Annotated in this window: 47 protein-coding genes, 1 tRNA gene and 1 rRNA gene (1 of these 49 running past the window's edge); 17 read left to right on the top strand and 32 right to left on the bottom strand. The window is 71.2% G+C overall.

Annotation, left to right across the window (positions count from 1 at the left end; genetic code table 11):
- The 5 genes from ACZ4IF_RS12030 to miaA form a co-directional block, all read right to left on the bottom strand.
- On the bottom strand, positions 1-505 hold the start of the coding sequence (locus ACZ4IF_RS12030; protein WP_467561869.1) for a M1 family metallopeptidase. The gene continues 992 nt to the left of window position 1, outside the view; the window shows 505 of its 1,497 coding nt (coding positions 1-505); it begins with the start codon at positions 503-505; its stop codon lies beyond the left edge, outside the window.
- A gap of 78 nt (positions 506-583) precedes the next feature.
- Positions 584-2,791, bottom strand: a complete 2,208-nt coding sequence (locus tag ACZ4IF_RS12025) for a RelA/SpoT family protein (RefSeq protein WP_467561867.1) — start codon at positions 2,789-2,791, stop codon at positions 584-586.
- 448 nt (positions 2,792-3,239) lie between these two features.
- Positions 3,240-4,109, bottom strand: coding sequence for a diaminopimelate epimerase (gene dapF / locus ACZ4IF_RS12020; RefSeq protein ID WP_467561865.1), 870 nt, complete (start codon positions 4,107-4,109; stop codon positions 3,240-3,242).
- A gap of 70 nt (positions 4,110-4,179) precedes the next feature.
- Positions 4,180-4,743, bottom strand: coding sequence for a hypothetical protein (locus ACZ4IF_RS12015; protein ID WP_467562331.1), 564 nt, complete (start codon positions 4,741-4,743; stop codon positions 4,180-4,182).
- Positions 4,744-4,850: 107 nt separating this feature from the next.
- Entirely contained in the window at positions 4,851-5,789 is a 939-nt protein-coding gene (gene miaA / locus ACZ4IF_RS12010) for a tRNA (adenosine(37)-N6)-dimethylallyltransferase MiaA (protein WP_467561863.1), read from the bottom strand.
- 183 nt (positions 5,790-5,972) lie between these two features.
- On the opposite strand from miaA, the gene ACZ4IF_RS12005 reads away from it, so the two are divergent.
- Positions 5,973-6,230: a hypothetical protein gene (locus ACZ4IF_RS12005; protein WP_467561861.1), complete on the top strand. Its 258-nt coding sequence runs from the start codon at positions 5,973-5,975 to the stop codon at positions 6,228-6,230.
- A gap of 24 nt (positions 6,231-6,254) precedes the next feature.
- Complete coding sequence (locus tag ACZ4IF_RS12000; protein ID WP_028802327.1) at positions 6,255-6,518, top strand: antitoxin; 264 nt, start codon at positions 6,255-6,257, stop codon at positions 6,516-6,518.
- A gap of 103 nt (positions 6,519-6,621) precedes the next feature.
- Here the strand turns inward: ACZ4IF_RS12000 and ACZ4IF_RS11995 are convergent, their stop codons facing one another.
- From ACZ4IF_RS11995 to ACZ4IF_RS11985, 3 genes are all read right to left on the bottom strand, one after another.
- Entirely contained in the window at positions 6,622-7,341 is a 720-nt protein-coding gene (locus tag ACZ4IF_RS11995) for a class III extradiol dioxygenase subunit B-like domain-containing protein (RefSeq protein ID WP_467561859.1), read from the bottom strand.
- Positions 7,342-7,625: 284 nt separating this feature from the next.
- Entirely contained in the window at positions 7,626-9,152 is a 1,527-nt protein-coding gene (gene miaB / locus ACZ4IF_RS11990; protein WP_432174420.1) for a tRNA (N6-isopentenyl adenosine(37)-C2)-methylthiotransferase MiaB, read from the bottom strand.
- Positions 9,153-9,192: 40 nt separating this feature from the next.
- Positions 9,193-9,690 (bottom strand): pyrophosphohydrolase domain-containing protein, encoded by a 498-nt coding sequence (locus tag ACZ4IF_RS11985; protein ID WP_467561856.1) that lies wholly within the window; start codon positions 9,688-9,690, stop codon positions 9,193-9,195.
- An 87-nt stretch (positions 9,691-9,777) separates the two neighbouring features.
- On the opposite strand from ACZ4IF_RS11985, the gene ACZ4IF_RS11980 reads away from it, so the two are divergent.
- A complete protein-coding gene (locus ACZ4IF_RS11980) occupies positions 9,778-10,776 on the top strand; it encodes a TAXI family TRAP transporter solute-binding subunit (RefSeq protein ID WP_467561854.1) in 999 nt (332 codons plus the stop codon).
- A gap of 132 nt (positions 10,777-10,908) precedes the next feature.
- On the opposite strand, the gene ACZ4IF_RS11975 is transcribed toward ACZ4IF_RS11980, so the two are convergent.
- Positions 10,909-12,315, bottom strand: coding sequence for a sensor histidine kinase (locus ACZ4IF_RS11975; RefSeq protein WP_467561852.1), 1,407 nt, complete (start codon positions 12,313-12,315; stop codon positions 10,909-10,911).
- A 9-nt stretch (positions 12,316-12,324) separates the two neighbouring features.
- Positions 12,325-13,011, bottom strand: a complete 687-nt coding sequence (locus ACZ4IF_RS11970; RefSeq protein ID WP_095937060.1) for a response regulator transcription factor — start codon at positions 13,009-13,011, stop codon at positions 12,325-12,327.
- A gap of 286 nt (positions 13,012-13,297) precedes the next feature.
- Between ACZ4IF_RS11970 and ACZ4IF_RS11965 the strand changes: the two genes are divergently transcribed.
- The 8 genes from ACZ4IF_RS11965 (at position 13,298) to ACZ4IF_RS11930 (ending at position 20,003) form a co-directional block, all read left to right on the top strand.
- Entirely contained in the window at positions 13,298-14,074 is a 777-nt protein-coding gene (locus ACZ4IF_RS11965) for an amino acid ABC transporter ATP-binding protein (RefSeq protein WP_028802334.1), read from the top strand.
- A 109-nt stretch (positions 14,075-14,183) separates the two neighbouring features.
- Positions 14,184-15,023: a glutamate ABC transporter substrate-binding protein gene (locus ACZ4IF_RS11960; protein WP_467561850.1), complete on the top strand. Its 840-nt coding sequence runs from the start codon at positions 14,184-14,186 to the stop codon at positions 15,021-15,023.
- A gap of 132 nt (positions 15,024-15,155) precedes the next feature.
- A complete protein-coding gene (locus ACZ4IF_RS11955) occupies positions 15,156-15,821 on the top strand; it encodes an amino acid ABC transporter permease (RefSeq protein ID WP_467561848.1) in 666 nt (221 codons plus the stop codon).
- Positions 15,818-16,699, top strand: a complete 882-nt coding sequence (locus ACZ4IF_RS11950) for an amino acid ABC transporter permease (RefSeq protein WP_467561846.1) — start codon at positions 15,818-15,820, stop codon at positions 16,697-16,699. The genes ACZ4IF_RS11955 and ACZ4IF_RS11950 overlap by 4 nt, the downstream gene beginning before the upstream one ends.
- Positions 16,700-16,988: 289 nt before the next feature.
- Complete coding sequence (locus ACZ4IF_RS11945; protein WP_467561844.1) at positions 16,989-18,656, top strand: FAD-dependent monooxygenase; 1,668 nt, start codon at positions 16,989-16,991, stop codon at positions 18,654-18,656.
- Between the two features lie 261 nt (positions 18,657-18,917).
- Positions 18,918-19,004, top strand: coding sequence for a putative leader peptide (locus ACZ4IF_RS11940; RefSeq protein WP_324608114.1), 87 nt, complete (start codon positions 18,918-18,920; stop codon positions 19,002-19,004).
- Between the two features lie 76 nt (positions 19,005-19,080).
- Entirely contained in the window at positions 19,081-19,608 is a 528-nt protein-coding gene (locus tag ACZ4IF_RS11935; RefSeq protein ID WP_359492847.1) for a cupin domain-containing protein, read from the top strand.
- Positions 19,605-20,003: a rhodanese-like domain-containing protein gene (locus ACZ4IF_RS11930; RefSeq protein ID WP_467561842.1), complete on the top strand. Its 399-nt coding sequence runs from the start codon at positions 19,605-19,607 to the stop codon at positions 20,001-20,003. Before ACZ4IF_RS11935 ends, ACZ4IF_RS11930 begins: the two co-directional genes overlap by 4 nt.
- A 110-nt stretch (positions 20,004-20,113) precedes the next feature.
- On the opposite strand, the gene ACZ4IF_RS11925 is transcribed toward ACZ4IF_RS11930, so the two are convergent.
- From ACZ4IF_RS11925 to recA, 4 genes are all read right to left on the bottom strand, one after another.
- Complete coding sequence (locus ACZ4IF_RS11925; protein WP_467561840.1) at positions 20,114-22,648, bottom strand: ABC transporter permease; 2,535 nt, start codon at positions 22,646-22,648, stop codon at positions 20,114-20,116.
- Positions 22,645-23,307: an ArsR/SmtB family transcription factor gene (locus ACZ4IF_RS11920; RefSeq protein WP_467561838.1), complete on the bottom strand. Its 663-nt coding sequence runs from the start codon at positions 23,305-23,307 to the stop codon at positions 22,645-22,647. The genes ACZ4IF_RS11925 and ACZ4IF_RS11920 overlap by 4 nt, the downstream gene beginning before the upstream one ends.
- Before the next feature lie 232 nt (positions 23,308-23,539).
- Complete coding sequence (recX, locus tag ACZ4IF_RS11915; RefSeq protein ID WP_467561836.1) at positions 23,540-24,376, bottom strand: recombination regulator RecX; 837 nt, start codon at positions 24,374-24,376, stop codon at positions 23,540-23,542.
- Between the two features lie 3 nt (positions 24,377-24,379).
- Positions 24,380-25,504, bottom strand: a complete 1,125-nt coding sequence (gene recA / locus ACZ4IF_RS11910; protein ID WP_345656130.1) for a recombinase RecA — start codon at positions 25,502-25,504, stop codon at positions 24,380-24,382.
- Positions 25,505-25,919: 415 nt separating this feature from the next.
- On the opposite strand from recA, the gene ACZ4IF_RS11905 reads away from it, so the two are divergent.
- A complete protein-coding gene (locus tag ACZ4IF_RS11905) occupies positions 25,920-26,702 on the top strand; it encodes a hypothetical protein (protein ID WP_467561833.1) in 783 nt (260 codons plus the stop codon).
- A 51-nt stretch (positions 26,703-26,753) separates the two neighbouring features.
- On the opposite strand, the gene ACZ4IF_RS11900 is transcribed toward ACZ4IF_RS11905, so the two are convergent.
- Entirely contained in the window at positions 26,754-27,971 is a 1,218-nt protein-coding gene (locus ACZ4IF_RS11900) for an AI-2E family transporter (RefSeq protein WP_467561831.1), read from the bottom strand.
- 60 nt (positions 27,972-28,031) lie between these two features.
- Positions 28,032-28,226, bottom strand: coding sequence for a DUF3046 domain-containing protein (locus tag ACZ4IF_RS11895; protein ID WP_467561829.1), 195 nt, complete (start codon positions 28,224-28,226; stop codon positions 28,032-28,034).
- Between the two features lie 80 nt (positions 28,227-28,306).
- Between ACZ4IF_RS11895 and ACZ4IF_RS11890 the strand changes: the two genes are divergently transcribed.
- On the top strand, positions 28,307-29,251 hold the full coding sequence (locus ACZ4IF_RS11890) for a hypothetical protein (RefSeq protein WP_467561827.1): 945 nt from the start codon (positions 28,307-28,309) through the stop codon (positions 29,249-29,251).
- 40 nt (positions 29,252-29,291) lie between these two features.
- Here the strand turns inward: ACZ4IF_RS11890 and ACZ4IF_RS11885 are convergent, their stop codons facing one another.
- From ACZ4IF_RS11885 to ACZ4IF_RS11875, 3 genes are read right to left on the bottom strand one after another with little or no spacing between them, the layout of a single operon-like run.
- Positions 29,292-29,600 carry an AzlD domain-containing protein gene (locus ACZ4IF_RS11885; protein WP_028802349.1) on the bottom strand — a complete coding sequence of 103 codons (309 nt, stop codon included), beginning with the start codon at positions 29,598-29,600 and terminating at the stop codon, positions 29,292-29,294.
- Positions 29,597-30,316 carry an AzlC family ABC transporter permease gene (locus ACZ4IF_RS11880; protein ID WP_359493140.1) on the bottom strand — a complete coding sequence of 240 codons (720 nt, stop codon included), beginning with the start codon at positions 30,314-30,316 and terminating at the stop codon, positions 29,597-29,599. Before ACZ4IF_RS11880 ends, ACZ4IF_RS11885 begins: the two co-directional genes overlap by 4 nt.
- A complete protein-coding gene (locus ACZ4IF_RS11875) occupies positions 30,217-31,206 on the bottom strand; it encodes an AraC family transcriptional regulator (RefSeq protein ID WP_467561825.1) in 990 nt (329 codons plus the stop codon). The genes ACZ4IF_RS11880 and ACZ4IF_RS11875 overlap by 100 nt, the downstream gene beginning before the upstream one ends.
- A 250-nt stretch (positions 31,207-31,456) precedes the next feature.
- Here ACZ4IF_RS11875 and ACZ4IF_RS11870 point away from each other — a divergent pair, with 250 nt between their 5' ends.
- The 3 genes from ACZ4IF_RS11870 to ACZ4IF_RS11860 all read left to right on the top strand — a co-directional run bounded on the left by ACZ4IF_RS11870 (position 31,457) and on the right by ACZ4IF_RS11860 (position 38,535).
- Positions 31,457-36,556, top strand: a complete 5,100-nt coding sequence (locus tag ACZ4IF_RS11870; protein WP_467561823.1) for an ATP-dependent helicase — start codon at positions 31,457-31,459, stop codon at positions 36,554-36,556.
- A gap of 342 nt (positions 36,557-36,898) precedes the next feature.
- Complete coding sequence (locus ACZ4IF_RS11865) at positions 36,899-37,741, top strand: Fpg/Nei family DNA glycosylase (protein ID WP_467561821.1); 843 nt, start codon at positions 36,899-36,901, stop codon at positions 37,739-37,741.
- A gap of 32 nt (positions 37,742-37,773) precedes the next feature.
- On the top strand, positions 37,774-38,535 hold the full coding sequence (locus ACZ4IF_RS11860) for an SDR family NAD(P)-dependent oxidoreductase (protein ID WP_467561819.1): 762 nt from the start codon (positions 37,774-37,776) through the stop codon (positions 38,533-38,535).
- Between the two features lie 3 nt (positions 38,536-38,538).
- Here the strand turns inward: ACZ4IF_RS11860 and ACZ4IF_RS11855 are convergent, their stop codons facing one another.
- The 10 genes from ACZ4IF_RS11855 to ACZ4IF_RS11810 form a co-directional block, all read right to left on the bottom strand.
- Positions 38,539-38,766, bottom strand: a complete 228-nt coding sequence (locus ACZ4IF_RS11855) for a hypothetical protein (RefSeq protein ID WP_467561817.1) — start codon at positions 38,764-38,766, stop codon at positions 38,539-38,541.
- Positions 38,767-38,867: 101 nt separating this feature from the next.
- Positions 38,868-39,338 carry a Dps family protein gene (locus ACZ4IF_RS11850; protein WP_345656141.1) on the bottom strand — a complete coding sequence of 157 codons (471 nt, stop codon included), beginning with the start codon at positions 39,336-39,338 and terminating at the stop codon, positions 38,868-38,870.
- 235 nt (positions 39,339-39,573) lie between these two features.
- Complete coding sequence (locus tag ACZ4IF_RS11845) at positions 39,574-39,951, bottom strand: helix-turn-helix domain-containing protein (RefSeq protein WP_028802355.1); 378 nt, start codon at positions 39,949-39,951, stop codon at positions 39,574-39,576.
- 109 nt (positions 39,952-40,060) lie between these two features.
- Positions 40,061-40,606 (bottom strand): CinA family protein, encoded by a 546-nt coding sequence (locus ACZ4IF_RS11840; protein WP_467561814.1) that lies wholly within the window; start codon positions 40,604-40,606, stop codon positions 40,061-40,063.
- Entirely contained in the window at positions 40,603-41,325 is a 723-nt protein-coding gene (pgsA, locus tag ACZ4IF_RS11835; protein ID WP_467561812.1) for a CDP-diacylglycerol--glycerol-3-phosphate 3-phosphatidyltransferase, read from the bottom strand. The genes ACZ4IF_RS11840 and pgsA overlap by 4 nt, the downstream gene beginning before the upstream one ends.
- Positions 41,322-42,800, bottom strand: a complete 1,479-nt coding sequence (gene rimO / locus ACZ4IF_RS11830; RefSeq protein ID WP_467561810.1) for a 30S ribosomal protein S12 methylthiotransferase RimO — start codon at positions 42,798-42,800, stop codon at positions 41,322-41,324. Before rimO ends, pgsA begins: the two co-directional genes overlap by 4 nt.
- A gap of 92 nt (positions 42,801-42,892) precedes the next feature.
- On the bottom strand, positions 42,893-43,759 hold the full coding sequence (locus tag ACZ4IF_RS11825; RefSeq protein WP_095937033.1) for a helix-turn-helix domain-containing protein: 867 nt from the start codon (positions 43,757-43,759) through the stop codon (positions 42,893-42,895).
- 264 nt (positions 43,760-44,023) lie between these two features.
- Positions 44,024-46,756 (bottom strand): DNA translocase FtsK, encoded by a 2,733-nt coding sequence (locus tag ACZ4IF_RS11820; protein ID WP_467561808.1) that lies wholly within the window; start codon positions 46,754-46,756, stop codon positions 44,024-44,026.
- A gap of 151 nt (positions 46,757-46,907) precedes the next feature.
- Positions 46,908-47,591: a response regulator gene (locus ACZ4IF_RS11815; protein ID WP_028802361.1), complete on the bottom strand. Its 684-nt coding sequence runs from the start codon at positions 47,589-47,591 to the stop codon at positions 46,908-46,910.
- 342 nt (positions 47,592-47,933) lie between these two features.
- Positions 47,934-53,435, bottom strand: a complete 5,502-nt coding sequence (locus tag ACZ4IF_RS11810; RefSeq protein ID WP_467561805.1) for a HAMP domain-containing protein — start codon at positions 53,433-53,435, stop codon at positions 47,934-47,936.
- A gap of 319 nt (positions 53,436-53,754) precedes the next feature.
- On the opposite strand from ACZ4IF_RS11810, the gene ACZ4IF_RS11805 reads away from it, so the two are divergent.
- Positions 53,755-56,502 (top strand): SpoIIE family protein phosphatase, encoded by a 2,748-nt coding sequence (locus ACZ4IF_RS11805; RefSeq protein WP_467561803.1) that lies wholly within the window; start codon positions 53,755-53,757, stop codon positions 56,500-56,502.
- Positions 56,503-56,625: 123 nt separating this feature from the next.
- Here ACZ4IF_RS11805 and ACZ4IF_RS11800 read toward each other — a convergent pair.
- The 3 genes from ACZ4IF_RS11800 to rrf form a co-directional block, all read right to left on the bottom strand.
- Positions 56,626-56,698, bottom strand: a tRNA-Thr gene (locus ACZ4IF_RS11800).
- A gap of 105 nt (positions 56,699-56,803) precedes the next feature.
- The gene (locus tag ACZ4IF_RS11795) at positions 56,804-57,466 is read right to left on the bottom strand and encodes a DegT/DnrJ/EryC1/StrS family aminotransferase (protein WP_467562328.1); all 663 of its coding nucleotides are present in this window, start codon (positions 57,464-57,466) and stop codon (positions 56,804-56,806) included.
- Positions 57,467-57,580: 114 nt separating this feature from the next.
- Positions 57,581-57,671 (bottom strand): 5S ribosomal RNA (gene rrf / locus ACZ4IF_RS11790); the annotation flags it as partial.

Below are 57,671 nucleotides of genomic sequence, written 5' to 3'. Positions count from 1 at the left end.
CGGCCTGGTTGGCCATGGCGAGCCCGTCCTTGGTGCGGACCCAGCCGCCGTCCTGGTCCTCGGCGGTGACCGGGTCGCTCGTGTGGTGCACGACGACGTGCATCCGGCTGCCCAGCGGCAGCGGCTTCGCGGGCGTGACGACCAGGTCCTGCCCGGCGCTGGTGAATGCCGCGCGCTGTCCGTTGACCTCGACCGACTGCACCTTGCCGTGGGCGTAGTCGAGGTTGATGCGCTCCAGCCGGGAGAACGTGAGGGCGTCGATGGTGGTGACGGCCGCGAGCGGCTTGTCGTTGGCTCCGGGATAGGTGAACGCGAGGTCGTACGACTGGACGTCGTATCCCGGGTTGCCCAGGTGCGGGAAGAGGCGGTCGCCGATCCCGAGGGGGGTGGCCGGCGAGGGGGCGCTCGCGGCGATCAGGCAGACGGAGACGGCCGAGGCGAGCAGGGCGGCCCTGATGCGGCGGGTCGGGGGACGGGGAATCCTGGGGCGGATGTTGCGCAGCATGAAACACCGCTACCAGCGCCCACGCGCCACACGGTGACGGCGCGCGCCCGGCCCACCCGAACGGGTCGGCGCGGCGGCCTATTGCGGGGCCGCCGCCTGGTGCTGCGCGCGGCTCACGTCGTACACCCCCGGCACGTTCCGCATGGCCCGCATCAGGCGGGGCAGGCGCGCCGCGTCCGGAAGTTGCAGCGTGTACGTGTGGCGCACGCGCTGCTGGCTGGGGGGTTCGACGGTGGCCGAGACGATGGCGACGCCCTCCAAGGCGATGGCCTCGGTGAGGTCGGCGAGCAGATGGGGCCGGCCGAAGGACTCGGCGACCAGGGTGACGCGGCATTCGGTGGTGTCCCCCCAGCGCACACCGATCTCCGCGCGCCCCCCGCTCTTCATACGCGACACCCCGGCGCACTCCACCCGGTGGACGGTCACCACTCCCCCGCGCACGGCGAAGCCGGTCACCTCGTCGGGCGGTACGGGCGTACAGCATCCGGCGAGGCGTACGGACGCGCCCGGCTGGTCGACGACGGCGCTGGCGGCGGGCCGTTCGGCGGGCGCTTCCTGGACGGGACGCTCGGTGGCGGCCTCGACGGCCGGGCGGCGGGCGGCGGACGCCTCGGAGTCCTCGGACGACGGGTCGGCGGTGGGCGAGGGGTGCGCGGCCAGCCAGCGCTGGATGGCGATCCGCGCGGCGGGCGTGTGCGCATGATCCAGCCACTCCCTGGACGGCTCGGAGGCCGGGTCCTGGCCCATGAGGAGCTGCACGGTGTCGCCGTCCCTGAGGACCGTACTCAGCGTCGCCAGACGGCCGTTGACGCGGGCGCCGATGCAGGCGTGGGCGTCCTCGCCGTACTGCGCGTACGCCGCGTCCACGCAGCTGGCCCCCTCGGGGAGACCCAGCGAGCCGCCGTCGGCACGGAAGGCGGTGATCTCGCGGTCCTGGGCCAGGTCCTCGCGCAGGGTGGACCAGAAGGTGTCCGGGTCCGGGGCGCCCTGTTGCCAGTCGAGGAGGCGGGACAGCCAGCCGGGGCGGGTCGGGTCGGCCCGCTCGCCGTCGGACCGTTCGCCGTCGCCGTCGGCCTGGTCCTCCGACGGCGTGGCGTAGGGGCTGCCGAGCGCGATGACTCCGGCCTCGGCGACCCTGTGCATCTGGTGGGTGCGGATGAGGACTTCGGCCACCTCCCCGTCCCCGCGCGCCACCGCCGTGTGCAGCGACTGGTAGAGGTTGAACTTGGGGACGGCGATGAAGTCCTTGAACTCCGAGACGACCGGGGTGAGGCAGGTGTGCAGTTCGCCCAGGACGCCGTAACAGTCCGCGTCCTCGTTCACCAGCACCAGGAGCCGCCCGAAGTCGGCGCCGCGCATCGGTCCGCGCTTGCGCGACACCCGGTGCACGGAGACGAAGTGCCGTGGCCTCACGAGGACTTCGGCCTGGATGCCCGCGTCGCGCAGGACCGCGCGAACCTCGTCGGCGATCTCCGCGAGCGGGTCACCGGCGCGCGCCGCGTTCTCGGCGATCAGCTCCCGGGTGCGCTCGTACTCCTCGGGGTGCAGGATCGCGAAGACGAGGTCCTCCAGCTCGGTCTTCAGCACCTGGACGCCGAGCCGTTCGGCGAGCGGGATCAGCACGTCCCTGGTCACCTTGGCGATCCGCGCCTGTTTCTCGGGGCGCATGACGCCGAGGGTCCTCATGTTGTGCAGCCGGTCGGCGAGTTTGATCGACATCACGCGGACGTCGTTGCCGGTGGCGACGAGCATCTTGCGGAACGTCTCGGGCTCGGCGGCGGCGCCGTAGTCGACCTTCTCCAGTTTGGTGACGCCGTCGACCAGGTAGCGGACCTCCTCGCCGAACTCCTCCCGCACCTGATCGAGCGTCACCTCCGTGTCCTCGACGGTGTCGTGGAGCAGGGAGGCGGTCAACGTCGTGGTCTCCGCGCCGAGTTCGGCGAGGATCAGGGTCACCGCGAGGGGGTGCGTGATGTACGGCTCGCCGCTCTTGCGCATCTGGCCCCGGTGCGAGGACTCCGCCAGCACGTACGCGCGGCGCAGCGGCTCGAGGTCCGCGTCGGGGTGGTGGGCGCGGTGCGCGTCGGCGACATGGCCGATGGCGTCGGGCAGCCGGTCGCGGGCCGCCGGGCCCAGCAGCGCGGCCCTGCCGAGGCGGCGCAGGTCGATCCGCGGGCGGCCCTTCCTGCGGTGTGCCGCGGGGACCGCCTGCTCCAGCGAGGCCGAGACCTTGGGGGCGGGCGTCGCAGGACCTGGCGTCGCGGGATTCGTCGCCTCCGCACTCATGGGCACCTCCGGCCGCGTAGACCGGCGGACGGGTGCCCCATGGCGAACACGGCTCAGGGGATTGCCTCGATCCCCCGTCCGGGCCGGTGCTTGATGCTACCGAGCCCATCACGCTCGACTGACCGCCTCTCGCCGAGCGTGAAACGGATCACCCATTCGAGCGACGAATTGGGGGTTTACGGTTTCGATCTTTGGTTGGAGAGGGAGCCGGGAACGGCACCCCCGACCGGAGCGCCCCGGTCCGGTGCGGTGCCGTGCGGTCCCGGCCGGACCCTTGCAGCCCTGGTCGGAACGGGCCGGAGCAATGACCGCGCCGCCGTGCCGTGTGATGCCGACCGGAACCGTGCCGCCCGGCCGGAACGCCCGTCGCGGTGCGCGCAGGGCGCCGCGGTGCCGTGTGGTGCGACTGAAGGCCGGACGGTCTGCCGGACGGGATGCCGCGGGGGGCTCAGCCCTGCGCGGCGGCCAGCCATTCCGCGTCGATCTCGCCCTCGGCGACGATCACCGCGGGCCCCGTCATCTCGATCTCGCCGTCCGGGCGCTCGGTGATGACCAGGCGCCCGCCGGGCACGTCGACGGTGTACGTCGCGGGCGTGCCCGTCACGGCCGGGTCGGCTCCGTCGCGGCGCGCCGTGGCGACGGCCACCGCGCACGCGCCCGTGCCGCACGAGCGGGTCTCCCCGACGCCGCGCTCGTGCACCCGCAGGGCCACGTGGCGCGGGCCGCGGTCGACCACGAACTCGACATTGACCCCGTCCGGGTAGGCCGACGCCGGGCTGAACGGCGGGGGCGTGAACAGATTCCCGGCGTGCGCGAGGTCGTCCACGAAGGCGACCGCGTGCGGATTGCCCATGTTCACGTTGCGGGCGGGCCAGCTGCGGTCGTCGACCCGGACGGTCACGTCACCTTCGGGGAGGAGTGCCTTGCCCATGCCGACCGTGACGTCCCCGTCCTTGGCCAGGTGCACGGTCTTCACGCCCCCGCGCGTGGCGACCGCGATGTCCCCCTCGGCCACGTGCCCGGCACGCTGGAGGTAGCGCGCGAAGACCCGCACGCCGTTGCCGCACATCTCGACGGTCGAGCCGTCGCCATTGCGGTAGTCCATGAACCACTCCGCCTCGGCGGCCATCGACCTGGCCTCGGGGTGCGCGGCGGACCTGACGACGTGCAGCAGACCGTCGCCGCCGATGCCCGCGCGCCGGTCGCACAGCGCGGCGACGACGGCCGGGGGCAGGTCGATGGCGTTCTCCGGGTCCGGGATGATCACGAAGTCGTTCTCGGTCCCGTGGCCCTTGAGGAAGGCGATCCGCGTGCTCATTCCTCGATCGTACGGGGTCGGCACGACACTCCCGCCGCCGCGGGGCCCGTCGGCACGGGCGACGGCGGGATCAGCGCAGCCGCGCCACGCGCCACACGGCGAGCACCGCCACCGCGGCGACGACCACCATGTACGCGATCGCCACGCGCCAGTCCGGGCGGCGGCCGGAGCCCCGCGGCGGGAAGCCCGGCCAGGTGTAGCCGACGCGGCGGGCGGCCATCATGCCCCAGCCCGCGGCGCACGAGCAGATCAGCAGGCCGAGCATGGCGACGACGGCTCCGCCGTCACCGAACTCGAAGGCCAGCGGGAAGGCGAACATCAGCGACCCGGTCGCGGCCAGCCCCACGATGGGGGCGAGCTGCCAGATGCGCAGCCTGCGCTGCGGGCGCAGCTCGACCTCGACCTCGGGTCCCGGGGACATCTCGTCGAGCCCGGGACCGTCGTCGGTCACACCGCCCGGGGTGTCCTCGGGACCGTCGGAGCTCAGTCGCTCCACGTCCGGCTCGGGGTTCAGACGGTCTCCGTCCGGGTCGATGCTCAGACGATCTCCATCGGGGCCGATGCCCGGACGGTCTGCGTCCGGATCGGCGCCGTGCTCGGTGTCTCGTGCTGTGTCGCGAGGGCCGGCCTCCATCGCCACGCGCCCTCCCAACTCGGACTTCACTGGTCGATCGAAGCTCGATGATGGCACGGCGCCGGAGGCCGCGATGACGGCCGGAGCGTCCCGATGCCATGACGTGATCAGGCTGTAACCGGTCGTTCGACCAACGCCAGTGCGAGTTCCGGGAGTTCTGTGAGATCCGCCGCAGCGCCGCTGAGCCAGTGCACGCGGGGGTCGCGACGGAACCAGGAATCCTGTCGGCGCGCGAAGCGTTTGGTGGCGCGCACGGTCTCCGCGCGCGCCTCTTCGTCGGTGCATTCGCCCGCGAGGGCCGCCAGCACCTGCTGGTATCCGAGCGCACGCGACGCCGTGCGCCCCTCGCGCAGGCCCTGCGCCTCCAGCGCGCGCACCTCGTCGACGAGGCCCGCGTCCCACATGCGGTCGACCCGGCGGGCGATGCGGTCGTCGAGCTCGGGGCGCGCCACGTCGACGCCGATCTGAAGGGTGTCGTAGACGGAGTCGTGCCCCGGCAGGTTGGCGGTGAAGGGCTTCCCGGTGATCTCGATGACTTCGAGAGCCCGGACGATACGCCGGCCGTTGCTGGGCAGGATCGCGCGGCCGGCCTCGGGGTCGGCCGCGGCCAGACGGGCGTGCAGGGCGCCCGATCCGCGCAGGCCGAGCTCCTCCTCCAGGCGGGCCCGCACCTCGGGGTCGGTGCCGGGGAACTCGAGATTGTCGACCGCTCCGCGGACGTACAGGCCGGAACCCCCGACCAGGATCGGCCAGCGGCCCTCCGCGAGGAGGGCGTCGATACGGGCGCGGGCGAGCCGCTGGTACTCGGCGACGCTGGCCGTGACCGTGACGTCCCAGATGTCCAGGAGGTGATGCGGGACGCCTGCGCGCTCCTCGAGCGTCAGCTTGGCGGTGCCGATGTCCATCCCTCGGTACAACTGCATCGAGTCGGCGTTGACGACCTCGCCTCCGAGGCGTCGGGCGAGGAAAACGCCCAGATCAGACTTTCCTGCCGCGGTCGGTCCTACGACGGCGATGACCCTGGGGGCGGGGGATGCGCTACTCACCGCCCCAGTCTCGCAAACCTCGCGGGCTCTCCTCGAACGAGCTACGTGACGCCACGGGTCCGACGTCGTTGCCTGTTGCGAGGTTCCAGCCGCCGGTTTTCGAGGACCGGTGACCCGGGCGACGCAATGGGACGCACCGGGTGACGCGGGATTTCGCTCTCACGAGTAACGTATGGAGTGGATATGGGCGTTTTTGCACGGCTTCTCCGGAAGTCGAAGGCCACGGAGGAGGCGTCGACCGCCGAGGTGCAGACCGGCCCGCGCGGGGCCGCCGCCGAGGCGGAGACGGCGGAGGAGGCGACGGCATCGTCCGAGACCAAAGGCCCGGCCACCGCGGAGAAGACCGCGGCGACCGCCGCCGAGGAGGACGTGGAGATTCCTCAGCAGCAGACGGCCGACAAGGCCGCGGACAACGAGGCCGGTGAGGGCGCCCGCAAGTAACTGTCCCGCGAGAGAAGGGGAACCATGAGTCTCCTGGAGACATTGAAGTCCAAGCTGGCGCCTGCGAAGGACAAGGTCTCGGACCTCGCGCAGCAGCACGGGGGCAAGGTCACCGACGGTCTGGACAAGGCCGCGAAGGTGGTCGACGAGAAGACCAAGCACAAGTACAGCGACAAGATCCACACGGGCACGGACAAGGCGAAGGGCGCCATGGACCGACTCGCGCACAAGGACAGTGGCGGGCCCACGCCCCCGCCGGACGCGCCGTCCCCGCCTCCGGCATCCTGAACAGCACACAGAGCGGCGGACGGCCGCGGAGCACACCAGGCTCCCGGCCGTCCGCCGTTTTCACGCCCTCCGCCCGGTCGGCTCGCGCGCACCGGCAGGTCCGCTACGACCAGGCCGCGACCAGGTATCCCACTCCGTAGGGAGCGTCGTCGTAGAGCAGGGCGCCGCCCAGCCCCGCGCCCTCGGCAGCTCCCGCGAGGACCTGCCAGGCGGCTCTGCCCGAGGCCTTGAGCTCGTACGCCAGCTCGGTGTCCAGCGCCTTCAGTGCGGCGAGGTCCGCCGCTCCCAGCGCACGGGCGGCCTCGGCGTCGAAGGCCTCCGCACGTTCGTCGAGGTAGCCCGGCGCCTTGAGCGTCCGGCACGCGCTGGCGTCGCCCATCACCAGCAGCGCCACCCGCTCGGCCCGTCCGGCGATCGCCTGCCCGGCCCGGACGCAGCGCTCGGCCGCGAGCGGTTCCCCGACACCGAGCCCCTCGACGGGGGCGTCGGACCAGTCCGTCCGCTCCAGCAGCCACGCGGCGACGGCCAGCGACGGCGGCAGCCCGCGCTCCGCCGCGGCCGGGGCGGGCCCCTCTCCCCCGAGGTGCACGTCGAGATCGACGCCGAACCCGCGGAAGGAGCCGGGTGCCCCTTGCGGGAACGTCCCACGCCCGGACTCGTCGGCGGGCCCCACGACGACCAGCAGGTCGGGACGGGAAGCGGCCAGCAGTCCCACCGCGTCGGTGCACGCGGCGCGCGCGGCGTCCAGCTCGGGGGCCGCGCCGGCGGCGACGGCGGGGACGAGCAGCGGAGGGCAGGGGCAGACTGCGGCGGCTACAAGCATGATCCGCAGCGTAACGCGCTAGGTGGGTCGTCAGCCCCGAGTACCCTTCCAGCCCGTCAGCGGGAAGGGGTACCTACGCATGCAGCCCGGACGAGCCTTCGCCGACGAGCCCGCTCGCGGGTCCGGGACTCGCGTCCGCCCACGCCTGTGGTCGGTGCGGGGCAGTCCCCCGGTCAGGCCGGGGTCGGCTCGTCCCGTTCAAGTCGGAGCGTCCGACCCCGATCAGGTCGGGGTCGACCTGAGCCCGGTCGGACCGGGGGCGGCCAGGCCCCGGTCGGGCCGGTTCAGTCGCAGCCGCAGCCGCTGCCCGTGGCGACCGGGAGCGGCGCGGGCACGCCGATCTTCGGCAGCCCGAGCATGACACCCGCCGGCTTCGCGGCCTCGGCGGCGTTGCGCTTCTCCCAGGCATCCCCCGCGCGCGTGCGGCGCACGTTCAGGACCTGGCCCTCGGCGAGCAGGTGGTGCGGGGCGGCGTACGTGATCTCGACGGTGACCACGTCGCCGGGGCGTACCTCTTCGTCCGGCTTGGTGAAGTGGACCAGGCGGTTGTCGGGGGCGCGGCCGGAGAGCCGGTGGGTGGCGCCGTCCTTGCGGCCCTCGCCCTCGGCGACCATCAGCTCCAGGGTGCGGCCGACCTGCTTCTTGTTCTCGTCCCAGGAGATCTCCTCCTGGAGGGCGACGAGACGCTCGTAGCGCGCCTGGACGACCTCCTTGGGGATCTGCCCCTCCATGGTGGCCGCCGGCGTTCCGGGGCGCTTGGAGTACTGGAAGGTGAACGCCTGGGTGAACCGGGCCTCGCGGACCACGTGCATGGTCTGCTCGAAGTCCTCCTCGGTCTCGCCGGGGAAGCCCACGATGATGTCGGTGGTGATCGCGGCGTGCGGGATGGCCGCGCGCACCTTCTCGATGATCCCCAGGTAGCGGTCCTGGCGGTACGAGCGGCGCATCGCCTTCAGCACGGTGTCCGAGCCGGACTGGAGCGGCATGTGCAGCTGCGGCATCACGTTCGGGGTCTCCGCCATCGCGGCGATCACGTCGTCCGTGAAGTCGCGCGGGTGCGGGGAGGTGAAGCGGACGCGCTCCAGGCCCTCGATCTGCCCGCAGGCCCGCAGCAGCTTGCTGAAGGCCTCGCGGTCGCCGATGTCGCTCCCGTAGGCGTTCACGTTCTGTCCGAGCAGCGTGATCTCGGAGACGCCCTCGCCGACCAGCGCCTCGATCTCGGCCAGGATGTCGCCCGTCCTGCGGTCCTTCTCCTTGCCCCGCAGCGCCGGGACGATGCAGAAGGTGCAAGTGTTGTTGCAGCCGACGGAGATGGAGACCCAGGCGGCGTACGCGCTCTCACGCCGAGTGGGCAGCGTCGAAGGGAACGCCTCCAGGGACTCGGCGATCTCGACCTGGGCCTCTTCCTGGACGCGGGCGCGCTCCAGGAGGACCGGCAGCTTGCCGATGTTGTGCGTCCCGAAGACGACGTCCACCCAGGGCGCCTTCTTCACGATGGTGTCGCGGTCCTTCTGGGCCAGGCAGCCACCGACGGCGATCTGCATCCCGGGGCGCTTCGACTTCATCGGGGCGAGGCGGCCGAGGTTGCCGTACAGCCGGTTGTCGGCGTTCTCCCGGACGGCGCAGGTGTTGAAGACGACCACGTCGGCGTCGCCGTCCGACCCCTCGGGGGCACGTACGTAGCCGGCGCCCTCGAGGAGCCCGGAGAGCCGTTCGGAGTCGTGCACGTTCATCTGGCACCCGTAAGTGCGCACTTCGTAGGTCTTGGGTTCCTGAACGTCCACTGCCTGACTCCGGTCGCTGCTGCTCATGTGACAAGGGTAGGCGGTACCCGGGGTACCTCCTGTCGCCCTATGCCTCAGTGGCCGTCCAGCCCTGACCGCGAAGGATCCGGGCGACGTCCGGGGCCCTGTAGTGGTCCCCCTTGAGGACCTTGCCGTCGGCCCTGCGGGCGACCCGGCCGTCGGGGCCCAGCTTCGTCATGTTGGACCGGTGGACCTCGGCGATCACCGCGTCCAGGTCGATGCCGTGGACGAGCGCGGTGCCGTAGGCCACGTACACGACGTCGGCCAGCTCGTGCGCCAGCCGGTCGAGCGGACCGCCGACCGAGACCTCGGCGACCTCGGCGGCCTCCTCGGCGAGCAGGTCGCCGCGCTGGGCGGCCAGGGCCGGGGACACCTCGGTCGGGGTACTGCGGGCGTCCAGACCGAACGCGAGGTGGAACTCGCGCACCAGGGACGCGGGCGACGCCGCAGGGGCACCAGGGGTACGGGGCGCAGACGCGGGGACGGAGGAGGAGGGGGCCGGGACGCCGGGCGTGGGGTCCCGGGAGGGATCGGAGGACTGCATCCGGCGACCCTACCGATCCGGGAGGTGCCCGCGCGGTCGGCGGGGGCGGCCCTGGTCATGGCAGCCCCCGGCTGGCAGGATCGCGGAATGCTTCAGGCACTCCCCCGTATCGGCCGGCGCCGCGCGCTGCTCGGCTCGGCGGCCGCGTTCGTGGTCTTCGGGCTGCTGCTGTGGTGGCTGCTGCCGCTGGGCGAGGAGTCGCCCAGCGGCAGGATCAGGTTCAGCACGGGCACGCCGACGGGGGTCTACCAGAGGTACGGCACCCTCCTTCAGGACGCCATCGCCAAGGACCTCCCCCGCCTGGACGTGGAGCTGCAGAACAGCGACGGCTCCCAGGAGAACGTCCAGCGGGTGGCCACGGGGAAGGCCGACTTCACCATCGCGGCGGCCGACGCGGTGGAGACGTACCTGCTGCACGGCAAGCCGGGGGCGAAGCGGCTGCGGGGCTGCGCCCGGCTCTACGACGACTACGTGCACCTGGTGGTCCCGCGCTCGTCGTCCGTGAAGTCGGTGGCGGACCTGCGGAACAAGACCGTCGCCGTGGGCCCGAGCGGCTCCGGGGTGCGGCTGATCGCCAACCATGTGCTCCAGGCGGCCGGGCTCGACCCCGACGAGGACATCCGCCCGGTGGCCGACGGCATCGCGACCATGCCGGACCTGCTCAAGCGGCACAAGATAGACGCCTTCTTCTGGTCCGGCGGGCTGCCGACGAGCGCCGTGGTGGAACTGTCCAGGACGGACAGCGTCAGGCTCGTGCCGATCGGCAGCAAACTCATCAAGAAGCTGCACGAGCAGGGCGGCGCCTCCCGCTACTACCGCGCCGCGGTGATGCCTGCCGACGCCTATCCCAAGGCTCAGCGCGGCATGTCCGTGCAGACGCTGGCGGTGGCCAATTACCTGATCACCCGGGAGGACGCGGACGCGGACCTCACCCAGGAGCTCACCCGCACGGTGATCGCCAGCCGTGACCGCATCGGCGCCGTGGTGCACGCGGCGCAGCTGGTCGACCTGCGCACGGCCATCTACACCGATCCCCTGCCGCTGCACGAGGGCGCCCGCCGCTACTACCGGTCGATCAAGCCCTGATTCCACGCAGGGCCTGGGCGCGCGCCAGGGCGGTCGCCCACGGCCGGGCCGCATGTGGGGCGGCCGCTCCTCGGGCCGAGGCTCCGCGCGAGGACGGTCGATCAGGCCCTGCCCCGGCACGACGGCGGTCGCTCAGGAAGTCGGCCCCGACCTCGGCACCCTCACCGTGACCCGCAGGCCGTGCGGCTCGTGGTGGTCGTACGCGATCGAGCCGCCGCCCGCCGCGAGCAGTGCGCGCGAGATGGACAGGCCGAGGCCCGAGCCCTTGATGTTCTGGTGTCCCGCGCTGCGCCAGAACCGGTCCCCGATGCGGGCCAGGTCCTCGTCGCTGAGGCCGGGGCCGCCGTCGGTCACGACGATCGTCGAGGCCTCCCCGTTCGAGGCGACCTCCACCTCGACGCTTCCTCCCTCGGGCGTGAACTTCACCGCGTTGTCGATGACCGCGTCCAGGGCGCTGGACAGTGTGACGGGGTCCGCCCAGGCCGTGGTGGCCGGGCAGGCGCCCGCGAGCCGTACGCCCTTGCTCTCGGCGACGGGCTGCCAGGACGCCACGCGCTCGGCCGTCAGGGCGCCGATGTCGGTGAGCTGGAGGTCGGCGTCGGCGTGCTCGGCTAGCGCCAGGTCGAGGAGGTCGTCGAGCACCTGGGCGAGCCGTTTGCCCTCGGTACGGACCGACGCGATCTCCTCATTGCCCTCGGGGAGCTCCAGGGCGAGCAGCTCGATGCGCAGCAGCAGCGCCGAGAGCGGATTGCGCAGCTGGTGCGAGGCGTCGGCGACGAAGGCGCGCTGCTGTTCCAGGACCTCCTCGACGTTGTCCGCCATCTCGTTGAACGACCGGGCCAGACGTCTGAGCTCCGGCGGGCCGCCCGCGGCCGCCACCCGTGACTTCAGACGCCCGGTCGCGATGTCGTGGGTGGTGGCGTCCAGGACGCGTACCGGCCTGAGGACCCAGCCGGTGAGGCGCAGCGCCGCGCCGAGGGCGAGCAGCATCGCGGCGATCTCGCCCGCGCCGATGATCAGCCAGCCGTTCAGGGTCTTGGAGCGCATCTGCCCGGTCGGCGAGTCGGTGACGACGACGGCGATGACGTCACCGTCCCTGATGACCGGGGAGGCGACGACGAGGCGGTGCCGCTGCCAGGGCCAGACCTGTTGCGGGTCGTGGCTGCGCCGGCTGACGCGCGCCTCGTTGAACGCGTCGCGCGCCTCGCCCTTCTTGGGCAGCAACCAGGTGTCCGGCGCGTTCGCCATGGGCGTGTCGTTGCGGTAGAAGACGCCGGCCCGGATGCCGTACACGCTGTAGTAGCGGGCGAGTTCCGTGCGCAGGGTCTGGCCGCGTTCGTCGGTGAAGTTCTCCGGGGCCGCGGTCGGCGGGTCCGTGACGAACTGGGCGAGGGCCGCGAAGCGCGCCGTGTCGTCGATGCGGTCGACGACGACCTGTTGCTGCTCGGCCGCCGCCACACTCACGGCCAGCGGGACGCCGAGCGCCAGCAGCACGGCCGCCATCAGGACGATGAGCAGCGGCAGAAGACGTGTGCGCACCCGGCCCCGCTACGGCACCGGGGCGACGAGCCGGTACCCGACGCCGCGTACGGTCTCGATCAGTGCCGGCATGCGCAGTTTGGAACGCAGGGACGCGACGTGCACCTCCAGGGTGCGCCCGGTCCCCTCCCAACTGGTCCGCCACACCTCGCTGATGATCTGTTCCCGGCGGAAGACCACCCCGGGCCGCTGGGCCAGCAGTGCGAGGAGATCGAACTCCTTGCGGGTCAGTTGGACGGTCGAACCGTCGACGGTGACCTGGCGGTTGGGGAGTTCGATGTGCACGGGTCCGAGGCGCAGCGCGGTCTCGCCGTGGGTGGCGGCCTCGTCCGGCACGCTGCGCCGGCTGACGGCGTGGATACGGGCGAGCAGCTCTCCCGTGTCGTACGGCTTCACCACGTAGTCGTCGGCGCCGAGATTGAGGCCGTGGATGCGGGAGCGTACGTCGGAGCGGGCGGTGACCATGATCACCGGGGTGCTGGTCCGCTTGCGGATCTTGCCGCACACCTCGTAGCCGTCCTGGTCCGGCAGTCCCAGGTCGAGCAGGACGACCCCGAAGCCGTCGCACTCCGGCACCAGCGCCTGGAGCGCCTCCTCGCCGCTGCGGGCGTGCGTGACGTCGAAACCGTGTCGCGCCAGCACCGCGGACAGGGCGGCGGCGACATGGTTGTCGTCCTCGACGAGGAGCAGTCTCATTCCGGCCCCCTCCGGTTCATCGGTCGTACGGTCTCGGCTTGTAGAAACGCGGCGCACCCGCGCGTGCACTGTGGAAGTCACGCCGATGGATAAGGATGGCGTCAAGAGCCATCGGGTTGCCGACGGCTTCCGTTACCCAGCCGGTACGCGACCGCGTACCCCCTGCTACGACACGTGTCCGATTGCTACCGGATCGTGATGCTCAAGTTCCCCTCAGATGTAATGACGCTGGTCGTACGGGGTTACTACTGTCCTCCGAAACCGAGGAGGATGGAGCCAAAAAGCGATGACCGAAGCATCGGTGGCCAAGGACGCCGTGGCCGCGGCCGAGGAACTGGTCGTCCTGAAGGGCGTCAACAAGCACTTCGGCGCGTTGCACGTGCTCCAGGACATTGACCTGACGATCGCCCGCGGCGAGGTCGTCGTGGTCATCGGGCCCTCCGGGTCCGGAAAGTCCACTCTGTGCCGCACCATCAACCGCCTGGAGACCATCGACTCGGGTGACATCTCGATCGACGGCAAGCCGCTGCCCGAGGAGGGCAAGGCACTCGCCCGGCTGCGGGCCGACGTGGGCATGGTCTTCCAGTCCTTCAACCTCTTCGCGCACAAGACGGTGCTCGAGAACGTGATGCTGGGGCAGATCAAGGTCCGCAAGGCCGACAAGAAGGCCGCGGAGGAGAAGGCCCGCACGCTTCTCGACCGCGTCGGCGTCGGCACGCAGGCGGACAAGTACCCCGCACAGCTGTCCGGCGGCCAGCAGCAGCGTGTCGCGATCGCCCGGGCGCTGGCCATGGACCCCAAGGTCATGCTCTTCGACGAGCCGACCTCGGCGCTGGACCCCGAGATGATCAACGAGGTCCTCGAGGTCATGCAGCAGCTCGCCAGGGACGGCATGACCATGATCGTCGTCACCCATGAGATGGGCTTCGCCCGATCGGCCGCCAACCGGGTGGTGTTCATGGCCGACGGTCGCATCGTCGAAGAGGCTGTGCCGGACCAGTTCTTCAGCAACCCGCGCAGCGACCGTGCCAAGGACTTCCTGTCGAAGATCCTGCACCACTGACGTCCTGCACTTCTTCACGGCCGGCCCTCGTCGACGACGGTCCGGCCCCCGAAGTCCCTCATTCGTTCCTGAAGAACTGCGTCTCTTCACCAGTCAAAGGATGTTCACCATGAAGCTCCGCAAGGTCACCGCCGCCTCGGCCGCCGTCCTCGCACTCGCGGTCACCGCCACGGCGTGCGGCTCCGGCGACAAGGACGACAACGGGTCCTCCTCCGGCGGCGGCAAGATCAAGATCGGCATCAAGTACGACCAGCCGGGCCTCGGCCTGAAGGAGCCCAGCGGCTCGTTCTCCGGCTTCGACGTGGACGTGGCGACCTATGTCGCCAAGGAGCTCGGCTACAAGCCGGACCAGATCCAGTTCGTCGAGACCAAGAGCGCCGACCGCGAGAACGCGCTCGCCCGCGGCGACGTCAAGTTCATCGCGGCCACGTACTCGATCACCGACGAGCGCAAGCAGAAGGTCGACTTCGCCGGCCCCTACCTGCTCGCCCACCAGGACCTGCTGGTCAAGACCGACTCGGACATCTCCAAGGGCACGGACCTCAACGGCAAGAAGCTCTGCTCCGTGACCGGTTCCACCTCGGCCCAGAACGTCAAGGACACCATCGCCCCCAAGGCCAACCTGCGTAAGTACGCCGGCTACTCGGAGTGCATCGCGGGTCTGCAGAGCGGTGCCGTGGACGCGGTGACCACCGACGACTCGATCCTCGCGGGCTTCGCCGCGCAGGACAAGTACAAGGGCCAGTTCAAGCTCGCCGGGCTCAAGCTCAGCAACGAGAACTACGGCGTCGGCGTGAAGAAGGGCGACACCGCCACGCTCAACAAGATCAACAAGGCGCTGGAGAAGATGGTCAGCGACGGTTCCTGGCAGAAGGCGGTCGAGAAGAACTTCGGCCCGGCCGAGTACAAGAACGAGCCGGCCCCGAAGATCGGCGCGATCGTCAAGTAAGGCGGAACTCCGCCGACGCAGGACTCCCGCGGGCAACGCGGGGCTCCGCGGGTGCGCCGCCGCTCACCGCGATCAAGGCGGCGGCGCGCCGCGTCCTCCACGTACGCCACAGACCCGGAAGCGCGGGAGATCGTGTTCGACTTTCTTCAAGGTTATGACGTCCTAGGGGCGTTCTGGATGACGGTGAAACTCACCGTCCTGTCCGCGGTCGGCTCCCTCGTCTGGGGCACCCTGCTGGCCGCGATGCGGGTCAGCCCGGTCCCGCTGCTGCGTGGAGCGGGCGCCGCCTACGTGAACATCGTCCGGAACATCCCCCTGACGGTGATCATCGTCTTCAGCTCGCTGGGCCTCGCCGACATCTTCGGCGTGACGATGGGCACCGACAACTTCGACATCCAGGGCTTCCGCCTCGCGGTCCTCAGCCTCGCCGCCTACCACGCCGCCTTCGTGTGCGAGGCACTGCGGTCCGGCATCAACACGGTGCCGGTGGGACAGGCCGAGGCCGCCCGTGCGATCGGGCTCAGCTTCAGCCAGACCCTGCGGCTCATCGTGCTGCCCCAGGCCTTCCGCTCCGTCATCACCCCGCTGGCGAACGTGCTGATCGCGCTGACCAAGAACACGACCGTGGCGGCGGCGATCGGCGTGGCCGAGGCCGCCAGCCTGATGAAGACGATGATCGAGAACGAGGCCCAGACGCTGCTCATCGGCGCCGTCTTCGCCTTCGGGTTCGTGGTGCTGACCCTGCCCACCGGCCTCTTCCTCGGCTGGCTGGGCAAGCGACTGGCGGTGAAGCGATGACTTCCGTTCTCTACGACGCTCCCGGCCCCCGGGCCAAGCGGCGCAATCTGATCGTGTCCGTGGTCTCCTTCGCCCTGTTCGCCCTCCTCCTGTGGTGGATCTGGCGGACGATGGACGACAAGGGACAGCTGAAGTGGTCCCTGTGGGAGCCGTTCACCACCGCGGAGGCGTGGACGACCTACCTGCTGCCCGGACTCGGCAACACCCTCAAGGCCGCGGCACTGGCCATGGTGATCGCCCTTCCGCTGGGCGCGCTCTTCGGCATCGCCCGCCTGTCCGACCACCGGTGGATCAGCGTGCCGGCCGGTGTGGTGGTCGAGTTCTTCCGCGCCATCCCGGTGCTGCTGCTCATGCTGTTCGCCAACGAGCTGTACGTCCGCTCCAGCGGTCTCAGCAGCGAGGAGCGCCCGCTCTACGCCGTCGTCACGGGCCTGGTGCTGTACAACTCCTCGGTCCTGGCCGAGGTCGTGCGCGCCGGCATCCTGGCCCTGCCCAAGGGGCAGTCGGAAGCCGCCATGGCCATCGGTCTGCGCAAGAACCAGACGATGACCAGCATCCTGCTCCCGCAGGCCGTCACGGTCATGCTGCCCGCCATCGTCAGCCAGCTCGTCGTCATCGTGAAGGACACGGCGCTGGGCGGTGTGCTGCTCCAGTTCACCGAGCTGCTCAACGCCCGCAGCACGCTCGCGGCCAACTACGCCAACGTCATTCCGAGCTTCATCGTGGTGGCCGTCATCTACATCGTGCTGAACTTCGCCCTCACGAGCTTCGCCTCCTGGCTCGAGGGCCGACTGCGGCGCGGCAAGAAGTCGACGGGCGCGGTACTCCCGGCCGCCGACGCGGGAGACGCGACCGCCGCCGGCGCGACTGTCGCCTGACGGACAGTCAACCTGTGCGGTGACCGAGGGGCAGTGGCGATCGCGCCACTGCCCCTCGCGGCTTGCCGCAGCTACGGGCACCGGCCTCTCGCGGTCTGCGCGCACCGCGCGGACGAGGTGCGCGTCGCGCACTCCTCGCGCCATCCGGCGCCAAGGGGACCATTCGTGCGTCCGGCTTGACCAGGTGGCGCACAGTCTGTTGCATACGTTCTGTGATCGTGCACCCCGCTCCAACTGCCTGTTCCCGTACGTCCCTCAGGGCACCGCACCGGGCAGGGGGCGCCGCGTCGTGGACCCGGTGATCATCGTCGGAGCCGGCCCCGTGGGGCTCGCCCTCGCCCTTGCGCTGGCCCGCCAGGAGGTGCCCTGCGTGGTCCTCGACGAGGGGCCGGGCAAGGATGAACAGCGGCTCGCCAGGACGGTCGTGCTGCGCGAGGACACGGTCGCGCTCGTCGAGCGACTGACCGGTTTCCCGCTCTCCGAGCTGGGGTTCCGTTGGGCCGGATGGCGGTCTCTGCGGCGCAAGCAGGTGACACGCGAGATCACGTTCGGCGGCGACGCGCCCGCGGCGGACGACCCGGCCGGGGCACCCGGCGCGGCGTCCCCCCAGGGCGGCGCCGGCGCCGGGACGTACACCGCCCCGCTGCACATCACGCAGCACGCGCTGACCGGCGCCCTGCGCGACGCCATCGGCGACGAACGGCTCATCAAGCTCGCCGTGGACAGCCGCCTCGACGCCATCGAGCAGGAACCCTCGGGTGTCACCGCGCACACCAAGGGCCCCAAGGGCACCTGGTGGCGCGGCAGCTACCTGGTCGGCTGCGACGGCCCCCGCTCCACCGTGCGCAAGCTCCAGGACATCCGGTTCCCGGGACGCACGGCCGTGGAGCGGCACGCGGTCGCGGCACTGCGCACCGAACTCCCCTGGCCCGGCGAGGCGTTGTTGCATCGCACGCCACCGTGGCGGACGTCGAGTCCCTCGGCCGCGGAGGTGACCGCGCGCCCGCTCGCCGACGACCTGTGGCGCCTCGACTGGCTGCTGCCCCCGGGCAAGGACCTGGTGACGCCCGATCTGCTGGTGACCCGTGTCCGGGAGACCCTCGCCGGCTGGAGCGGCGGCCCCACACCCCCGTACGAGCTGCTCGACACCGGAGTCCACACCGTCCATCACCGGCTCGCCCGCCGGTGGCGCGCCGGACGTGTCTTCCTCGCCGGTGATTCCGCGCACCTGCTGGGCGCGCTCGGCACCCAGGGGCTCGACGAGGGCCTGCGCGACGCCGACAACCTCGCCTGGAAGCTGGCGCTCGCCTGGCACCACGGACCGCACGAGTCGCTGCTGGACAGCTATCAGACGGAGCGTCGCGCGGTCGTCGCCGCCCGGCTGCGCGCCGCCGACCAGGCGCTGCCGCTGCTCCGCGGCGGCGGAGGTCTGCGCGCCTACGTTCCCGGGTCCGCCCGCGGACATGACGCACTGCTCACGGACGGTCATCTGGGACGCGGCCCGCTGGGCGCGCCGGCGACGTACGCGGACTCGCCGCTCGCGCCTCCGCGTACCGAGTCGGAGACCCCCGTGGACACCGCTCCGGGCGCGCCCGTCGTCGACGTGCGGGTGACCGCCGAGGACGGCTCGTTCGTGGGGCTGCGCGAGCGACTCGGACGCGGGGTTCTCCTCGTGGTGCTGGTCGCTCCCGGTACGGGCGTGTGGGAACGGAAGCACTGGGTCACGGCGGGGATCATGCCCCGGCTCGCGGCGGCCGTGACCGCGCTCCCCCACCCCGCCGAACTGCTGGTCGCCGAGAACTACCCCGGCGCCGCCGCGCACACCGTGCTCCTGGTCCGCCCGGACGGACACCTGGTCACCGCGCTCGGCGGGGTGCGCCCGGCCGATCTGTACGAGGCGGCGGAGGCCGCGCTCGGCGGCCCCACGAAGACGGAGGCCACCGCGAGCACGGGTTGAGTCCCCCGCCCCGGCACCGACCGAGTCCCCCACGTCCCGCGTCGGCCGTGGAATTCCGGCAGTGCCGGGCTGCGAGTCGGTCTGCCTCAGGTCTGCCTCAGGTCTGCCTCGGTCCGGCACCGACCGTCCGATCGCCTGGCGACCTTCTGCCGCACGGTTTTCGGCGGCGGCACCCAGGGAATCCAGGCCTCCACGATTACCGAGCGTCCACATAGTGACGGTGAGTTGACCGGTCTGCGCCGTCATGGTCTACTCCGGAACGTGACCGACACCCGTGTGCGCCTGTGGCGGAGGGTCCATATGGACCTCGTCCGCTACGCCGGCTGCGTGTGTCGCCCGTCCTGCTGAATTCGCATCCCCCTTCCTTCCGCGCGCCGCGCTCTCACTGCCGCGCGCTCCCACGCGAACCCTCAGGACGGTACGAGTGTCTGTGTCCCCCGCTGTCGACACGCTCCCGCAAACGCCCACGCAGGCCGACCTGCTCGACTTCGTGCGCCGTACGGCCGCCGACACCGAACTGATCGCCTCGCTCCCCCTCGACCCCGAGGGCCGCACCTGGGTGCGTCTCGAAGGGCCGGGCGGCAGTGAGGCCTGGCTCATCGGCTGGCCGCCCGGGACCGGGACCGGCTGGCACGACCACGCCGAATCCGTCGGCGCCTTCCTCACCGCGTCCGGCGAGCTCAAGGAGAACTCCCTCGGCGCCCGCCTCCCCGCGGACGGCTGGAAGACCCTGGAACTGTCCGAGGGCATCGACCGCGAACGGACCCTGCCGGCGGGCAAGGGGCGCTCCTTCGGCCGCCACCATGTCCACGAGGTGCTCAACGAGTCCACCGAGGAGCACGCGATCTCGGTCCACGCCTACTACCCGCCGCTCCCGCAGATCCGCCGCTACAGCCGCACGGGTCCGGTGCTGCGCCTGGAGCACGTCGAGCGTCCGGCGGACTGGCAGTGAGCGGCCCGCGCCCCGTGGGGATCGACGAGTTGCTGGAGCGGGCCCGCGAAGGCCTGGACCGAGTGGAGGCCGCGGAGGCCTACGAGGCCGCGCTGGCCGGCCGGGCACTGCTGGTGGACACCCGGTACGCCGAACTGCGCGAGCGCGACGGCGTCATTCCCGGCGCCCTCGTCGTCGAACGCAACGAACTGGAATGGCGGCTCGACCCGCAGGGGAGTCATCGCGCCCCGCAGGCCACGAGCCACGACCTGCGCGTCGTGGTGATCTGCAACGAGGGGTACGCGTCGAGCCTCGCCGCCGTGTCCCTGCGCCAGTTGGGACTGCACCGGGCCACCGATCTGGTCGGTGGGTTCCAGGCGTGGAAGGCGGCGGGGTTCCCGGTGACCGCCGCGTAGGCCGCACCGCCTGGCGTACCCGCCTGCCTCGGCCTTGGGCGCCCCTCCATGCCGTACGCACCGGTGGGCGCCCCTTGAGGTAAGGGGCGCCCACCCTGACGTACCGCCCCTTACTCCTTGGCGGTGGCCACCGCCACGGGGCGCACCCGCAGCGCGACGCGGCCGGGCAGCGCGGTGGCGACGAGTGCGAGCACTCCGGCGACCGCGACGACCGTCACGTACACCAGCGGCGTGACCGCCGGGGCCGCACTGCCCGTCATACCGACGCTGAAGGCGGTCAGCACGGCGAGCGCGATGGAACTGCCGAGCGCGGTGGCGAGAAGCAGCACCGACAGGGCTTCGGCCCGCAGCATGCGCAGGACCTGGCGTCGGGTCGCCCCGGCGAGGCGGAGCGTCGCGAACTCACGGACCCGCTCGGACACCGACATGGCGAGCGTGTTGACGACGGCGATGGCCGTGAACGCCAGGACCAGGCCCATGGCGAGGTAGTTGACCTCGGCGTTCGCCTGCTGCCGTTCGGCCTGGATCGAGTCGGCGGTCGCGGGGGCGAGAACACGGACCGCCGGGAACTTACGGAGCGTAGTCGCGAGTTGTGTCCATGTACGGTCCGTGCCGACCAGGACGGAGGTGGCGAGCGGGTTGTCGACGTGGCGTGCGACCAGGTCATGGGCGAAGGTGAGGTCCCCGAAGCCGAGTCCCTTCGCGTAGACCGCGGCGACGGTCACGGTGACCGGCGTGCCGTCACCGAGGGTGAGCTTCAGGGTGCTGCCGGGCTTCAAGTGGCGCTGTTGCGCGGCGAGTCCGCTGACGGCGACGGTGTCGTTCCCGAGGTCCTTCAGGGATCCCGCGGTGACGTCCGGGTCCCAGGTGCGGGTGAGACCGGTCGGTGTCACTCCCTGGGCCACGTATTTGTCGAGGCCGACGCGGACGGTCGTGCGGACCACTTCGGTGACGACGTCGTGCCGCGCGCGCAGTGCCCGGGCGGCCTCGGTCGGGACACCGGGTCCCTGTGCGGCGAGCACCCAGTCGGCACGGATTCCTTCGCGGGCCTGGGCGCGGGCCGCGTCGCCGAGGGTCGGCTGGACGAAGAGCACCGTGCAGGTCATGCCGATGAGGAGGGTGAGAGGGGTGACGACGGAGGCCATGCGGGCCGCGTTGCCCCGCAGATTGGCGCGCGCGAGGCGACCACCGGGACCGCTCAGCCGCAGCGGGCCCGCGAGTACGGTCGCGGCGGCCTTGACCAGCAGTGGCCCCAGCAGCGCCACGGCGCAGGCGAGGACCACGACGGCCAGGAAGGTCACGGGAGTCGAGGCGGGCTCGGTGCGCAGCACGCTGAGCACGGCTACCAGGACGACGCCTCCGGCGAGCAGGACGAGGCCGGTGAGGAGGCGTCCCCAGGCCGGGCGGGTGCGCTCGGCGCGGGCTTCGGCGAGTGCTTCGGCCGGACGGATCCGGGCGACCCGGCGCGACGAGACACGGGCGGCGGCCCAGGCGCCGAGGAGCGTGGCGGCCACCGCGGCGAACGGCGGGAAAACACCGGCCGAGTGCTGGAGCGTGGCCGGGACGGCTCCCATGGCGACGAACCGGCTGTGCAGCCAGGCGCCCAGCGGAAGGCCGGCGAGCGCGCCGGTCACCCCGGCGGCCGCCCCGACGATCAGCGCCTCCTTGCCGAGGAGTGCGCGGATCTGGCCCGGTGTGGCGGCGATGGCGCGCAGCAGGGCGAGTTCGCGGTGGCGCTGCTGCACGGAGAGGGCGAAGGTGCCGACGACCACCAGCACGGCCACCAGCAGCGAGGTGCCGCCCATCGCGCCGCCCATGCTGACCAGCTTCGTACGTGCGGCGGCCGCGTCCAGGAACTCGACCGGGCCGCGGGCGTCCCCCGAAGCGACCTGTGCGGTGGTGCCGTGCAGCGCCTCGGTCACCGACCGCTCCAGGGCGGTGGTGCCGGTCCCCTTGGTGGGCAGGACGCCGAAGGCGGTGACGTGTCCGGGGTGTGCGGCCAGGCGCCGCGCCTCGGCGGTGGAGAAGAAGAGCGAGGTCTGATGGCGTACGTTCACGGCGGCCCGGGCGATTCCGGTGATCCGGTAGGTGCGCGGCGACTGCGTCGACTGGACGGTGAGACGGTCGCCGGGCTCCAGGTGGGCGCGCTCGGCGAAACGACGGTCGACGACCAGGTCACTCGCGGCCCGGGGCGCCCTTCCGGCGCTCAGCGTGTAGGGGGTGAGCACCGCGGAGTCCCATGCGTGGCCGTAGGCGGGCCGGCTCTTCTCGACAGCGGCGCCGGACGTCAACGGCTGGGCCAGGAAGGTCAGTTCGGGGACGACACGGCCCACGCCCGGTGCCCGGTGGAGCCGTGCGGCGAGGCTCTCGTCGAGCCAGGCCCGTTCCGCGATCGGCTTGGCCTTGTGTTTGACCTTGGTCTTGCCCTTCTTGTGCTTGACCGTGGTCCGGTGGACGTTCTGGTCGGCGGAGACCACGACGGGGGCTGCGGCATAGCGTTCGGTGCTGATCGTGCCGCGCAGGCCGGTTTCGAGGAGGGTGCCGCACGCGGTGATCAGAGCGGCGGCGCACATCAGGGCGAGGAAGGCTCCGAGGAAGCCGCCCTTGCGGGCCCGGACGGTCTTCAGGGCGTACCGCAGCATCATGAGGGGTCGCTCTCTCTTCTGTTGTGGGGCACCGGGTGGGTCTCGGGAGCGGTGCCGGGGGCCGGGAAGGCGAGAAATCGGGTGAGTACGGTGCGCGCTCCGGGAGGGGTGTCCGCGTCCGGGCGCTTGTAGCGGTTGAGGAGCGCGATGTACTCCTCGAAGAAGGCGCTGAGTTCGGGGAGGGTCAGCCGGATGCTGCCGCGCGAGTACGGGAAGGCGGCCGCCCAGGGGTCTTCGTATCCGTCCGCCCGGAGCTGGGTCAGCTCGAAGAGTTCGAGGTCGGCGGCGTAGGCGTGATGGTTCAGCTCGTCCATGACGAGCCGCATCTCGGGGCTCTGCCGGCTGCGCGGCGGGAAACGGCGGTCTCCGGGCACGGCCCGCCACCAGCGCTGCCTGCCGTGGCCGCGCGGTTCGGAGGACTCCTCCACGAAGCCGTACCGTGCGAGTTCGCGCAGGTGGTAGCTGGTGGATCCGGTGTTGAGTCCCAGCGCCCGGGCGAGCGTGGCGGACGTGGCGGGGCCGTGCAGGGTGAGGTGCTGGAGCATGCGCTGCCGACGGGGCTGCGCGAGCGCCTTGAGCGTGGCGAGGTCGGAGAGCTCGGTGGGTGCGTGCGGCGCCTTCGAGGGGGATTCCGCTCGCGCGCCGGGTTCCTGTGCCATGCGTACACGGTCGTCTGTGCACAGGTGTCTGTGCAGTGCGGCGGCCCGGCGTCTTCGACCGGGGGTTAACCCCACCCCGGCCAACGGGAGTTGAGTCGCTGGAGTCGAGCGTGTGCTGCGGTGTGCCCGGACGGCGAGCGGGCTCTGAACGCGATCGGCGCCCCCGCGCGTCGACCGTGCTCAGAGCCCTCGTACGTCTGCCGGTGTGTGAGCTCTGCCGCTGTGAAGCCGGTCAGTACCCCGCGTCGTCCAGCCCCTCCGTGTCCTCGCCCTCTTCCTCCAGCGCCTGGCGGACCACGCGCAGGGCCATGCCTTCCGGGTAGCCCTTGCGGGCGAGCATGCCCGCGAGCCGGCGCAGCCGCTTGTCGCGGTCGAGACCGCGGGTGGAACGCAGTTTGCGGGCGACCAGTTCCCGCGCGGTCGTCTCCTCCTGCTCGGAGTCGAGCTGTCCGACGGCCTCGTCGATCAGCGTCGAGTCGACGCCCTTGGTCCGCAGTTCCTGCGCGAGCGCCCGTCTGGCCAGCCCCCGGCCGTGGTGCCGGGACTCCACCCAGGCGTCCGCGAAGGCACTGTCATTGATCAGGCCGACCTCTTCGAACCGTGTCAGCACTTCGTCCGCCACGTCGTCCGGGATCTCGCGTTTGCGCAGTGCGTCGGCGAGTTGCTTCCGCGTGCGCGGGGTCCCGGTGAGCAGGCGCAGACAGATTGCCCGCGCCCGCTCAGCCGGGTCCCCTGAAGACTCCCCCTTCTCGGCCCTCGACGAGGCAGGGGCGCCTCCGTCCTGTGGGTCGCCGGACGCCTCGCCGAAACCGCCACGCCTTCGACGCCCTCGGCCACCGCGCGGCCCCCCGTCGGCGCGCCGGCCCCCGCCGCGGCGCGAGCCACCGCCGGGCGAGGCACCGCCCGGCGCATCGCCGTCCGGGTCGCCGTGGAACCCGTCGTGCGCTGCGGTGTCGTACGCGCTGTCACCGTGTCCGGCCGAGCCGCCGTCCCGCCCGTCGTACCCCTGCCCCGGCCCTTCCGGAGCGACGGGGTACGCGAACTCGGCCCAGTCGGTTCGTCGCGTCATGGACTAGCTCTTGGCCGCCGCGGCCTTGGACTTGGTCGCCTTGGCAGCCGGTGCGGGCACCGTCTTCGCGGCCTCGTCCGCGCCGGCGGAGACCGCGGCGTCCGTGCCGGGCTCGGTGGCGGGCTCCTCGGGACGCACGCCGACGCCCAGCTTCTCCTTGATCTTCTTCTCGATCTCGTTGGCGAGGTCGGGGTTGTCCTTGAGGAAGTTGCGGGCGTTCTCCTTGCCCTGGCCGAGCTGGTCGCCCTCGTACGTGTACCAGGCGCCGGCCTTGCGGACGAAGCCGTGCTCCACGCCCATGTCGATCAGGCCGCCCTCGCGGCTGATGCCCTGGCCGTAGAGGATGTCGAACTCGGCCTGCTTGAAGGGCGGCGCGACCTTGTTCTTCACGACCTTGCAGCGGGTGCGGTTGCCGACCGCCTCCGTGCCGTCCTTCAGGGTCTCGATGCGGCGGATGTCGATGCGCACCGATGCGTAGAACTTCAGGGCCCGGCCACCCGTCGTGGTCTCCGGGGAGCCGAACATCACGCCGATCTTCTCGCGGAGCTGGTTGATGAAGATCGCGGTGGTCTTCGACTGGTTGAGCGCGCTGGTGATCTTCCGCAGGGCCTGGCTCATCAGGCGGGCCTGCAGACCCACGTGCGAGTCGCCCATCTCGCCCTCGATCTCCGCGCGCGGCACCAGGGCAGCCACGGAGTCGATGACGATGAGGTCGAGCGCGCCCGAGCGGACCAGCATGTCCACGATCTCCAGGGCCTGCTCGCCGTTGTCCGGCTGGGACAGGATCAGGTTGTCGATGTCGACGCCGAGCTTCTTCGCGTACTCGGGGTCGAGGGCGTGCTCGGCGTCCACGAAGGCCACCTGGCCGCCGGCCTTCTGCGCGTTCGCCACCGCGTGCAGGGTCAGGGTCGTCTTACCGGAGGACTCCGGGCCGTACACCTCGACCACTCGGCCGCGCGGCAGGCCGCCGACACCGAGGGCGACGTCGAGTGCGGTCGACCCGGTGGGGATGACCTCGATGGGCTCATTCGGCCGCTCGCCGAGGCGCATCACGGCGCCCTTGCCGAACTGCCGTTCAATCTGTGCGAGCGCGGCGTCGAGTGCCTTCTCGCGGTCGGTTCCTGCCATGGGTTCCACCCGGTTTGCTTGAGTCGATCGCTTCACGTCAAAGACGCTAACGCCTGCCACTGACAATGCGCCCCGACGCCCGTCCGGCCTGTGGATAACTCGGGCACATCTCCATCAAAACCCTGTCGAAATGCCCGCCGAGAGCCTCGCTGGAGCCTCCATAAGAATGGATGTTCGATTTTCGTGTCAAGCGCACCACGCGCATCTCCGAGAGTACGGCGGCGCTCCGACAACGCCCCGGCCCTCCACCGGACGACGCCCGGTCCTCCGCCCGCCGGACACGGATCGTCCGGGCCCGGCGGGCGGTCGCTCCCGCGCCGCGCCCACCCGGCGGCCGGGCTACTCCCCCGGGCGTACGGGCGGGGCCTTCGGGGGTACGACGACGCGACGGGGCACGGTCGCCAGGCTGTGAGCCATGGAGACCACCACCACGTCCCGGCCGCCGGCACCGGTGAGGACCACGCCCCGCCCGGCCGAGCGGCTCTGCTACGCGACGGGCGCGCTGCTCGTCCTGACGGGATGCGCGCACCTGGCGGTCTTCGCCGTCGACGGCGGCCCCTGGGACGGTCCCGTCTCCTGGCGCAAGCCCGTCACCTTCGGACTTTCCTTCGGGCTGACACTGATCGCGATCACCTGGGTCACGTCCTACCTGCGCGTCGGCGACCGGCTGCGCACGGCGCTGCTGGTCGTGTTCGCCGCGGACTGCGTGGTGGAGGTCGGCGGGATCACGCTTCAGGCGTGGCGCCGGGTGCCCTCGCACCTCGACATGGAGACCGGCTTCGACACGGCGGTCTCCATGACGCTCGCCGTGGGCGGCGGGGTGCTCGTCGTCCTGCTCACCGTGTTCGCCGTCGCCTCGTTCCGCGGCCGGCCCACGGGCCCGGCGGGCATGCCGCTCGCGCTCCGTGCCGGGTTCGCGATCCTGATCGTCGCCCTGCTGTCGGGCGCCGCGATGATCGCGCGAGGGGTCGTCCTCACCCGGACCGGCCACCAGGAGGCCGCGTACCACTCGACGGCCCCGCTCAAGCCGCTGCACGGGGTGAGCCTGCACGCCGTGCTGGTGCTGCCCGCGCTGGCCCGGCTGCTCTCCCGCACCGCCTGGAGCGGCGCGACCCGGCAGCGGATCATGTACGCGGCGGTCGGCTGCTACACGGCCGCCGTCGTCGGCGCCGGCGTGTGGGCGGTGCTCACCTGGTGAACGGCCGGGCGCCCGCCCGCGCGGGCGCCCCCGTGAACGGCCCGGCGCACGTCAGCGGCTGAACAGGCCCCGCACCCGCCCGAGGAAGGTGCTCGAACTCCGCGTCCGGTGCCCGTGCACCCGGGGGTCGTCCGTGACGTCGTACCGCTTCACATAGGCCCCGAGGAACGCCTGGAGCGTGGCGACGGCCGGGATGGCGATCAGCGCGCCGACGGCGCCGAGGAGCGCGGTGCCCGCGATGACCGACCCGAAGGCGACCGCGGGATGGATGTCCACGGTCTTGGCCGTCAGCTTGGGCTGGAGCACGTAGTTCTCGAACTGCTGGTAGACCACGACGAAGATGAGCACCCACAGCGCGTACCAGGGGTTGATCGTGAAAGCGATCAACATGGGCAGGGCGCCCGCGAGATAGGTGCCGATGGTGGGGATGAACTGCGACACCAGGCCCACCCACACGCCGAGCACGGGCGCGTAGGGCACGCCCAGGGCCTGCAGCAGGATGTAGTGGGCGATGCCCGAGACGAGCGCCATCAGGCCGCGCGAGTACAGATAGCCGCCGGTCTTGTCGACCGCGATCTCCCAGGCACGGAGCACCTCGGCCTGCCGGGCCGGCGGCAGCACCGAGCAGAGCGCCCGGCGCAGGCGCGGCCCGTCGGCGGCGAAGTAGAACGAGAACAACGCGATCGTCAGCAGTTGGAAGAGGCCGCCCAGCACCTGCGCGGACACGTCGAGGACGCCGGTGGCACTGTTCTGCACGTACTTCCGCAGCCAGTCGGAGTGGAGCAGGCTGTCCTGGATGTCCACCCGTCTCAGGTCGGTGTGGAAGTGCGTGTTGATCCAGTTGATGACCGAGTCGAGGTACTCGGGGAAGCCCTCGACCATCTTGATGATCTGGCCCGCGAGCATCGAGCCGAGCAGCGTGATGAACCCGGCTATCACGATCATCGACCCGATGAAGACGAGGAAGGTGGCCAGCCCCCGGCGCATGCCGTGCGAGGCCATCCAGCTCACCGCGGGTTCGATGGCGAGCGCCAGGAAGAACGCGATGAGGATGTTGATCAACAGGCCCGTGAGCTGGTGGAAGGCCCAACTGCCCAGCTGAAAGACGGCGATGAGGGCGAGAGCGAGCACCATGGCACGCGGCAGCCAGCGCGGCATGCGTCCGCCGCGCGCGCCGACGTCTCCGCCCGGGGGCGGGTCGGGCGGCGTCGTGCCGAACGGTGATGATGCCTGCGGGGCGACCTGCGCGGTCTCGTCTGTCGGGGCCACCCAGCAAGTCTCGCCCACGCCACCGACAAGCGGGACCCGGCCTCGGATCTTCGTGACCGGTCAGCGGCTTTCGTGCGGAATGTTCATGGTCGCGCACACCACACGCCACACATCCTTGGCTTCCCAGCCCGCGTCCAGCGCCTCGTGCACGGTACGCCCGCCGAGTTCCGTCATCACATGATCGCGCGCGAAAGTGTCGGCGTACCCCGCACCGAAGTGATCCGCCATCCGCTGCCAGAAGACCGTCAACCGCATGACTCCAGTATCCCGCCCCTGAGAGTGGGCCGGAGCCGGGACCGCTTGCCGAGACCGCTTTCCGCCCTACGGTCTGTCGCATGGCCGATACAGGAGCATCCCCACTCCCCCCGACGCCCCCGGCGCACTCCCCGCTCTCGCGCGCCGAGCACTTCGTCTGGCTCACCGCGCGCGTGCTGGAGCAGCGCCGTTTCGCGTACCACTTCCTCCGCGGCGACGCCGACGCGGTGGAGACCGCGCTGGCCGCCTACCGCAATGAGGACGAGGGGTACGGTCACGCGCTCGAACCCGATCTGCGCGGTCCGGTCAGCCAGCCGCTGCACACCGGTCACGCACTGCGCGTCCTCGACTCCGTCGGGCGCTGCGGCGGACAGCGCGTGGAACGCGTGTGCCGCTACCTGACCTCCGTGTCCACGGCGGACGGCGCCCTGCCTGCGATCCATCCGAGCCAGCGCGGCTATCCGACGGCCCCCTTCGTGCCGATCGTCGACGACCCGCCCAGCGAACTCCTCGCCACAGGCCCCGTGGTCGGCCTGCTGCACCGCAACGAGGTATGGCACGCCTGGCTGTTCCGGGCCACCGACTTCTGCTGGCACGCGGTCGACTCCCTGGACACGTCGCATCCCTACGAGATCGAGGCGGCCGTCGCCTTCCTGGACTCCGCGCCCGACCGCTCCCGCGCCAAGGCCACCGCCGACCGGCTGGGCCGGATGGTGCGCGAGCACCGGCTCGCGGCGCTGGACCCCGAACGCCTGGAGGCGTTTCCGGTCGCGTCCGGATACGCGCCGGGCGAGCACCACTTCCCGCACGACTACGCGAAGACTCCCGAATCGCTCGCGCGCGCGTGGTTCACCGACGAGGAGATGTCGCGCTCCCTGGATCACCTGGCAAACGAGCAGGAGGCGGACGGAGGGTGGCCGGTCCGCTGGCGTCAGTGGGCGCCGGGCACGGCCCTGGAGTGCCGCCCCATGGTGACCATCGAGGCGTTGCGCACACTGCGCGCGTACGGCCGGTCCATCGGCTGACGGCCGGGGCGGCCGGCGGACGGCTGCCGCGAGGGGGCCGTCAGCCGGTGAGCGCCCGCACACCCGCGGTCACCACGACGGCGGCACCGACCACGAGCAGGAAGGGCGCCCGCAGGACCAGTGCGACGGCAGCGGCGGCGAGCCCCGCGGCCTTCGCGTCGATGACGAGGACCCGTCCGTCGGCGAAGGTCTGCTGGGCGGTGAGCGCCGCGAGGAGGGCGACGGGCAGCAGGGCGGAGAGGCGCTGCACGAGCGGGCGTTCCAGCACTCCGGCCGGGACCAGCAGCCCGATGAGCTTGACGGCGTAGCAGCCCACGGCGGTGGCGCCGATGGCGATCCAGATGTTCAACGTTCTTCCCTCGGTCCGTCGTCGGCGGTCTTCGTCCCGCGGCGCCCCTGCAGCCAGAGAGCCACCGGCGCGGCCAGCGCGGCCACCAGGACGGGCACTCCGGCGGGCAGCACGGGCAGCAGGCCCAGTCCCAGCAGGACCGCGGCTCCGGCGACCGCGCGCTCCGTGCCGGTCCTCAGCATCGGCGCGAGCAGGGCCAGGAAGACGGCGGGTCCGGCGGCGTCCAGCCCCCAGGCGTCGGTGTCGCCGATGGCCTCGGCCCCGACGGCACCGAGCAGCGTGGTCAGGTTCCACAGCACGTAGAGGGTGAGTCCGGTGACGGTGAAGCCGATGCGGACACTGCGCCGGGTGGGCTGGGCGAGCGCGACCGCCGTGGTCTCGTCGATGACCCACTGGGCGGCGAAGGGACGCACCGCGCGCGGGAGGGCCAGCAACTGCGACAGACGCAGTCCGTAGAAGGCGTTGCGGACCCCGAGGAAGAAGGCGCCCGCGGCGGCCGTGAGCGGGTTGCCCCCGGCCGCGAGCGCGCCCACCAGCGCGAACTGCGAGGCCCCGGTGAACACCAGGAGACTGAGCGCGCAGGTCTGCAGCAGTGTGAGCCCGCTGCCCGCCGAGGTCACCCCGAAGGCGAAACCGGACAGTCCGACGGCGACCCCGACTCCCAGGGCGTCCCGGACGACGGCGGCGTCGGGTTTTCCGCGTCCTTCACTGCGTATGTCTGCGAGAGCTGTCTGTTCTGCCACACCCCGGACGGTACGGCCAGGCGTCCGTGATGGTCTTGTACGTTCTTGCGCTCGCGCTGGTAGGCGCCCGGTGGCACGCCCACGATCCGGCTGAAGTGCCGGTTCAGGTGCGGCTGGTCCGTGAAGCCGACGGCGACCGCCGCTTCCGCGGGCGCGGAACCGGCGTCCAGCAGGTGCCGCGCCCGGCGTATCCGGGCGTCGGTCAGCCAGGTGTGGGGAGGCATGCCGTAGGCGTCCCGGAACGCGCGCAGCAGGGCGAACGGGCTGGTCCCGAGGTCGGCGGCGAGCCGCTCCAAGGTGGGGGGCTCGGCCATGCGCTCCTCCAGCACGGCACGCGCGCGTGCCGCGGTGCGGGCGCTCGCGGAGCGCACGGACCGCTGGGGCAGCGGCCCGCCGTTCAGGCGCAGCAGCCGGGTCACCGCTACGCGCAGCATGGTGTCGGCGGCGAGCGCGTTGCCCTCCTCAGCGGCCCGTAGGACCTGGTGGACCAGGCCCACCGTGTACGGGTCGTCGAGCACCGGGGCGACGAATCCGGGGGTACCGCGGATGGACGTGGTCTCGGCGGCGATCTCGGCGACCAGCTCCGGCGACGGATACACCGCCCCGTACCGCCAGCCCTCGGGTACGCCGGCGCGGCCGGTGTGCGGGGTGTCCGGGTTGACGAGGGCGAGGGAACCGGGACCCGCGTACTGGTCGGCGCCGCCGTGGTGGAAGACCTCCACGCCGTCGGCGATGGCGGCGATGACGAAGTTCTCGTGGGTGTGCCGCACGAAGATCTTTTCCACGTAGCGTGCGCGGAGCAGGTCGACGCCGGGCAGTTCCGCGTACCGCCAGTGCCGTGCCCGTTCCGCCGAGGTCGCCATGCCCCCCATTCTCTGTCAGCGCCGGCGGCCGGATCGCGGGCTCAGCGGCCGCCGCCGGGCCACGCGGCCTCCGGGGAGCGACGGAACCGCCCCGCCACCCGCGCCCCGACATCACCGCCACCTCCCGGCCTCCCGGCCTCCCGGCCTCCCGATCTCCCGGCTCCCGATCTCCCGGCTCCCCGGCTCCCGATCTCGACGATCATTTCCGCAGGTCAGGCACATTGTCAGTGGCCGGGTGCAGGATGGACGCATGGTCAGCTCCGCACACCGAGCCCTCGACGGCTTCTCCCCCGCGACCCGCGGCTGGTTCACGGGGGCCTTTTCCGCGCCCACCGCGGCCCAGGCCGGGGCGTGGGCAGCCATCGGCGAGGGTTCGGACGTCCTCGTCGTGGCCCCCACGGGCTCCGGCAAGACGCTGGCCGCCTTTCTCGCCGCGCTCGACCAGCTGGCCTCCACCCCGCCCCCGGCCGACCCGCGCAAGCGCTGCCGGGTGCTGTACGTGTCTCCGCTGAAGGCCCTCGCGGTCGACGTGGAGCGCAATCTGCGCAGCCCTCTCACCGGCATCAGGCAGGAGTCGGTACGGCTCGGGCTGCCCGAACCCGAGGTCAAGGTGGGCATCCGCTCCGGGGACACCCCCGCGGCCGAGCGGCGCGCGCTGGCCACACGTCCGCCGGACATCCTGATCACGACTCCCGAGTCGCTGTTCCTGATGCTGACGTCGGCCACGCGCGACGCGCTGACGGGCATCGAGACGGTGATCCTCGACGAGGTGCACGCGGTGGCGGGCACCAAGCGCGGTGCCCATCTCGCGCTCACCCTGGAGCGCCTCGACGAGCTGCTCCCGAAGCCCGCCCGCCGGATCGGCCTCTCGGCCACGGTGCGCCCGGTGGACGAAGTGGCCCGCTTCCTCTCGCCCCGCCGCAAGGTGGAGATCGTCCAGCCGCGGTCCGGCAAGGAGTTCGATCTCTCCGTGGTCGTCCCGGTGGAGGACTTGGGCGAGCTGGGCGCCTCCCCCGCCGCCGACGGCGATGAGGGCGCCGAGAAGCCCTCCATCTGGCCGCACGTCGAGGAGCGGATCGCCGACCTCGTCCAGTCCCACCGCTCGACGATCGTGTTCGCCAACTCCCGCCGCCTGGCGGAGCGCCTGTGCAACCGGCTCAACGAGATCGCGTACGAGAGGGCCACCGGGGAACCGCTCGAAGAAGCGCATGCACCGGCCCAGTTGATGGGCGGTTCGGGAGCCGCGCAGGGTGCCCCGCCCGTCATCGCCCGTGCCCACCACGGCTCCGTCTCCAAGGAGCAGCGGGCCCTCGTCGAGGAGGACCTGAAGGCCGGTCGCCTGCCGGCCGTGGTCGCCACCTCCAGCCTGGAGCTGGGCATCGACATGGGTGCGGTCGACCTCGTCGTCCAGGTGGAGTCGCCGCCGTCCGTGGCCTCCGGCCTGCAGCGCGTCGGGCGCGCCGGTCACCAGGTGGGCGCGGTCTCCACCGGTGTGGTGTTCCCCAAGTACCGGGGCGACCTGGTCCAGGCGGCCGTCGTCACCGAGCGGATGCGCACCGGTTCCATCGAGTCCCTCCGGGTGCCCGCCAATCCCCTGGACGTGCTGGCGCAGCAGCTCGTCGCCATGACCGCGCTCGACACCTGGCAGGTCGACGACCTGCTCGCCATGGTCCGCCGGGCGGCACCTTTCGCCTCGCTCCCGGAATCCGCCTTCACCGCGGTGCTCGACATGCTCGCGGGCCGCTATCCCTCCGACGCCTTCGCGGAACTCAGGCCCCGCGTGGTGTGGGACCGCGTCGCCGGCACGGTCACCGGACGGCCCGGCGCCCAGCGCCTCGCCGTCACCTCCGGAGGCACGATCCCCGACCGGGGGCTCTTCGGCGTCTTCCTCGCGGGGTCCGACCCCAAGAAGGGCGGCGGCCGGGTCGGCGAGCTCGACGAGGAGATGGTCTACGAGTCCCGCGTCGGCGATGTCTTCACGCTCGGCACCAGCTCGTGGCGCATCGAGGACATCACGCGCGACCGCGTACTGGTGTCGCCGGCCCCGGGCGTCCCGGGCAGGCTCCCCTTCTGGAAGGGCGACCAGCTCGGTCGTCCCCTCGAACTGGGCCGCGCGGTCGGCGCGTTCCTGCGCGAGGTGGGCTCGCTCTCCAAGGAGGACGCGCGGCTCCGGCTGCTCGCCGCCGGTCTGGACGCCTGGGCCGCGGACAATGTGCTGTCGTACCTGGCCGAACAGCGCGAGGCGTGCGGTCACGTGCCCGACGACCGGACCATCGTCGTCGAGCGGTTCCGCGACGAGCTGGGCGACTGGCGCGTCGTCGTGCACTCGCCGTTCGGGGCCCAGGTCCACGCCCCCTGGGCGCTCGCGCTGGGCGCCAAGCTCTCCGAGCGGTACGGCATGGACGCCCAGGTGATGCACGCCGACGACGGCATCGTGCTGCGGCTGCCCGACGCCGACCTGATGGGCCTGGACCTGCTGGACCAGACCCCGACGAAGGCGGGCACGGAGTACGACGCGGAGCAGGCGCCCGTGGGAGCGGCGGACGTCGCCTTCGACAAGGGCGAGGTCGACCAGATCGTCACCGACCAGGTGGGCGGCTCCGCGCTGTTCGCGTCGCGCTTCCGCGAGTGCGCCGCCCGCGCGCTGCTGCTGCCGCGCCGCAATCCCGGCAAGCGCACGCCGCTGTGGCAGCAGCGCCAGCGCGCCGCCCAGCTCCTCGAAGTGGCGAGCGAGTACGGGTCGTTCCCGATCGTCCTCGAAGCGGTCCGCGAGTGCCTCCAGGACGTCTTCGACGTGCCGGGCCTCACGGAACTGATGGGCGACATCGAGTCCCGCAAGGTGCGACTCGTCGAGGTCACCACGCCCGAGCCCTCCCCCTTCGCCCGTTCCCTGCTCTTCGGGTACGTCGCGCAGTTCCTGTACGAGGGGGACTCCCCCCTGGCCGAGCGGCGCGCCGCGGCCCTGTCGCTGGACTCGCGGCTGCTGGCCGAGCTCCTCGGCCAGGCCGAGCTGCGCGAGCTCCTCGACGCCGACGTCCTGGCCGAGTTGGAGCGTGAACTCCAGTGGCTGACGGAGGACCGCCGCGTCAAGGACGCGGAAGGTGTCGCCGACCTGCTGCGTCTGCTGGGTCCGCTCACGGACGGCGAGCTGGCGGAGCGCGGCGCCGAACCGCAGTGGGCCCACGAGTTGACCGCCGCCCGCCGCGCGATCCGGGTGCGGATCGCCGGGGCGGACCACTGGGCCGCCATCGAGGACGCGGGCCGGCTGCGCGACGCACTCGGCACGGCGCTTCCCGTCGGGGTCCCGGAAGCCTTCACCGAACCGGTCAAGGATCCGCTCGGCGACCTGCTCGCCCGGTACGCACGCACCCACGGCCCGTTCACCTCCACGACGGCCGCGGCCCACTTCGGTCTCGGCACGGCCGTCACGGACGGCGCGTTGCAGCGGCTCGCGGCGAGCGGGCGTGTGGTGCAGGGGGAGTTCCATCCGGCGGGCATCGGCCAGGAGTGGTGCGACGCGGCGGTGTTGCGCAGGCTGCGGCGGCGCTCCCTCGCGGCCCTTCGTCACGAGCTGGAGCCGGTGCCGCCCGCCGCGCTCGCCCAGTTCCTGCCGCAGTGGCAGCACGTGGGCCATGGGCACGGGTTGCGTGGCGTCGACGGACTGGTGCGCGCCGTCGAGCAGTTGCAGGGCGCGTCCGTGCCCGCGTCCGCGTTGGAGAAGCTCGTCCTGCCCTCCCGAGTCGGGGGTTACGCCCCCGCGATGCTCGACGAACTCACCGCCGCCGGAGAGGTGGTGTGGGCCGGGGCCGGGTCGCTGCCGGGGAAGGACGGGTGGGTGTCGGTGTATCTGGCCGACGCCGCCCCGCTGCTCCTGCCGGCCCCGCACCCGCTGGAGCTGACGGCGCTCCACCAGTCGGTGCTGGACTCCTTGTCCGGGGGGTACGGCCTCTTCTTCCGCCAGATCGCCGACCAGGTGCGCGCCACCACACACCCCGATGCCACCGACCCCCAGCTGGCCGACACGATCTGGGACCTGGCCTGGTCCGGGCGCCTGACGAACGACACGCTCGCGCCGATGCGCTCCGTCCTGGGTTCCGGCCGCACCGCGGGGTCCACGGCACACCGCGCCAAGCGCTCCGTCCCGCGCGGGCGTTACGGCTCACTGACCGGCGGGGCGCGTCCTCAGTCCCGGACCGGTCCGCCGACGGTGGCGGGCCGTTGGTCGCTGCTCCCCGAGCGCGAGCCGGATGCCACGGTGCGCGCTCATGCCCTGGCCCGCACCCTGCTCGACCGGCACGGCGTGGTGACGCGGGGTGCCGTCGCCGCGGAAGGGGTCGAGGGCGGCTTCTCGGCGGTGTACCGCATCCTGTCCGCGTTCGAGGACAGCGGCCAGGCCCGGCGCGGCTATGTGGTCGAGGGGCTCGGCGCGGCTCAGTTCGCGATGGACGGCGCGGTGGACCGCCTGCGCGCGGCGGCGAACGCCCGGGACCGGGGCCAGGCCCTGTCCGCCCAGGGCATGTCGGACGGATTCCCGGGCTTCCCGGACAGACTCCCGGCCGTCCCCGCCTTCCCCGGCGATCTCGGCTCCGCGAACACCGCCGCGTTCCCCGGCGACCGTGGTTCCGCGCGCAGGTCGGACGAGGGGGACGCGCTGGACGCGTTCGGCAAGTCGCATGGTTTCGGGCCGACCGAAGGCTCCGGCTTCCCGGACGCCCCCGGATCCGGGGGCGCCCTCGGCTTCCCGGACTTCCCCGACGACCACGGCACCGACGGCGCCGGCCTCGGCCCCGACGGCGATCACACGTACTCTGCCGACTCCGCGTTCTCGGCAGGTCCCCCGTTCCCGGCCCGCTCCGGCGGCCCTTACAGTTCCGCCCGCCCCCCGTCGGGCTACGGCGACGGCAATGGCCGTCCGGGCGGCCCGGGCTTCGGGAGCGGCCGCTCCCGCGCCCGAGCGGCGGCCCCGGCGGTGGTGCTGGCGGCCGCCGACCCGGCCAATGCGTACGGCGCGGCGCTGTCCTGGCCCGAGCCCCCGACCGGTGCGGGACACAAGCCGGGCCGCAAGGCGGGTTCGCTCGTGGTCCTCGTCGACGGCGAGCTGGCCCTCTACATGGAGCGAGGCGGCAAGACCCTGCTGGCCTGGCCCTCGGACCCGGACGTATCGGTCATGGAGGACGCCCGGCTGCTCAGTGCCGCCGAAGCGCTCGCCGGTGCCGCCCGCGCGGGCTCCCTCGGCACGGTGACGGTCGAGCGGGTCAACGGCGCCTCCGCGCTCACCTCCCCGTTCGGCACCCTCCTGGAAGGAGCGGGCTTCATCGCGACCCCCCGCGGACTGCGCCTGCGCGCCTGAGCCGGCCCGCCGGCACCTCACCGATGCCACCGGCCCGAGCCGCCTACCGACAGCACGCGCCACGCGCCACCGGCCCGAGCCGCCTACCGACACCCCGGCACGCGCCACGCGCCACCGGCCCGAGCCACCTACCGACACCCCAGCGCCAACCCCCACCACCCACCGGCACTCCAGCACACGCCACCAGCCCGCACCGGCCACCGACACCCCGCCACGCGCCACCAGCCCGAGCCACACGCACACCCACACACCCGCACACTCACACCCCGCACGTGCTGCGCCCCACACCCCCGCGACTGCACCCCACATCCACCACCCCCCGACGCGTGCCACCCTGGAGCCATGCCCGAAGGAGACACCGTCTGGCAGGCCGCGAAAAGGCTGCACACCGCCCTCGCGGGCAAGGTGCTGGTCCGGTCCGACCTGCGGGTGCCCCGGTACGCCACCGCCGACCTCACCGGCCGTACCGTCCTGGAGGTCGCCCCGCGCGGAAAGCACCTCCTCACCCGGATCGAGGGCGGGCTGACCCTCCACTCGCATCTGCGGATGGACGGCTCCTGGAAGGTGTACGCGCCCGGCCAGCGCTGGAGCGGCGGCCCCGCGCACCAGATCCGGGCCGTCCTCGGCACCGCCGACCGCACGGCCGTCGGCTACCGCCTCCCCGTACTGGACCTCATCCGCACCGGCGAGGAGGAGCGGGCGGTGGGCCACCTCGGCCCCGACCTCCTCGGCCCGGACTGGGACCCGGGCAAGGCCCTCACGAACCTCCTCCGCGACCCGGCCCGCCCTCTCGGTGAGGCCCTGCTGGACCAGCGCAATCTCGCCGGGATCGGCAACGTCTACAAGAGCGAGCTGTGCTTCCTGCTGGGCGTCACCCCCTGGCTCGCCGTCGGCGACCTTCCCGCCGACCGCGCCGCTCAACTGCCGGTCCTCGCCAAGCGGCTGCTGGAGGCCAACCGCGACCGCCCCACCCGCGTCACCACGGGACGCCGCGACCAGAACCTGTTCGTGTACGGCCGCACGCCCCGCCCCTGCCTGCGGTGCGGCACCCCGATCCGGTCGGCCGACCAGGGAGACGGTTCCCGCGAGCGCCCCACGTACTGGTGCCCGAGGTGCCAGCCGGGCCCCACTCCGCCGCCGGGCGCCGGGCGACTGCGTACAAGTCCCCGGCACACGACTAATTGACGACCCGTCAGAAACCCTCGTACCGTCACTTCATGCCCCTCACGGCGTACGACCTCACCGGACGCACCGCATTCGTCACCGGCGCCGCCAGCGGCATCGGCCGCGCCTCCGCCGTGCTGCTCGCCCGGGCCGGAGCCACCGTCCATTGCGCGGACCGCGACGCACAGGGCCTGGACCGGACGGCCGTGCTGATCAAGGACGAGGGCGGCACGGCCCACACGCACCCGCTCGACGTCTCCGACCGCGCCCAGGTCCAGCAGGCCGTCGCGTCCTGCGAGCGGCTGGACGTCATGGCTGCGGTCGCCGGGATCATGCACAGCAGTCCGGTTCTGGAGACTCGGGACGAGGACCTCGACCGCGTTCTGAACGTCAACTTCAAGGGCGTGTGGTACGCCTGCCAGGAGGCCGCCCGCCTGATGATCGCGAAGGGCGTCAGGGGCAGCGTCATCACGATGGCGTCCGGCGCCATCGACACCGGCGGACCCGGACTGTTCTGCTACGGAGCGGCGAAGGCAGCCGTGGTGCAGCTGACGAAGACGCTGGCCACCGAGGTCGGCCCGCACGGCATCCGGGTCAACGCGGTCGCGCCCGGCTGGACCCGCACCGCGATGACGGACCGTCACGGGGAGGCGCAGGCACACACGGAGGCGTTCATGGCGCGTCTGTCACCACTGGGCCGGGTCGGCGAACCGGAGGACATCGCCCACGCGGTGCTTCATCTGGCCTCCGACGCCTCGGCTTTCACCACGGGTCAGATCCTGCGTCCCAACGGCGGCGTGTCGATGCCCTGGTAGCGGTCACGAGTCCGGCCGCGCGGCCACGGCGACCCGCGCCGGCCTCGCGGCACGCGCAATCCGGGACTTCGGCACGCAGTGCACCGGCAGCACGCTCAGCCCCCAGCCGCCGGCCGCGACCGCGCCCTCCAGCATCCCGGCGCCCGGCACCAGCGCGAGCCTGAGCACGCTCCACCACCACAGCGCCCCCAGCCCCAGTACGGCCCCCCAGCGCGCTATTCGCCCTGCCATGCCGCCACCTCCAGCCCGACGCTAGATCGCTGTCCCGGCACACGAGCAGGGCACACCGGCGGTGCCACCAGGGCACACCCCGGGCGCAACCCCGCGGACGGTCACCCGTTCTCCGCCTGGAACATCCAGTGATGCTTCTCCAGGTCGGCAGTGATTCCGATGAAGATGTCCTGGCTCACCGGGTCCGGTGCCGCCGTGGCCTCCACCCGCTCACGCATGCGCGCGATCACCGCGTCCAGCGCGTCCACGAGCGTCTTCACGGCGTCGGTGTCCCGCACCCAGCCCTCCGGCGTCACATCGATGCCGGAGCTGGTGGCCACGGTCGAGGCCCGCCCGTCCGGCGGGACTCCGAGGGTCGCGGCACGCTCGGCCACGGTGTCGGAGTGCAGCCGAGCGGTGTCCACGACCTCGTCGAGCTGGAGGTGGATGGAGCGGAAGCGCGGCCCCACCACGTTCCAGTGGACCTGCTTGGCCACGAGCGAGAGGTCCACCAGGTCGACCAGTGCGCCCTGCAGCGCATCGGCCACGGTCTTCAGGTCCGCGTCGGACAGCGGGCTCTTCACGACGTACATCCACATCCTCCGATTACGACGATCGATCGCGATCAAGACGTCCGGCGGCAGTCGCCGGCCGCTACCGAGCTGCCCCTCCACCATGGCCGCCGCACCGGATACCGGCAAATGGACGCATAGAGGACACCCGCACAACGTGAAAACCCCGGCCGCACTCCTCCAGGTCTCCCCGGAGAAGCCCCGGCCGGGGCTCTCTCACACACTTCCTCGACCCACGAGCGTGAGTCCGCGGGCGTCAGGCGGCGACGACGTCGACCGCTTCTGTAGGCGCCTTGATCGTGACCCGTTCCGGTGGCACACCGGTCACCGACACGGAATTGAGCATCGGGCGACGTACCGGTGCGGGCACCGGTTCGGTGGCCGCAGCCGACTGTGCCAGCTCCGCGAGGGCGAGCTCGTCGCTCACTTCCCGCATGAGCTCGGACATCCGTACGTCCAGCGCGTCGCAGATCGCGGAGAGCAGCTCGGAGGATGCCTCCTTCTGCCCCCGCTCCACCTCGGAGAGATAGCCGAGTGAGACTCGGGCGGACGAGGAGACTTCGCGCAGAGTACGGCCCTGGCGCTGGCGCTGCCGACGCAGCACGTCACCCAGCAGGCGACGGAGCAGAATCATCGGTGGCTCCCTCCTCGGACCGCGTAGCCGCATCCTTCACGCCCCACCGTACCGCCTCGCGCCGCGGCCGTGCGGGGAGCGATGTCGTGTTCACTCAGGGCTGCAAACATCAAAACCCCCCGTTCTGTTCCGTATCCTGTGCCCGCTCGTTCCCGGTCTGTTCGCCCGCCAGCTCCTTCAGGAGCAGTGCGAGTACGCTCCGTACACTCTCCATACGGATTTCCGCCCGGTCGCCGTTCAACCGCAGCGGTATCACTTTCCCGCCACGGGCGGGTTCAAAAGTCGTCGGGGAGGGCGCTTCGACGGCCACGAAGACGGTGCCGACCGGCTGGCCGTCCTGGGGGTCCGGACCGGCCACACCGGTGGTCGCGATCCCCCAGTCCGCGCCGAGCGCCTTGCGCACACCGACCGCCATCTGGGCCGCGACCTGCGGATCCACCGCACCATGCTCGGCCAGCAGAGTGGCGTCGACGCCGAGCAGCTCGTGCTTGAGCTCGGTGGCGTACGCGGTGACGGAGCCTCGGAAGACCTTGGAGGCTCCCGGAACCGCGGTGATCTCCGCGGCCACCAGGCCACCGGTGAGCGACTCCGCGACGGCCAGGGTCTCACCCCTCACCGTGAGTAGTCGCACCACGTCAGTGGCCGGGGAAGTCACCGCTCCGCCTCCTCCGCGGCCGCCCGGCGCTCCGCGATTCCGCGCCTGCGCAGCACAATGGCCTGTCTCACGTAGTCGAGTCCTGTGACCACGGTGAGGACGACCGCCACGGCCATCACCCAGAACCTCAGGGTGGCCAGCGGTCCCGTCAGTGCCAGCACGTACATGCCCACGGCCGTGCCCTGGGCCAGCGTCTTCATCTTGCCGCCGCGGCTGGCCGGGATGACCCCGTACCGGATGACCAGGAATCGCATCAGCGTGATCCCGAGCTCGCGCCCGAGGATCACTCCGGTCACCCACCAGGGCAGATCGCCGAGGTACGAGAGGCAGATGAGCGCCGCGCCCATGATCGCCTTGTCGGCGATGGGGTCGGCGATCTTCCCGAAGTCGGTGACGAGGTTGTACGTCCGGGCCAGGTGACCGTCGAAGATGTCGGTGATCATGGCGACGGCGAAGGCCGCCCAGGCCCAGGCGCGCCACGCCGGGTCGTACCCGCCGTCGGCCAGCATCAGCGCGACGAAGCCGGGGACGAGGACGAGCCGGACCATGGTCAGGATGTTGGCGATGTTCCAGAGGCTGGCCTGGTTGACGGCGGCAGCGCCCAGTTTCCCGCCCCGCACCGACTTGGCACCTCCCGGAGCACCGGATGCGCCGGGGGCGCCCGCCGCGCCCTGTGCGCTGGAGGAGCCGCCCGCCGCGGACGCCGGGACTCCGGTCATCTGCCCGCCTCCTCAGGACACGACAGCGAGCCCACCGGGAGCGGCTCGGCCACCAGGTCGACACCTTCCGTGCCGACCACCTTCGCCTCGACGATACGGCCCACGGTGAGCCCCTCGCCGCTCGTGAACAGCACCTGTCCGTCCGTCTCCGGCGCCTGGTGGGCGGCACGGCCGTAGGCGCCGTCCTCGTCGTCCAGGGACTCCACGAGCACGTGCAGGCTCTCTCCGACCCGCTCCTCGGCGCGCTGCGCGACGAGCTCCTCGGCGAGGCGGGACACGCGCGCGAGGCGCTCGGCGACGACGTCCTCGTCGAGCTTGTTCTCGTACGTCGCCGCCTCGGTGCCCTCCTCGTCGGAGTACCCGAAGACGCCGATCGCGTCGAGGCGCGCGCCCGTGAGGAAGCGCTCCAGCTCCGCGAGGTCGGCCTCGGTCTCGCCGGGGAAGCCCACGATGAAGTTGGACCGCACGCCGGCCTGCGGAGCCTTGGCGCGGATGGTGTCGAGCAGCTCCAGGAAGCGGTCGGTGTCGCCGAAGCGACGCATCGCCCGCAGCACGCCGGGCGCGGAGTGCTGGAAGGACAGGTCGAAGTAGGGCACCACGTTCGGTGTCGAGGTGAGCACGTCGATGAGGCCGGGGCGCATCTCGGCGGGCTGGAGGTAGCTGACGCGGACACGCTCGATGCCGTCGATCTCGGCGAGCTCGGGCAGCAGCGTCTCCAGGAGGCGGATGTCGCCGAGGTCCTTGCCGTACGAGGTGTTGTTCTCGGAGACCAGCATGATCTCCTTGACGCCCTGCTCGGCGAGCCAGCGGCTCTCGTTCAGCACGTCGCTGGGGCGGCGCGAGATGAAGGAGCCGCGGAAGGACGGGATGGCGCAGAACGAGCAGCGCCGGTCGCAGCCGGAGGCGAGCTTCACCGAGGCGACGGGCGAGCCGTCGAGGCGGCGACGCAGGGGTGCGCGGGGGCCGGACACCGGGGCCACGCCCTCGGGGAGGTCCTCGGGTGCGCCGTGACCGGGAAGGGCCACCTCCTCGCCGGCGGTCTGCCGCTCGGCGGGGCTGATCGGCAGCAGCTTGCGCCGGTCTCGCGGGGTGTGCGAGGCGTGGACGCCACCGCTCAGGATGGTCTGGAGGCGGTCGGAGATGTCGGCGTAGTCGTCGAAGCCGAGCACGCCGTCGGCCTCGGGCAGGGCCTCCGCGAGTTCCTTGCCGTACCGCTCGGCCATGCAGCCCACCGCCACGACGGCCTGGGTTCTGCCGTGCCCCTTGAGATCATTGGCTTCGAGCAGGGCATCGACGGAGTCCTTCTTGGCGGCCTCGACGAAGCCACAGGTGTTGACGACCGCGACGTCCGCTTCCTCGGCGTCCTCCACGAGTTGCCAGCCGTCCGCCTCCAAGCGGCCTGCGAGCTCCTCCGAGTCCACCTCGTTACGGGCGCAGCCAAGGGTGACGAGTGCGACGGTACGGCGTTCAGGCATGGGCTCAAGACTACTTTGTCTCTCCGACAGCCCACGTCGACGGGGTTGGCCGATCTTGGCCAACCCCGTACCGGCTGTCCCCTTCGGACGGTTTATCCGACCTGGGGGTCGCCCTTCGTGTAGGTGAGACGCTCCACCGCGCCGGGCTGGAAGTCGTCCTCGATCTTCTTGCCGTTCACGTACAGCTGGATGGCTCCGGCGTCCCCGAGGATCAGGTTGATCTTCGAGTTGTCCTGGAAGGTCTTGGACTCGCCCTGCTTCAGCAGGCCGTCGAAGAGCATCCGGCCGTTGTGGTCCTTGGCGGAGATCCAGCTGCGTCCGTCGGCGGCGCTGACCTGGACGGTGACCTTGTCCTGCGGCGCGGCCGCGATGGCGCTGTCGGAGGGGTCGGGCTTGGGGTCGGCGGGCTTCGTGGTCTCGGGGCCGGCCGAGGAGGCGGTCTTGCTGGCGGTCGGCTTGGATCCCTCGGCGACCTGTGTCTTCGAACCGTCCTCGTCGCCGCCGCTGCCCTTGACGACGGTGAACCCGACGAAGCCGATCACCGCGACGATCGCGGCGACCATGGCGGCGGTCCAGTTCGGCCCGCGTCGCTCCGGGCGGATACGTTCCGCCTCGAAGAGCGGGGCGGCCGGCGTGGGTGCGGGGCGCCCGCCGTGCTCGGCGTCGTACCGGGCGAGCAGGGGGGCCGGATCGAGGTGGACGGCGCGGGCCAGGGTCCTGATGTGACCGCGGGCGTAGACGTCGCCGCCGCAAGGGGCGAAGTCGTCCTGTTCGATCGCATGGACGATGGCGATGCGGACCCTGGTGGCGTTGGTGACGTCGTCGACGCTCAGTCCCGCCTCGATGCGCGCCTGCTTGAGGGCACGGCCGATCGAGAGGAACTGCTCGGCATCGCGGTCGTCTTCGAACGGACGCTCGTCTTCGGGGAAGTTGCCGTCAGGGGAGTTGCCGATGGACACGGGGGCGCCTTTCGAGCGTATAGCCACCTGTGCTGGACGTTCAGTCTAGGGGGGGTACGAAAGGGTGGGGCAACCGGGCGGTATGACTTTGTACGCCATCAGAATGGCCGGTCATCCTGATGTCGGGACACCTTCGCGCCCCTTCGCTCAACTTGACGTGCGACGAGGGGAAACGGTTGCTCGCGGTTTCCTTACAGCTGAGTCACGTTCGAATACCCGCGTGTCGCGGTCTCATCCGTCCGGTGACCGACCTGTCCTGTTTCCCTACGCTTCAGCTTCCCCACGAATCACGGCGAGCACTCCATCGAGTTCGTCCGCCTTCACCAGGACGTCGCGCGCCTTGGACCCTTCGCTGGGGCCGACGATGTTGCGCGACTCCATGAGGTCCATCAGGCGACCGGCCTTCGCGAAACCGACGCGCAGCTTGCGCTGGAGCATCGAGGTCGATCCGAACTGCGAGGTGACGACCAGTTCGGCGGCGGCGCACAGCAGGTCGAGGTCGTCGCCGATGTCCTCGTCGATCTCCTTCTTCTGCTTGGTGCCCACGGTGACGTCGTCCCGGAAGACGGGCGCCATCTGGTCCTTGCAGTGCTGGACGACCGCGGCGACCTCGTCCTCGGTGACGAAGGCGCCCTGCATTCGGGTCGGCTTGTTCGCGCCCATCGGCAGGAAGAGTCCGTCGCCCTTGCCGATCAGCTTCTCGGCGCCCGGCTGGTCGAGGATGACCCGGCTGTCGGCGAGCGAGGAGGTGGCGAAGGCGAGCCTGGAGGGCACGTTGGCCTTGATGAGACCGGTGACGACGTCGACGGACGGCCGCTGCGTGGCGAGCACGAGGTGGATGCCGGCCGCGCGGGCGAGCTGGGTGATGCGGACGATCGCGTCCTCGACGTCGCGCGGGGCGACCATCATCAGGTCGGCGAGCTCGTCCACGATCACCAGCAGGTAGGGGTACGGCTGGAGTTCGCGCTCACTGCCCTCGGGCAGCTTCACCTTGCCGTTCCTGATGGCCTCGTTGAAGTCGTCGATGTGGCGGTAGCCGAACGCCGCGAGGTCGTCGTAGCGCAGGTCCATCTCGCGGACGACCCACTGCAGGGCCTCGGCGGCCCGCTTCGGGTTGGTGATGATCGGTGTGATCAGGTGCGGGATGCCCTCGTAGGCGGTGAGTTCCACACGCTTGGGGTCGACGAGGACCATCCGCACGTCCTCGGGCGTCGCGCGGACCATGACCGAGGTGATCAGGCAGTTGATGCACGAGGACTTGCCGGAGCCGGTGGCGCCGGCGACGAGGACGTGCGGCATCTTCGCGAGGTTGGCCATCACATAGCCGCCCTCGACGTCCTTGCCGAGCGCGACCAGCATGGGGTGGTCGTCCTCCGCCGCGTCCGCGAGACGCAGGACGTCACCGAGATTGACCATCTCGCGGTCCGTGTTCGGGATCTCGATGCCGACCGCCGACTTCCCGGGGATCGGGCTGATGATCCGGACGTCGGGGCTGGCGACGGCGTACGCGATGTTCTTGGTGAGGGCGGTGATGCGCTCGACCTTCACGGCGGGGCCGAGTTCGACCTCGTACCGCGTGACCGTCGGGCCGCGGGTGAAGCCGGTGACGGCGGCGTCGACCTTGAACTCCATGAAGACGTTCTGGAGGGAGGCGACCACCGCGTCGTTGGCGGCGCTGCGCGTCTTGCCGGGGCCGCCGCGTTCCAGCAGGTCGAGTGACGGCAGCGAGTAGGTGATGTCGCCGGACAGTTGGAGCTGCTCGGCGCGCGGGGGCAGTTCGCGCGCCTCGTCGGGCGCGGCCTTGGTCAGGTCGGGCACGAGGGAGTCGACCGGCAGGGCCTCCTGCTTGGGCGCCTTGGCCGCCTTGGGGCTCTTCGTGCGCGCGGCCGGTACGGGCGTCGTCTCCTCGTATCCGTCCCGCTCCACGCTGACGCCCTGCGTGAGGTCGGCGACCAGCGGCGAGGGCGGCATGCCGTGCAGCACGGCTCCGTCGAGGGCCGCCGCCGCGGCGGCCGCGACGTCCACCGCGTCCATCGGGCGGTTCATGTCGGGCTGCTGCACTGCGGACCGCCTGGGGCGGCTCCGGCGCTTGCCGAGGGCGTCCTGCTCGGCGCTGTCCGGGTCGTAGGCCTCAGGGGCGCTTGCACGCCTGCGGGGGCGCGCGGGAGTCGCCTCGCGCCACTGCTCGTCGTAGCCCTCGTCGCCGAGGTCGTCCTCGTCGGCGTCGGCCTGGACGACGCCGAGCCTCTGGCCGAGCATCCGCAGCCGCTGCGGAATGGCGTTCACCGGGGTCGCGGTGACGACCAGCAGACCGAAGACGGTGAGCAGCACCAGGAGCGGTACGGCGAGGACGTCACCCATCGTGTACGTCAGCGGGGTGGAAGCGCCCCAGCCGATGAGCCCGCCGGCATCCCTTATGGCCTGCATGCCGTCGCTGCGCGCGGGCGCCCCGCACGCGATGTGGACCTGGCCGAGCACGCCGATCACGAGCGCGGACAGGCCGATCACGATGCGGCCGTTGGCCTCCGGCTTCTCGGGGTGCCTGATGAGCCGCGCGGCGATGACGCCGAGCAGTATCGGGACGAGCAGGTCGAGGCGTCCGAAGGCACCCGTCACCAGCATCTCGACGAGGTCGCCGACGGGGCCGCGCAGGTTGGACCAGGTGCCCGCCGCCGTGATCAGCGCCAGGCCGAGCAGCAGGAGTGCGACCCCGTCCTTGCGGTGAGCCGGGTCGAGCCCCTTCGCGCCCCGCCCTATGCCGCGGAACATCGCCCCGACGGCGTGCGCGATGCCCAGCCAGAGAGCGCGTACGAGTCTGTACACGCCCCCGGTCGGGTTGGGCGCCGGCGCGGGAGCGGGCTTCTTCGCCGCGGTCTTCTTGGCGGGCGCCTTCTTGGCGGCTGCCTTTTTCGCGGGGGCCTTCTTCGCCGGAGCCTTCGTCGGAGCGGCCGCCTTCTTCGCTGGCGGCTTCTTGGCTGCGGACTGACGTGAGGCCATGTGTGTGAGGTTACCGGTGGAGACGGCAGCGGACACGTGTGCCTACTGCTTCACCCGTTCGTGTCGCCTTTGCGAGGGACGGAAACTGACGCCGCCTCACCAGGGAGGCGTGATGTCCGGGTTCGTCCTGAAGGGACGGGAGGGACCGCGCTCAGTTCTGCGACGGCACCGAGGGCGCCCCGCTCCCCGTGCCCGGCTCCAGTGCGTCCAGCGCCCTGCGCAGGCCGGTGAGTTTGCGTTCGAGATGGGCCGCGGTGGCGACCGCCGCCGCGTCGGCGGAGTCGTCGTCGAGCTGCTTGGACAGCGCCTCGGCCTGCTCCTCGACGGCCGCGAGCCGCGCGGAGAGCTCGGCGAGGAGTCCGGCGGGCTCCTTGGCCTCACCCAGCGCCGCCTTGCCGCCACCCTCCAGCTGGAGGCGCAGCAGAGCCGCCTGCTCCCGGAGTTGGCAGTTCTTCATGTAGAGCTCGACGAAGACGGAGACCTTCGCGCGCAGCACCCATGGGTCGAACGGCTTGGAGATGTAGTCGACCGCGCCGGCCGCGTAACCCCGGAAGGTGTGGTGCGGACCGTGATTGATCGCGGTGAGGAAGATGATCGGGATGTCCCGGGTCCGTTCGCGGCGCTTGATGTGCGCGGCGGTTTCGAAACCGTCCATGCCCGGCATCTGGACGTCCAGCAGAATGACCGCGAAGTCGTCCGTGAGCAGCGCTTTGAGCGCTTCCTCCCCGGACGATGCCCGAACCAGTGTCTGATCGAGCGCGGAGAGGATCGCCTCCAGCGCCAGCAGATTCTCCGGCCGGTCATCGACCAGGAGGATCTTGGCCTTCTGCACCATGGCCCGCCCTCCTCGCCCCGGCATGGGGCCTCCCCTGTCCGAAGGACTTGAGGTGGCACCGGGCGCCGCCCCAGGGGACGACTCCCTTGCGTCGTCCGTCCTTGTGCCGGTCATGGTAGCCGCACCCCGCCTGTCGCCACACCCTGTCACCGCGATGTCACTGTGCACGTAGCAGAAACGTAGCGGGAGACCAGAAGGTTCCCCGTATCCCGTACTTCTACACGGCTTCAGGCACAGTCAGTTATGCGACACAGGGCCCGCGGCGCCGCCGGCGCGGCGCGCGGAACCCAACGTTCCGGTCGCTGACGGTGCGTGACGACCGGAACGCCCGATCAGACTCCGTCACTCCCCATGCATCCACTGTTCCATCACTGTGAGCAGGTGATCGGGATCGACCGGTTTCGTCACATAGTCGGACGCACCCGATTCGATGGCCTTCTCCCGGTCGCCCTTCATCGCCTTCGCGGTGAGCGCGATGATCGGCAGCCCGGCGAACTGCGGCATCCGTCGGATCGCCGTGGTCGTCGCGTACCCGTCCATCTCCGGCATCATGATGTCCATCAGGACGACCGTCACGTCGTCGTGCTGCTCCAGGACCTCGATGCCTTCACGGCCGTTCTCCGCGTACAGCACCGAGAGGCCGTGCTGCTCCAGGACGCTGGTCAGCGCGAACACGTTGCGGATGTCGTCGTCGACGATCAGCACCTTCTCGCCCTCGAAGCGGATGCCCCGCTGCGGCTGAGCCGGGGCCTCCGGCCGGCTGCCGACCTGCCACTGCTCCTGTGCCGCCACCGTGGCGCCCGGAGGCTGCTCGGGCAGCGCGGACCGCTGTTCGGGCGCGGAGACCGCCCTGCGGCGCCGCCTGAAGAGCGCGGCGGCGCCGTTCTGGGTCTCCCGGTACGACTTCACCTCGGCCGGCGTCTCGATGTCGGACCCGGCCAGCTCCGCCTCGGACGCGAGCAGCTCCCCCGCCTCCAGGGCGGGCGCGAGCTGCCCGTAGCCCTGCGGCGGCAGTTCGCTCGGGTGCAGCGGCAAATACAGCGTGAAGGTGGAACCGCGCCCCGGCTCGCTCTGCGCGTGGATCTCGCCGCCGAGCAGCCGCGCGATCTCGCGGGAGATGGAGAGCCCGAGGCCCGTACCGCCGTACTTCCTGCTCGTCGTGCCGTCCGCCTGCTTGAAGGCCTCGAAGATGACACGCATCTTGCTGGCCGCGATGCCGATGCCGGTGTCCGTCACGGAGAACGCGATCAGATCGGCGTCCGCGTCGCGCAGCGAACCGGACTCCAGGAGCTGCTCCCGGATGGCCACCGGAACGTCCGCGCCGGCGGGCCGGATCACCAATTCGACCGCTCCGGAGTCGGTGAACTTCACCGCGTTGGACAGCAGGTTGCGCAGCACCTGGAGAAGCCGCTGCTCGTCGGTGTGCAGGGTGGCGGGCAGCTCCGGCGAGACCCGTACGGAGAAGTCGAGGCCCTTCTCCGCGGTCAGCGGCCGGAACGTGGCCTCCACGTAGTCGACGAGCTGGACGAGCGCGATACGCGTCGGCGACACGTCCATCTTGCCCGCCTCGACCTTCGACAGGTCGAGGATGTCGTTGATCAGCTGGAGCAGGTCGGACCCCGCGCCGTGGATCGTCTCGGCGAACTCGACCTGCTTCGGAGTGAGGTTCGTGTCCGCGTTGTCGGCGAGCAACTTGGCCAGAATGAGCAGGGAGTTGAGCGGCGTACGCAGCTCGTGCGACATGTTCGCCAGGAACTCGCTCTTGTAGCGCATGGACACCGCGAGCTGCTCGGCGCGCTCCTCGAGGACCTGGCGGGCCTCCTCGATCTCGGTGTTCTTGACCTCGATGTCGCGGTTCTGCTGGGCCAGCAGCTCGGCCTTCTCCTCCAGTTCGGCGTTCGAGTCCTGGAGCGCCTTCTGCCGGTTCTCCAACTCCGCGGAACGTTCCCGCAGTTGCTCGGTGAGCTCCTGCGACTGCCGGAGCAGCACCTCCGTCTTGGTGTTGACGGAGATGGTGTTGACGCTCGTCGCGATCATCTCGGCGATCTGGTTCAGGAAGTCCTTCTGGATCTGCGTGAACGGCGTGAACGAGGCCAGCTCGATGACGCCGAGCACGGTCCCCTCGAAGAGCACCGGCAGCACGATGACCTGTGCCGGGGGCGCCTCACCGAGCCCGGAGGAGATCTTCAGATAGCCGCTGGGCGCGTTCTCCACGAGGATCGTGCGCTTCTCCTGGGCGGCCGTGCCGATCAGCGCCTCGCCGGGCCGGAACGACGTCGGCATGGAACCCATCGAGTAGCCGTACGACCCGAGCATGCGCAGCTCGTACGCGTCCTCGTCCTCGGTGCCCGGTTCCTTGCCGTCGACGAGCGGCATGGAGAGGAAGAACGCCCCGTGCTGCGCCGAGACCACGGGCGTCAGCTCGCTCATGATGAGCGAGGCCACGTCGTCGAGGTCGCGGCGGCCCTGCATGAGCGCGGAGATACGGGCCAGGTTGCCCTTCAGCCAGTCCTGCTCCTTGTTGGCGATCGTGGTGTCGCGCAGGTTGGCGATCATCTTGTTGATGTAGTCCTGAAGCTCCTGGATCTCGCCGGAGGCGTCCACGTCGATCTTCAGGTTCAGGTCACCGCGGGTCACCGCGGTCGCCACGCGCGCGATCGCACGCACCTGCCGGGTGAGGTTCCCGGCCATCTCGTTCACCGACTCGGTGAGGTCGCGCCAGGTGCCGTCGACGTCACGCACGCGTGCCTGACCGCCCAGCTGCCCCTCGGTGCCCACCTCGCGGGCGACCCGGGTGACCTCCTCGGCGAAGGACGACAGCTGGTCGACCATGGTGTTGATGGTGGTCTTGAGCTCCAGGATCTCGCCGCGCGCGTCGATGTCGATCTTCTTGGTCAGGTCGCCCTTGGCGATGGCCGTGGTGACCATCGCGATGTTGCGCACCTGCCCGGTCAGGTTGGACGCCATCCCGTTCACGGACTCGGTGAGGTCCTTCCACGTACCCGACACGCCCGGTACACGTGCCTGGCCGCCGAGGATGCCGTCCGTGCCCACCTCGCGGGCCACCCGGGTGACCTGGTCGGCGAACGAACTCAGCGTCTTCACCATGGTGTTGACGGTGTCGGCGAGCTGGGCGACCTCACCGCTGGCCTCGACCGTGACCTTCTTGGTCAGGTCGCCGTTGGCCACCGCGGTCGCGACCTGCGAGATGTTCCGCACCTGGTTCGTCAGGTTGTTGGCCATCACGTTGACGTTGTCGCTGAGGTCCTTCCAGATGCCCGTGACACCCGGAACCCGCGCCTGACCGCCCAGGTTGCCCTCGGTGCCCACCTCGCGGGCCACCCGGGTCACCTGCTCGGCGAAGTTGGACAGCTGGTCGACCATCGTGTTGACGGTGGTGACCAGTTCGAGGATCTCGCCCTTGGCGTCGACGGTGATCTTCTTCGACAGGTCGCCCTTGGCGACCGCGGTGGTGACCTCGGCGATGTTGCGCACCTGGATGGTCAGGTTGTTCGCCATGAAGTTCACGGACTGGGTGAGGTCCTTCCAGGTGCCCGAGACACCCTGCACCTCCGCCTGGCCGCCGAGCATGCCCTCCGTGCCCACCTCACGGGCCACGCGCGTGACCTGCTCGGCGAAGTTCGAGAGCTGGTCGACCATCGTGTTGAGGGTGTTCTTCAGCTCCAGGATCTCGCCGCGCGCGTCCACGTCGATCTTCTGCGACAGGTCACCGCGCGCCACCGCCGTCGCGACCTGGGCGATGTTGCGCACCTGCGCGGTGAGGTTGCCGGCCATGCCGTTCACCGAGTCGGTCAGGTCGCGCCACACACCGGCGACGCCGGGCACCTGCGCCTGACCGCCGAGGCGGCCCTCCGTACCCACCTCGCGGGCGACCCGGGTCACCTGGTCGGCGAAGGCGGAGAGCTGGTCGACCATCGTGTTGATGGTGTTCTTCAGCTCCAGGATCTCGCCGCGCGCGTCCACGTCGATCTTCTGCGACAGGTCGCCGCGCGCCACCGCCGTGGTGACCTGCGCGATCTGCCGCACCTGCGAAGTCAGGTTCCCCGCCATGAAGTTGACGGAGTCGGTCAGTTCCTTCCAGGTGCCGGACACGCCGTCCACCCGGGCCTGGCCGCCGAGGCGGCCCTCCGTACCCACGTCACGGGCCATCCGGGTCACCTGGTCGGCGAAGCTCGACAGCTGGTCCACCATCGTGTTCACGGTGTTCTTCAGCTGGAGCATCTCGCCGGAGACGTCCACGGTGACCTTCTGCGACAGGTCACCGTTGGCCACCGCCGTCGTCACCTGCGCGATGTTGCGGACCTGACCGGTCAGGTTCCGGAAGGCCGTGTTGACGGAGTCCGTGAGGTCCTTCCACGTCCCCGCCGCGCCGGGCACCTGCGCCTGGCCGCCCAGTTCACCCTCGACGCCGACCTCGCGGGCCACCCGCGTCACCTCTGCACCGAACGACGACAGCTGGTCCACCATCGTGTTGACGGTGTTCTTCAGCTCCAGCATCTCGCCGGCCACATCGACGGTGACCTTCTGCGACAGGTCACCGTTGGCCACCGCCGTCGTCACCGCGGCGATGTCACGCACCTGGGTCGTCAGGTTCCGGAAGACCGTGTTGACGGAGTCCGTGAGGTCCTTCCACGTCCCCGCCGCGCCCGGCACGTTCGCCTGACCGCCGAGTCGGCCCTCGCCGCCGACCTCGTTGGCCACGCGCGTGACCTCGTCGGCGAACGTGCGCAGCGTCTCGGTCATCTGGTTGATCGTCTCGGCCAGCTGCGCGACCTCGCCGCGCGCACTGACCGTCACCTTCTGCGACAGGTCACCGTTGGCCACGGCGGTCGTCACCTGCGCGATGCCGCGCACCTGCGCCGTCAGGTTTCCGGCCATCAGGTTCACCGAATCGGTGAGGTCCTTCCACACACCGGCCACACCCGGCACCTGCGCCTGGCCGCCCAGCTCGCCCTCCGTACCCACCTCGCGGGCGACTCGCGTCACCTCGGAGGAGAAGGACGACAGCTGGTCCACCATCGTGTTGACGGTGTTCTTCAGTTCCAGCATCTCGCCGGCCACGTGAACCGTGACCTTGCGGGAGAGGTCCCCCTTGGCGACCGCCGTCGTCACCAGGGCGATGTCACGCACCTGGGCCGTCAGCCGGTACGCCATGGTGTTGACCGAGTCCGTGAGGTCCTTCCACGAACCGGACATCCCGCGGACCCGGGCCTGCCCGCCGAGCTTGCCCTCGGTGCCGACCTCGCTGGCCACCCGCGTCACCTCGTCGGTGAACGTGGACAGCTGGTCGACCAGATTGTTGACGGTCCGCCCGACCTTGAGGAACTCACCGCGCAGCGGATGACCGTTGCCGTCCGCCGCCTGCGCGCGCAGTTCCATGCGGGGCGACAGGTCGCCCTCGGCGACCGCGGACAGTACCCGGCCGACTTCGGAGACGGGCCGTACCAGATCGTCGACCAGTGCGTTGGACGCGTCGATCGCGGCGCCCCAGGAGCCCTCGCAGGCGCCTGTTTCCAGCCGTTCCGTGAGCTTCCCCTCACGTCCGACCATGCGACGCACCCGGGACAGCTCACCCGTCAGATGGAGATTCCGGTCGGCCACCTCGTTGAAGACCGCGGCGATCTCGGACATCACTCCGTCGCCGGAGACGGTGAGCCGCTTGCGGAAGTTGCCGTCCCGCATCGACACGAGGGCCGCCAGCAGGCGGTTCAGGGCAGCGGTGTCGACCTCCGTCGTACCGTTGCGCGGTGTGCGCCCGTTCTCCAGGGACTGTCCGCCTTTCGCGCGCGTCTTACTGCCCCGCGTCGCTGCGCCAGACTCCACTGTGTCCCTCCCGCAAGGGTCGACCATTACTGCTCGGCGTACTCGGGTACTTCTGTTCGGCGTGCTGGACGGCATTCAGCCTGCCCGGACCTTCTCCATGAAGCCTGCCCAGTGTTTCACCCCGGCTGAACCAGGCCATAACAGTTCGGCAGCTTCGCACATCGTCCGCACACCCTCCGGGCGGAAACACTGGTGACCGGCATCCGCATGGACGGCGAAGGTAAGTAACCTTGCATGCGGCTGTCCAGCCGTGCCGGTCCCGTCCGGCCTGGGCGGTGGCACGAGCACGAGCGGGCAGGCATCGGAGGGGCACCGCACCATGACCACCGGACTGCGTCCTGAGGGACATCCCCAGGATCCCCGGCCGACGGGGAACCACGCCCTGCTCCGGCAGGAGCAGGTCGGCCACGGGGCCCTGCACGCAGACAACCGCACGAGGAGTTCTGTGATCACCGCGCGCGCGGCCGCCAGTTTCGAGCCCGTGGGACGCTCCGTCGCGACCGCTCGCTCGTTCGTCCGTGACACCCTCCAGGGCTGGGGCTTCGGCGACATCGTCGACGATGCGGTGGTCCTGACCAGCGAACTCGTCACCAACGCCGTTGTGCACGCGGGCACCTCCGCGGACGTGCTGTGTCTGCGCAGCGACGAGGGCGTACGCATCGAGGTGGCGGATCGCTACCCGGAACGTGAGATTCCACTCCAGGCTGCGGCCATCAATATGGGCAGCCCCGACCGCGAGGGCGGCCGCGGGCTCCAGCTCTGCGCCGCGCTGGCGGCCCGCTGGGGCGTCGAGTACACGCCGACGCACAAGCAGGTCTGGTTCCGGCTCGACCTCCCCGAGCGCCCGGTCGGCACCCGCGCGGCGGGCCCCTCCCTGCCCGCGGACCTCCTTCCGCTCGCCGACGGACGCGTCCGTGTCGCCGTCGTCCAGATCGACCGCTCCGGCTGCATCAGCGCCTGGAGCGAGGACGCGGAGGAGCTCTTCGGGTACGCGGCCGAGCAGGTCGTCGGCAAGCCCCTCACCGACCTCGCGGCCTGGCCGCACACGCCCGGCACCAGCACGGGCATCGCCGAGGCCCTCCAACTCTCCCGCTGGGAGGGCAGTTACGGCATCCGCGGCGCCGACGGCCGGGTGACACCCGTCTACGCCTCCCACCTCCGTGTGCGCGACACGGCCGGCGAGCCCTCCACGGTCTGCCTCCTCGTCCGCGACCACGAACGCGCCGTCCTCCAGACCCCGTTGCGCCTGCCCGCCTCGGACACGGCCGCCGGCCCCGAGGGCCCCACCGCGGACGCCTTCGAGGTCTTCATCGGCTCACCCGCCCCGGACGACCTCGACGGCCTCCTCCAGCGCACGGTGGAACGCGCCCGGGACATGCTCGACGGTGACTCGGCCTTCCTGCTGCTGGCCACCGACGACGAGACGGAGCTGGAGGTACGTGCCTCGACGGGCCTGCCCTCCGCCCGCCAGCGCTTCGCCCGCGTCCCCGTCGAGGCGGGCCCCGGCCGCTACGGCTCGGCCCGCATGCCCGCCGTGCACGAGGACCTCACGGTCGTCCCCGGCGCCGTCCCCCTGCTCGGCGGCACCGGCATGCGTTCGGTCGTCACGGTCCCGCTGAAGGTCGAGGGCCGTCTCACCGGCTCCCTCGGCGTCGCCGCCGAAGCACCCGGCCGGTACTCCAACGAGGAGGCCCTGCGCCTCCAGTTCGCCGCCGACCGCATCGCGCTGGCCGTGGAATCCGCCCGCCTCGGCGAACTGGAGCGCCTGCGCCGCGGTTCGCTGAGCTTCCTCGTGGAGGCCTCCGACCTCCTCGCCGGCACCCTGGACCGCGACCAGACGCTGGCCCTCATGGCCCAGATGACCGTCCCGACCCTGGCGACCTGGTGCGCCGTCTACACGATCGCCGACCAGGCCTCCGAGCCCTACCTCTCGTACGTCCTGCACGAGGACGAGGAGCGCATCGACGGCCTCAAGGCGCTCCTCGCGAAGATCGCCCCGCCGGACCCGGTCCCCACCCCGGGGGCCAGAGTCTGGTCGGCTCCGGCCGAGGCGGCCCACCAGGCGGCTCTGCGTAGCTCCATGCGCAGTCTGGGCCTGGGCGAGCAGCCCTCGGTGTCCTCCGGTATCGGTACGACGCTGGCGACGGCCTCCGCGGTCGGCGGCGAGACCGTCGTCCTCCCCCTGGTGGCCCGCAACCGCGTCATCGGCATGCTGACGCTCGGCAAGCCCTCGGACGAGCACTTCCGCCAGGAGATCCTGGAGTTGGCGGAGGACCTGTCCCGCAGGGCGGCCCTGGCACTGGACAACGCCCGCCTGTACTCGGAGCGCATGGCCATCAGCCAGTCCCTCCAGCGCAGCCTCCTGCCGCCGGAGCTCCCCCTCATCGACGGCGTCGAGGTCGAGGTCATCTACCGCGCGGCCGGTGAGGGCAACGAAGTCGGGGGCGACTTCTACGACCTCTTCCCGATCCGCGACGGCGCGTACGGCTTCGCCATCGGCGACGTCTGCGGCACGGGTCCGGAGGCCGCGGCGGTGACCGGTCTGGCCCGGCACGCGCTCAGGCTGCTGGCCCGCGAGGGCTACGGCGGTCCCGCGGTCCTGGAGCGCCTGAACTCGGCGATCCTCGACGAGGGCGCCCGCAGCCGCTTCCTGACGCTCCTGTACGGCGAGTTGTGGCCCCAGGAGGACGGTTCGGCGGTCCTGAAGGTCGTCTGCGCCGGCCATCCGCTCCCGCTGCGCCTGCGGCAGGACGGCACCGTCGAACCGGCCGCGGAACCGCAGCCGCTGCTCGGCGTGATGGAGGACCTGGAACTGTACGAGCAGACCGTCACGCTCGACCCGGGCGACGTCCTGCTGTGCGTCACGGACGGCGTGACGGAGCGCCGCGAGGGCACTCGCATGCTCGGCGACGACGGTCTCGCGGACGTCCTCACCGCCTGTACGGGTCTGACGGCCGGCGCGGTCGCGGCCCGGATCATGCGGGCGGTCGAACGCTTCGCCTCCGACGCCCCGTCGGACGACATGGCCATTCTGGCGATGCGCGTGCCGGGGCTTCAGAAGAACTGACACCGAGGACTGACAGCGGGGCCCACGAGCACTCGACGGCCGGGGCCCCGCGCGCGCTGAACGGCCTTCCCGCGGAAGGCACATGCAAAAGGCCCCGCCCACATGGGCGAGGCCTTTTCTCTGAGCCCCCAAACGGAATCGAACCGTTGACCTTCTCCTTACCATGGAGACGCTCTACCGACTGAGCTATAGGGGCCTGTTGCTTTCCGAGGTTTCCCTCGCGGCAACGAAATAGATCATACCCCGGACAGAGGCGTGCTCCTAATCGGTCCCGTATCGGTCCCGTTGGAGTCCGGGCAGGTCAGAACGCGGGCTGCAACAGACCGCCGAGCGCGTTGCACGCGGAGACGATCCGGTGCATCTCCCGCTTCGTCAGCGCCGCGTCCACGGGCAGCGCGAGGGTCTCGTCGGCGGCCCGCTCCGTCTCCGGGAGCTGGATTTCTCGGCGGAAGGCGGGCATGCGGTGCACGGGGGTCTTCACCGGCACCCGGCACTCAACTCCCCTGGCCCGTACTGCCCGTGCGAACGCGTCACGGTCGGGGCGCCCGTTGCCCGGCACGCGCACCACGTACTGCTGGTAGGTGTGCCCGTCACCGCCGTACGGCGTCCGCACTCCGTTCAGCCGTCCGTCGAGGTACGCGGCCCGTTGCCGACGCTGCGCCGTCTCGTCGTACGGGGCCTCGGACTCGCCCTGTTCCAGCACCAGGAGCCCGTGCCGCTGTCCGACGTCCCTCAGCCGCGCCATGTCGGCCGTGCGCCCGAAGCGGTGCACGACGACGAGAGCGGCCGAACGGGGGGTGAGGGCGGCCTCCGCCCTGCTCGGGTCGAGGCAGTAGGTCGCCGGGTCTATGTCGGCGAAGACCGGGGTCGCGCCGGCCTGGGTCACGGCCTCGGCAACCTCCACGTTGCCGAAGGCCGGCACTATGACCTCGTCGCCCGTCCCGACGCCCGCGGCCCTGAGCATTGCAGCAGTACCCATGTCATGGATGTTGGTCGCGCAACGTGAACGCGAAGTGACGCGAAACAAAAAAGAGCTGGTCCCCGAACCGAAGTTCGGGGACCAGCTCTTTCAATATTAGTTCGGCGGCGTCCTACTCTCCCACAGGGTCCCCCCTGCAGTACCATCGGCGCTGTAAGGCTTAGCTTCCGGGTTCGGAATGTAACCGGGC

Source organism: Streptomyces sp. NPDC025784 (genome assembly GCF_055558435.1).
The sequence above is the reverse complement of the archived record's forward strand: the minus strand, read 5'-3'. Positions and strand labels throughout refer to the sequence as shown.

What these genes read in the sequence shown, in the direction of transcription:
- ACZ4IF_RS12025 (WP_467561867.1), bottom strand. Translation starts at nt 2,791, where the DNA reads ATGAGTGCGGAGGCGACGAATCCCGCGACGCCAGGTCCTGCGACGCCC.
- dapF (WP_467561865.1), bottom strand. Translation starts at nt 4,109, where the DNA reads ATGAGCACGCGGATCGCCTTCCTCAAGGGCCACGGGACCGAGAACGAC.
- ACZ4IF_RS12015 (WP_467562331.1), bottom strand. Translation starts at nt 4,743, where the DNA reads ATGGAGGCCGGCCCTCGCGACACAGCACGAGACACCGAGCACGGCGCC.
- ACZ4IF_RS12005 (WP_467561861.1), top strand. Translation starts at nt 5,973, where the DNA reads ATGGGCGTTTTTGCACGGCTTCTCCGGAAGTCGAAGGCCACGGAGGAG.
- ACZ4IF_RS12000 (WP_028802327.1), top strand. Translation starts at nt 6,255, where the DNA reads ATGAGTCTCCTGGAGACATTGAAGTCCAAGCTGGCGCCTGCGAAGGAC.
- ACZ4IF_RS11995 (WP_467561859.1), bottom strand. Translation starts at nt 7,341, where the DNA reads ATGCTTGTAGCCGCCGCAGTCTGCCCCTGCCCTCCGCTGCTCGTCCCC.
- miaB (WP_432174420.1), bottom strand. Translation starts at nt 9,152, where the DNA reads ATGAGCAGCAGCGACCGGAGTCAGGCAGTGGACGTTCAGGAACCCAAG.
- ACZ4IF_RS11985 (WP_467561856.1), bottom strand. Translation starts at nt 9,690, where the DNA reads ATGCAGTCCTCCGATCCCTCCCGGGACCCCACGCCCGGCGTCCCGGCC.
- ACZ4IF_RS11980 (WP_467561854.1), top strand. Translation starts at nt 9,778, where the DNA reads ATGCTTCAGGCACTCCCCCGTATCGGCCGGCGCCGCGCGCTGCTCGGC.
- ACZ4IF_RS11970 (WP_095937060.1), bottom strand. Translation starts at nt 13,011, where the DNA reads ATGAGACTGCTCCTCGTCGAGGACGACAACCATGTCGCCGCCGCCCTG.
- ACZ4IF_RS11965 (WP_028802334.1), top strand. Translation starts at nt 13,298, where the DNA reads ATGACCGAAGCATCGGTGGCCAAGGACGCCGTGGCCGCGGCCGAGGAA.
- ACZ4IF_RS11960 (WP_467561850.1), top strand. Translation starts at nt 14,184, where the DNA reads ATGAAGCTCCGCAAGGTCACCGCCGCCTCGGCCGCCGTCCTCGCACTC.
- ACZ4IF_RS11950 (WP_467561846.1), top strand. Translation starts at nt 15,818, where the DNA reads ATGACTTCCGTTCTCTACGACGCTCCCGGCCCCCGGGCCAAGCGGCGC.
- ACZ4IF_RS11925 (WP_467561840.1), bottom strand. Translation starts at nt 22,648, where the DNA reads ATGATGCTGCGGTACGCCCTGAAGACCGTCCGGGCCCGCAAGGGCGGC.
- ACZ4IF_RS11920 (WP_467561838.1), bottom strand. Translation starts at nt 23,307, where the DNA reads ATGGCACAGGAACCCGGCGCGCGAGCGGAATCCCCCTCGAAGGCGCCG.
- recX (WP_467561836.1), bottom strand. Translation starts at nt 24,376, where the DNA reads ATGACGCGACGAACCGACTGGGCCGAGTTCGCGTACCCCGTCGCTCCG.
- recA (WP_345656130.1), bottom strand. Translation starts at nt 25,504, where the DNA reads ATGGCAGGAACCGACCGCGAGAAGGCACTCGACGCCGCGCTCGCACAG.
- ACZ4IF_RS11905 (WP_467561833.1), top strand. Translation starts at nt 25,920, where the DNA reads ATGGAGACCACCACCACGTCCCGGCCGCCGGCACCGGTGAGGACCACG.
- ACZ4IF_RS11895 (WP_467561829.1), bottom strand. Translation starts at nt 28,226, where the DNA reads ATGCGGTTGACGGTCTTCTGGCAGCGGATGGCGGATCACTTCGGTGCG.
- ACZ4IF_RS11890 (WP_467561827.1), top strand. Translation starts at nt 28,307, where the DNA reads ATGGCCGATACAGGAGCATCCCCACTCCCCCCGACGCCCCCGGCGCAC.
- ACZ4IF_RS11875 (WP_467561825.1), bottom strand. Translation starts at nt 31,206, where the DNA reads ATGGCGACCTCGGCGGAACGGGCACGGCACTGGCGGTACGCGGAACTG.
- ACZ4IF_RS11870 (WP_467561823.1), top strand. Translation starts at nt 31,457, where the DNA reads ATGGTCAGCTCCGCACACCGAGCCCTCGACGGCTTCTCCCCCGCGACC.
- ACZ4IF_RS11865 (WP_467561821.1), top strand. Translation starts at nt 36,899, where the DNA reads ATGCCCGAAGGAGACACCGTCTGGCAGGCCGCGAAAAGGCTGCACACC.
- ACZ4IF_RS11860 (WP_467561819.1), top strand. Translation starts at nt 37,774, where the DNA reads ATGCCCCTCACGGCGTACGACCTCACCGGACGCACCGCATTCGTCACC.
- ACZ4IF_RS11855 (WP_467561817.1), bottom strand. Translation starts at nt 38,766, where the DNA reads ATGGCAGGGCGAATAGCGCGCTGGGGGGCCGTACTGGGGCTGGGGGCG.
- ACZ4IF_RS11850 (WP_345656141.1), bottom strand. Translation starts at nt 39,338, where the DNA reads ATGTACGTCGTGAAGAGCCCGCTGTCCGACGCGGACCTGAAGACCGTG.
- ACZ4IF_RS11845 (WP_028802355.1), bottom strand. Translation starts at nt 39,951, where the DNA reads ATGATTCTGCTCCGTCGCCTGCTGGGTGACGTGCTGCGTCGGCAGCGC.
- pgsA (WP_467561812.1), bottom strand. Translation starts at nt 41,325, where the DNA reads ATGACCGGAGTCCCGGCGTCCGCGGCGGGCGGCTCCTCCAGCGCACAG.
- rimO (WP_467561810.1), bottom strand. Translation starts at nt 42,800, where the DNA reads ATGCCTGAACGCCGTACCGTCGCACTCGTCACCCTTGGCTGCGCCCGT.
- ACZ4IF_RS11820 (WP_467561808.1), bottom strand. Translation starts at nt 46,756, where the DNA reads ATGGCCTCACGTCAGTCCGCAGCCAAGAAGCCGCCAGCGAAGAAGGCG.
- ACZ4IF_RS11815 (WP_028802361.1), bottom strand. Translation starts at nt 47,591, where the DNA reads ATGGTGCAGAAGGCCAAGATCCTCCTGGTCGATGACCGGCCGGAGAAT.
- ACZ4IF_RS11805 (WP_467561803.1), top strand. Translation starts at nt 53,755, where the DNA reads ATGACCACCGGACTGCGTCCTGAGGGACATCCCCAGGATCCCCGGCCG.
- ACZ4IF_RS11795 (WP_467562328.1), bottom strand. Translation starts at nt 57,466, where the DNA reads ATGCTCAGGGCCGCGGGCGTCGGGACGGGCGACGAGGTCATAGTGCCG.